Annotated in this window: 51 protein-coding genes (1 of these 51 running past the window's edge); 27 read left to right on the top strand and 24 right to left on the bottom strand. The window is 35.7% G+C overall.

Annotation, left to right across the window (positions count from 1 at the left end; translation table 11 throughout):
* A protein-coding gene (locus A9G09_RS13260; protein WP_369126358.1) for a DNA translocase FtsK 4TM domain-containing protein crosses the window boundary here: on the top strand, nucleotides 1-2372 show its 3' portion. Its footprint begins 613 nt before the window's first position; only the last 2372 of its 2985 coding nucleotides appear in the window; its start codon lies off the left edge, out of view; it ends in the stop codon at nucleotides 2370-2372.
* Between the two features lie 219 nt (nucleotides 2373-2591).
* On the top strand, nucleotides 2592-3479 hold the full coding sequence (gene citG, locus A9G09_RS10320) for a triphosphoribosyl-dephospho-CoA synthase CitG (protein ID WP_065634753.1): 888 nt from the start codon (nucleotides 2592-2594) through the stop codon (nucleotides 3477-3479).
* A 161-nt stretch (nucleotides 3480-3640) separates the two neighbouring features.
* Here the strand turns inward: citG and A9G09_RS10315 are convergent, their stop codons facing one another.
* Entirely contained in the window at nucleotides 3641-4804 is a 1164-nt protein-coding gene (locus tag A9G09_RS10315) for an MFS transporter (RefSeq protein WP_065634752.1), read from the bottom strand.
* A gap of 258 nt (nucleotides 4805-5062) precedes the next feature.
* Between A9G09_RS10315 and A9G09_RS10310 the strand changes: the two genes are divergently transcribed.
* Together A9G09_RS10310 and A9G09_RS10305 are read left to right on the top strand one after the other, a co-directional pair.
* Nucleotides 5063-6925, top strand: a complete 1863-nt coding sequence (locus A9G09_RS10310) for a beta-glucoside-specific PTS transporter subunit IIABC (protein WP_065634751.1) — start codon at nucleotides 5063-5065, stop codon at nucleotides 6923-6925.
* A gap of 10 nt (nucleotides 6926-6935) precedes the next feature.
* Nucleotides 6936-8333 (top strand): glycoside hydrolase family 1 protein, encoded by a 1398-nt coding sequence (locus A9G09_RS10305; protein ID WP_065634750.1) that lies wholly within the window; start codon nucleotides 6936-6938, stop codon nucleotides 8331-8333.
* 72 nt (nucleotides 8334-8405) lie between these two features.
* On the opposite strand, the gene A9G09_RS10300 is transcribed toward A9G09_RS10305, so the two are convergent.
* Both A9G09_RS10300 and A9G09_RS10295 read right to left on the bottom strand, forming a co-directional pair.
* Nucleotides 8406-9548 carry an AAA family ATPase gene (locus A9G09_RS10300; protein WP_065634749.1) on the bottom strand — a complete coding sequence of 381 codons (1143 nt, stop codon included), beginning with the start codon at nucleotides 9546-9548 and terminating at the stop codon, nucleotides 8406-8408.
* A gap of 3 nt (nucleotides 9549-9551) precedes the next feature.
* Nucleotides 9552-10409 carry an RNA ligase family protein gene (locus A9G09_RS10295; RefSeq protein ID WP_176700974.1) on the bottom strand — a complete coding sequence of 286 codons (858 nt, stop codon included), beginning with the start codon at nucleotides 10407-10409 and terminating at the stop codon, nucleotides 9552-9554.
* A 306-nt stretch (nucleotides 10410-10715) separates the two neighbouring features.
* Between A9G09_RS10295 and A9G09_RS10290 the strand changes: the two genes are divergently transcribed.
* On the top strand, nucleotides 10716-11195 hold the full coding sequence (locus tag A9G09_RS10290; RefSeq protein ID WP_141671569.1) for a GyrI-like domain-containing protein: 480 nt from the start codon (nucleotides 10716-10718) through the stop codon (nucleotides 11193-11195).
* 32 nt (nucleotides 11196-11227) lie between these two features.
* Here the strand turns inward: A9G09_RS10290 and A9G09_RS10285 are convergent, their stop codons facing one another.
* From A9G09_RS10285 to A9G09_RS10255, 7 genes are all read right to left on the bottom strand, one after another.
* Complete coding sequence (locus A9G09_RS10285; protein WP_065634747.1) at nucleotides 11228-12049, bottom strand: transporter substrate-binding domain-containing protein; 822 nt, start codon at nucleotides 12047-12049, stop codon at nucleotides 11228-11230.
* 45 nt (nucleotides 12050-12094) lie between these two features.
* A complete protein-coding gene (locus tag A9G09_RS10280) occupies nucleotides 12095-12520 on the bottom strand; it encodes a GNAT family N-acetyltransferase (RefSeq protein ID WP_065634746.1) in 426 nt (141 codons plus the stop codon).
* 18 nt (nucleotides 12521-12538) lie between these two features.
* Nucleotides 12539-13297, bottom strand: a complete 759-nt coding sequence (locus A9G09_RS10275) for an amino acid ABC transporter ATP-binding protein (protein WP_065634745.1) — start codon at nucleotides 13295-13297, stop codon at nucleotides 12539-12541.
* Nucleotides 13294-14034, bottom strand: a complete 741-nt coding sequence (locus A9G09_RS10270) for an amino acid ABC transporter permease (RefSeq protein WP_065634744.1) — start codon at nucleotides 14032-14034, stop codon at nucleotides 13294-13296. Before A9G09_RS10270 ends, A9G09_RS10275 begins: the two co-directional genes overlap by 4 nt.
* A 21-nt stretch (nucleotides 14035-14055) precedes the next feature.
* On the bottom strand, nucleotides 14056-15027 hold the full coding sequence (locus A9G09_RS10265; protein WP_065634743.1) for a glutathione S-transferase family protein: 972 nt from the start codon (nucleotides 15025-15027) through the stop codon (nucleotides 14056-14058).
* 168 nt (nucleotides 15028-15195) lie between these two features.
* Nucleotides 15196-15897, bottom strand: a complete 702-nt coding sequence (locus tag A9G09_RS10260) for a response regulator (protein WP_065634742.1) — start codon at nucleotides 15895-15897, stop codon at nucleotides 15196-15198.
* A 3-nt stretch (nucleotides 15898-15900) separates the two neighbouring features.
* Nucleotides 15901-17499, bottom strand: a complete 1599-nt coding sequence (locus A9G09_RS10255; protein WP_065634802.1) for a sensor histidine kinase — start codon at nucleotides 17497-17499, stop codon at nucleotides 15901-15903.
* 240 nt (nucleotides 17500-17739) lie between these two features.
* On the opposite strand from A9G09_RS10255, the gene A9G09_RS10250 reads away from it, so the two are divergent.
* The 7 genes from A9G09_RS10250 to citX all read left to right on the top strand — a co-directional run bounded on the left by A9G09_RS10250 (nucleotide 17740) and on the right by citX (nucleotide 24391).
* Nucleotides 17740-19071 carry a 2-hydroxycarboxylate transporter family protein gene (locus A9G09_RS10250; protein ID WP_065634801.1) on the top strand — a complete coding sequence of 444 codons (1332 nt, stop codon included), beginning with the start codon at nucleotides 17740-17742 and terminating at the stop codon, nucleotides 19069-19071.
* Between the two features lie 95 nt (nucleotides 19072-19166).
* Nucleotides 19167-20012, top strand: coding sequence for a fumarylacetoacetate hydrolase family protein (locus A9G09_RS10245; RefSeq protein ID WP_065634741.1), 846 nt, complete (start codon nucleotides 19167-19169; stop codon nucleotides 20010-20012).
* Nucleotides 20013-20016: 4 nt separating this feature from the next.
* Nucleotides 20017-21051, top strand: a complete 1035-nt coding sequence (gene citC, locus A9G09_RS10240) for a [citrate (pro-3S)-lyase] ligase (RefSeq protein ID WP_065634740.1) — start codon at nucleotides 20017-20019, stop codon at nucleotides 21049-21051.
* Nucleotides 21052-21072: 21 nt separating this feature from the next.
* On the top strand, nucleotides 21073-21363 hold the full coding sequence (gene citD, locus A9G09_RS10235; RefSeq protein ID WP_065634739.1) for a citrate lyase acyl carrier protein: 291 nt from the start codon (nucleotides 21073-21075) through the stop codon (nucleotides 21361-21363).
* Complete coding sequence (citE, locus tag A9G09_RS10230) at nucleotides 21360-22247, top strand: citrate (pro-3S)-lyase subunit beta (protein ID WP_065634738.1); 888 nt, start codon at nucleotides 21360-21362, stop codon at nucleotides 22245-22247. Before citD ends, citE begins: the two co-directional genes overlap by 4 nt.
* A gap of 12 nt (nucleotides 22248-22259) precedes the next feature.
* Nucleotides 22260-23789 (top strand): citrate lyase subunit alpha, encoded by a 1530-nt coding sequence (citF, locus tag A9G09_RS10225; protein WP_065634737.1) that lies wholly within the window; start codon nucleotides 22260-22262, stop codon nucleotides 23787-23789.
* Nucleotides 23790-23836: 47 nt separating this feature from the next.
* The gene (gene citX / locus A9G09_RS10220) at nucleotides 23837-24391 is read left to right on the top strand and encodes a citrate lyase holo-[acyl-carrier protein] synthase (RefSeq protein WP_065634736.1); all 555 of its coding nucleotides are present in this window, start codon (nucleotides 23837-23839) and stop codon (nucleotides 24389-24391) included.
* Nucleotides 24392-24476: 85 nt separating this feature from the next.
* Here the strand turns inward: citX and metB are convergent, their stop codons facing one another.
* Complete coding sequence (gene metB / locus A9G09_RS10215) at nucleotides 24477-25643, bottom strand: cystathionine gamma-synthase (RefSeq protein ID WP_065634735.1); 1167 nt, start codon at nucleotides 25641-25643, stop codon at nucleotides 24477-24479.
* 172 nt (nucleotides 25644-25815) lie between these two features.
* On the opposite strand from metB, the gene metJ reads away from it, so the two are divergent.
* Entirely contained in the window at nucleotides 25816-26133 is a 318-nt protein-coding gene (gene metJ / locus A9G09_RS10210) for a met regulon transcriptional regulator MetJ (protein WP_065634734.1), read from the top strand.
* 73 nt (nucleotides 26134-26206) lie between these two features.
* On the opposite strand, the gene rpmE is transcribed toward metJ, so the two are convergent.
* The 8 genes from rpmE to A9G09_RS10170 form a co-directional block, all read right to left on the bottom strand.
* Nucleotides 26207-26422, bottom strand: a complete 216-nt coding sequence (gene rpmE / locus A9G09_RS10205; protein WP_065634733.1) for a 50S ribosomal protein L31 — start codon at nucleotides 26420-26422, stop codon at nucleotides 26207-26209.
* Between the two features lie 137 nt (nucleotides 26423-26559).
* Entirely contained in the window at nucleotides 26560-27612 is a 1053-nt protein-coding gene (degS, locus tag A9G09_RS10200; protein ID WP_065634732.1) for an outer membrane-stress sensor serine endopeptidase DegS, read from the bottom strand.
* A gap of 114 nt (nucleotides 27613-27726) precedes the next feature.
* Nucleotides 27727-29103 carry a Do family serine endopeptidase gene (locus A9G09_RS10195; RefSeq protein WP_065634731.1) on the bottom strand — a complete coding sequence of 459 codons (1377 nt, stop codon included), beginning with the start codon at nucleotides 29101-29103 and terminating at the stop codon, nucleotides 27727-27729.
* A gap of 80 nt (nucleotides 29104-29183) precedes the next feature.
* Entirely contained in the window at nucleotides 29184-29588 is a 405-nt protein-coding gene (locus tag A9G09_RS10190) for a YhcB family protein (protein WP_065634730.1), read from the bottom strand.
* A 58-nt stretch (nucleotides 29589-29646) separates the two neighbouring features.
* A complete protein-coding gene (locus tag A9G09_RS10185) occupies nucleotides 29647-30108 on the bottom strand; it encodes a DUF721 domain-containing protein (RefSeq protein WP_065634729.1) in 462 nt (153 codons plus the stop codon).
* 394 nt (nucleotides 30109-30502) lie between these two features.
* The gene (locus A9G09_RS10180; protein ID WP_065634728.1) at nucleotides 30503-32878 is read right to left on the bottom strand and encodes a TIM-barrel domain-containing protein; all 2376 of its coding nucleotides are present in this window, start codon (nucleotides 32876-32878) and stop codon (nucleotides 30503-30505) included.
* Between the two features lie 96 nt (nucleotides 32879-32974).
* Nucleotides 32975-34393 carry a glucuronate isomerase gene (gene uxaC / locus A9G09_RS10175; RefSeq protein WP_065634727.1) on the bottom strand — a complete coding sequence of 473 codons (1419 nt, stop codon included), beginning with the start codon at nucleotides 34391-34393 and terminating at the stop codon, nucleotides 32975-32977.
* Between the two features lie 16 nt (nucleotides 34394-34409).
* Nucleotides 34410-35879: a mannitol dehydrogenase family protein gene (locus tag A9G09_RS10170; RefSeq protein WP_065634726.1), complete on the bottom strand. Its 1470-nt coding sequence runs from the start codon at nucleotides 35877-35879 to the stop codon at nucleotides 34410-34412.
* Between the two features lie 276 nt (nucleotides 35880-36155).
* Here A9G09_RS10170 and A9G09_RS10165 point away from each other — a divergent pair, with 276 nt between their 5' ends.
* The gene (locus tag A9G09_RS10165) at nucleotides 36156-36917 is read left to right on the top strand and encodes an FCD domain-containing protein (RefSeq protein ID WP_065634725.1); all 762 of its coding nucleotides are present in this window, start codon (nucleotides 36156-36158) and stop codon (nucleotides 36915-36917) included.
* Nucleotides 36918-36995: 78 nt separating this feature from the next.
* A complete protein-coding gene (gene uxuA, locus A9G09_RS10160) occupies nucleotides 36996-38177 on the top strand; it encodes a mannonate dehydratase (protein ID WP_065634724.1) in 1182 nt (393 codons plus the stop codon).
* Between the two features lie 153 nt (nucleotides 38178-38330).
* Here uxuA and A9G09_RS10155 read toward each other — a convergent pair whose 3' ends face one another.
* The gene (locus A9G09_RS10155; RefSeq protein ID WP_065634723.1) at nucleotides 38331-39605 is read right to left on the bottom strand and encodes an MFS transporter; all 1275 of its coding nucleotides are present in this window, start codon (nucleotides 39603-39605) and stop codon (nucleotides 38331-38333) included.
* A gap of 425 nt (nucleotides 39606-40030) precedes the next feature.
* On the opposite strand from A9G09_RS10155, the gene A9G09_RS10150 reads away from it, so the two are divergent.
* Nucleotides 40031-40462 carry a DUF3597 domain-containing protein gene (locus A9G09_RS10150; RefSeq protein ID WP_065634722.1) on the top strand — a complete coding sequence of 144 codons (432 nt, stop codon included), beginning with the start codon at nucleotides 40031-40033 and terminating at the stop codon, nucleotides 40460-40462.
* 89 nt (nucleotides 40463-40551) lie between these two features.
* Here A9G09_RS10150 and pth read toward each other — a convergent pair whose 3' ends face one another.
* Nucleotides 40552-41136: an aminoacyl-tRNA hydrolase gene (gene pth / locus A9G09_RS10145; RefSeq protein WP_065634721.1), complete on the bottom strand. Its 585-nt coding sequence runs from the start codon at nucleotides 41134-41136 to the stop codon at nucleotides 40552-40554.
* Nucleotides 41137-41213: 77 nt separating this feature from the next.
* A complete protein-coding gene (locus tag A9G09_RS10140) occupies nucleotides 41214-42161 on the bottom strand; it encodes a ribose-phosphate pyrophosphokinase (protein WP_065634720.1) in 948 nt (315 codons plus the stop codon).
* 266 nt (nucleotides 42162-42427) lie between these two features.
* Between A9G09_RS10140 and trmB the strand changes: the two genes are divergently transcribed.
* The 11 genes from trmB to relA all read left to right on the top strand — a co-directional run bounded on the left by trmB (nucleotide 42428) and on the right by relA (nucleotide 55622).
* Complete coding sequence (trmB, locus tag A9G09_RS10135) at nucleotides 42428-43132, top strand: tRNA (guanosine(46)-N7)-methyltransferase TrmB (protein ID WP_335339953.1); 705 nt, start codon at nucleotides 42428-42430, stop codon at nucleotides 43130-43132.
* An 18-nt stretch (nucleotides 43133-43150) separates the two neighbouring features.
* Nucleotides 43151-43876, top strand: a complete 726-nt coding sequence (gene nfsA / locus A9G09_RS10130; protein ID WP_065634718.1) for an oxygen-insensitive NADPH nitroreductase — start codon at nucleotides 43151-43153, stop codon at nucleotides 43874-43876.
* Nucleotides 43873-45024 carry a histidine-type phosphatase gene (locus A9G09_RS10125; RefSeq protein WP_065634717.1) on the top strand — a complete coding sequence of 384 codons (1152 nt, stop codon included), beginning with the start codon at nucleotides 43873-43875 and terminating at the stop codon, nucleotides 45022-45024. The genes nfsA and A9G09_RS10125 overlap by 4 nt, the downstream gene beginning before the upstream one ends.
* Before the next feature lie 696 nt (nucleotides 45025-45720).
* Nucleotides 45721-47028, top strand: a complete 1308-nt coding sequence (locus tag A9G09_RS10120) for an MFS transporter (RefSeq protein WP_065634716.1) — start codon at nucleotides 45721-45723, stop codon at nucleotides 47026-47028.
* Between the two features lie 9 nt (nucleotides 47029-47037).
* Complete coding sequence (galE, locus tag A9G09_RS10115; RefSeq protein ID WP_065634715.1) at nucleotides 47038-48054, top strand: UDP-glucose 4-epimerase GalE; 1017 nt, start codon at nucleotides 47038-47040, stop codon at nucleotides 48052-48054.
* Nucleotides 48055-48098: 44 nt separating this feature from the next.
* Nucleotides 48099-49148, top strand: coding sequence for a galactose-1-phosphate uridylyltransferase (gene galT, locus A9G09_RS10110; protein WP_065634714.1), 1050 nt, complete (start codon nucleotides 48099-48101; stop codon nucleotides 49146-49148).
* The gene (gene galK, locus A9G09_RS10105; protein ID WP_065634713.1) at nucleotides 49149-50306 is read left to right on the top strand and encodes a galactokinase; all 1158 of its coding nucleotides are present in this window, start codon (nucleotides 49149-49151) and stop codon (nucleotides 50304-50306) included. It begins immediately after the preceding gene.
* Nucleotides 50297-51295: a galactose-1-epimerase gene (galM, locus tag A9G09_RS10100; protein ID WP_065634712.1), complete on the top strand. Its 999-nt coding sequence runs from the start codon at nucleotides 50297-50299 to the stop codon at nucleotides 51293-51295. The genes galK and galM overlap by 10 nt, the downstream gene beginning before the upstream one ends.
* Before the next feature lie 240 nt (nucleotides 51296-51535).
* Entirely contained in the window at nucleotides 51536-52024 is a 489-nt protein-coding gene (gene coaD / locus A9G09_RS10095) for a pantetheine-phosphate adenylyltransferase (protein ID WP_065634711.1), read from the top strand.
* A 15-nt stretch (nucleotides 52025-52039) separates the two neighbouring features.
* On the top strand, nucleotides 52040-53368 hold the full coding sequence (gene rlmD / locus A9G09_RS10090; RefSeq protein ID WP_065634710.1) for a 23S rRNA (uracil(1939)-C(5))-methyltransferase RlmD: 1329 nt from the start codon (nucleotides 52040-52042) through the stop codon (nucleotides 53366-53368).
* Between the two features lie 10 nt (nucleotides 53369-53378).
* Nucleotides 53379-55622: a GTP diphosphokinase gene (relA, locus tag A9G09_RS10085; protein WP_065634709.1), complete on the top strand. Its 2244-nt coding sequence runs from the start codon at nucleotides 53379-53381 to the stop codon at nucleotides 55620-55622.
* 50 nt (nucleotides 55623-55672) lie between these two features.
* Here relA and folA read toward each other — a convergent pair whose 3' ends face one another.
* Nucleotides 55673-56170, bottom strand: a complete 498-nt coding sequence (folA, locus tag A9G09_RS10080) for a type 3 dihydrofolate reductase (protein ID WP_065634708.1) — start codon at nucleotides 56168-56170, stop codon at nucleotides 55673-55675.
* 10 nt (nucleotides 56171-56180) lie between these two features.
* A complete protein-coding gene (locus tag A9G09_RS10075) occupies nucleotides 56181-57245 on the bottom strand; it encodes an MJ1255/VC2487 family glycosyltransferase (protein WP_065634707.1) in 1065 nt (354 codons plus the stop codon).
* Nucleotides 57246-57671: the final 426 nt, after the last annotated feature.

Below are 57671 nucleotides of genomic sequence, written 5' to 3'. Positions count from 1 at the left end.
GCACTCACACTGTTACCAAACAGCGGGATAAAGACATTGCACTAACAACGCAAACAAAAGAGCAGCCTGTTGTTATTCCATTAGAGAGCAATAAAGTCAATTTAGATACAGAGCAACCTTTATCTATAACAGCCAATGAAGAAAAAGTGATTAGTCATTTAGATGACACTAATCAGCTTGAACAAAACAATCCTATAACACTCAATAAGGATGATGAAGCATTAATCCAAACAGCAGAGCAATTGTTACAGTCGCTTGAGCAAACGACTAACAATCAACCTGATTTATCTAGCACACCAGTTAATGATGAGCCTAAAAAAGATCTGGATCCAAACGATATTTTAGCGCGTATGGAAGTGATTATAAAAAATATGAATGAACGAAAGTTAGCGCTTTCACAAGATCAAACTAATGCTACGTTGCCACAATCAAATTTAGCCAATAATTTACAAGCAACAGCAAACCAAACAACAAAAGACTCAGAAAAAGTGCAGCCTTTTGATGAAAATAAATACACCATTTCAGATGCGCCTAGTAAACCGTTATTTACGTTAAATAATAACGAATCTACCTTAACGAACGATGCAATCGCTCCAAACCAATTTATATCGAACGAACCAGAATCATCGACTCAAGACGATGAGCAACCAACACATCAAGAACCCGAAATTCAGATTGAACATCCTACAGCCGAGATTGAAAGACACATCCCCGAAGATGTTGATCTTGAATCGTTAAAAAATGAAAACCCTGTTATTGATGACATCTATCTAGACGATACAGATGTTGAACAAAGTCACAATAACCCAATTACCATTGATGATGAAAACGATAGTTTAATTCACCCATTATTAAGACGAGATGATAAACCACTACCAAAACCAACAACGCCACTACCGTCATTGGATTTATTAACTGCACCGCCAACAACTCGAATCGAAGTCGATCATGCTGCATTAAATGCAATGTCTGAACTGATTGAAAAAAGTTTAGCCGACTATCGTGTTAAAGCAAAAGTTGTTGATTATATGCCAGGACCTGTGATCACCCGCTTTGAAATTGAACTAGCTCCTGGTATTAAAGCTGCGCGAATATCAACACTTGATCGCGATCTTGCTCGTTCACTATCAATGCTTTCAGTGCGAGTTGTAGAAGTTATTCCGGGTAAACCTTATGTCGGTATCGAATTACCTAATAAAAACCGGCAGACTGTCTACTTTAGAGAAGTATTAGACAGCCCACAATTTCGCAATGCACAATCACCATTGACTATCGTATTAGGAAAAGATATTTCAGGGCAATCGGTTGTTGCAGATTTGGCTAAGATGCCACATTTATTAGTCGCAGGCACCACAGGCTCTGGTAAATCTGTGGGTGTTAATGCCATGATTTTAAGCATTTTATACAAATCACAACCTGAAGATGTCAGGTTCATTATGATCGACCCTAAAATGCTTGAACTCTCTATTTATGAAGGTATACCGCACTTATTAACGCAAGTGGTTACCGACATGAAAGATGCGGCGAACGCACTTAATTGGTGTGTAAACGAAATGGAAAGACGTTACCGATTAATGTCAGCTTTAGGTGTCCGCAACATTGCCGGCTATAATGAAAAAATAAAACAGGCAGAAGAGATGGGTAGACCTATTCCTGACCCACTTTGGAAACCTACTGATAGCATGGATCTTAACATGCCAACATTGGAAAAATTGCCTTACATTGTGGTTATGGTCGATGAATTTGCTGATTTAATTATGGCTGTTGGTAAAAAAGTGGAAGAGTTAATTGCACGCCTAGCCCAAAAAGCAAGAGCTGCGGGTATTCACCTAGTGTTAGCCACCCAGCGCCCATCGGTTGATGTTATCACTGGTTTAATCAAAGCCAACATACCAACCCGTATTGCTTTTACTGTATCAAGTAAAATCGACTCACGTACTATTTTAGATCAAATGGGTGCCGAATCACTACTTGGCATGGGGGACATGCTGTATTTAGCGCCAAATAGTTCGATTCCTATTCGTGTACATGGTGCTTTTGTCCGTGATGAAGAAGTTCATGCAGTTGTGCAAGACTGGAAAGCTCGCGGCAAACCAAAATATATTGAAAATGTGACGGTATCAACCGATGATAATGATAGCAGTCATGCTGACAACATTGATGAAGATCTCGATCCGCTATTTGATCAAGTTGTAGAGTTTGTGGTTGAAACGCGCAGAGCTTCTATCTCTAGTGTGCAACGAAAATTTAGAATTGGTTATAACCGAGCAGCGCGAATAGTTGAACAAATGGAGATTGAAGGCATCATTAGTGCACCAAGTCATAACGGCACTCGAGAAGTAATTGTGCCACATTCACATGGTGATTTTTAGTCGTAATAATAAATCCATCTAGTTACTAATCATTAGGTGGATGAAATAGGCGTGCAATCCGCCGATTTTAGTATAAATGGTTAACACCTATTACAGAGCTTTAGATAATAGACTTAAAATACATTAAGTTACCCCTAATACGAGATCAACTTAGCACAACCTAAGCATCTCGTTAATACAACCATAATACAGTAACCGTTTGATAGGTATTAGACAATAATGAGTAAATATTCACAGCAAGTGACATTATTAGAATCGCAACTCATCAACCATAAAAACTTTAGTTTACCTGCGCAACTAGCTATTAAGGCATTAATTAAAGAAATTTGCTTATCACCTAAACCAGGGCTAGTTGATATGAACAATAATGGCGCACACCGTGATATGGATTTTCAAACATTTATCCAAAGCATTTCAGCTATTTCAACTTGGTTTGAACAGTTCTATCAATATGGTAAACAAGCAGCCTATCTAAAACCCACTGTATTTTTAAACGGTATTAGACCCATAGGCATACAATGTGAACAAGCTATGTTTAATGCGACCAATCAAATCAATACTCATAAAGGTGGTATATTTGCTTTCGGTTTAATACTTGGTGCTATAGGCAAACTCGAACAGCTCGGCTTAGCATGTCAAATGCAAACAATTTGCGAGCAAGTATCAATAATATGCCAAGGTATCGTCAATAAGGAATTAAAACAAAATAATCCATCTTATTCAATTGGTGAAAAGCTGTATAAACTCCACAACCTTTCTGGTGCACGGGGAGAAGCGGAGTCAGGTTACGCAACAGTTAAAAATATTTCACTCCCTATTTTAAAAAATATGCAGCAAAGTGGCTACGATGAAGAAACTTGCTTATTACAAACCTTGTTATATCTGCTCGCATTTAACCAAGATACCAATTTGGTTGCAAGAGGGGGACTTGATGGATTGGCCTTTGTCCAACAACAAGCTAAAAAACTGATTTTACAAGGCGGTGTGATTCATACTCATGGTCAACAAAATTTAAATAAGCTTGATAACGAGTTAATAAAACGCAATTTAAGTCCTGGTGGCTCAGCTGATCTTATCGCCATTACTTGGTTCTTATCACAGTACTAATTCATCTGTATAACAATAAACAGATGGATTGACCGTATTAAGGTTATTGATTGGCTTTGATTAACTTAACCCTATGCAAGATGGTGTTATATTACTTTAACTTATAACATTCACGTCATTTATGCCTAAATTCATATATATCAAGACGGTAACCAAAAACATCAATCCTGTTTTTTATTGCTTTTTAAATGATAAATCCCATACAAAACAGCCCCTAAAATAGCCATAATAGCTAAAATAAAATAAGCGAGACTCATTGAATATCGTAAACTCACGTATCCAACAATAACAGGAAACAATGTCATACCCAACGCGTAAATCGCTTGAAATAAACCCATCGCCGCCGAGCGCGCATAAGCTGGAATAGTAGATGTTGCTTCAAAAGTTAGAAAAGAAAATAATATTCCTGTGCCCATTCCAGGAATAACTTGTAGTAATAAAATGGCATAAGGTGATGAAACTTTCGGTATCAAAATGCAATACAACGCCAGCAACATAAAAGACAGGAAAATCCAAGTAGATATACTCAATTTATTAACCAAGTTACTTGCCCCTACTTTACCAAACAAGACTGATGCCAACATATAACTTATTGAAGATAAACCAATTAAGCTTGAACTAGCACCTAATCCACTTAATATCTGATTAGTAAATGACATAGTTGTCGACATTTGTATCCCTTGCTGAATTAAAGCCAACAAAGAAAAAAACAGTAATTTACGATCAAAAAACACGTTAAACAAATTATGATAATCAAAATTGTGATGAATTCTTTCAGGGTATTTCAGTCTGATAGCTAAGATAAAAGCAATAAATCCGCTTAAACAACTGAGTAAACAGATAAATTGCATCCCAAAATATTCAAATAGCAAGGTACTTGATAAAAATGCTAAAAAAATACCAAGATTATTCACCATAATAATTAAGCTAGTGGCATAACTTTTTTTCGATTTAGGATAAAACCCCATAAACAACACCATAAATGAAATCCACATGGCGCTGGCAAATCCCGAAATAATATTACCAATCAAAAATCCCCAACCAGTAGGTTGTATAAGACGAATAATTGAAGCAAATCCAGCTAAAAACGATCCTAATACGATAAATATCTTATGCTTTTCTTTAACATTGGCTAATAATCCAACAGGTATGCGTAAAAATAACTGTGAAACACCATAGGCGCTAACCACCATACCAATAAAATTGGTCGTCATATGGATTGCAGCTAAATAAGGGGTTTGATAAGGGATATAAATATATTGTGCATACCAGAAAAAAAACACAATACACAACAACAAATACGATCTTTTTTTTGCCACTTTCATTTGAACAACATTTTATTGCTTATAATTACTTTATGTAAAAATATATCTAAATTAGATATTTAGCAACAAACAAATCCATCTTGTCTAAATTTTTAAACTATGTTAGCTTGAAGTAAGTCAAACAACGATAAAAATAATTTTACAAATTAGCAGAAAATATCTTCTATAAATTTTTATAACCGATATTCCCTATACCTTATTTGGCGGGTTTTAGTTTTTATCAGTGTGTAACCATTCTGTAATGTAATGGAGAAAATAATGGATTATCAAACAATTGCACAACAAATTTTACAATTAGTTGGTGGTAAAGCTAATGTTGTTAGCTTAACGCATTGCTTTACTCGTTTAAGGTTTCAATTAGTTGATAGCAACAAAGCTAATCGTGAAAAATTATTACAAACAGAGGGCGTTATTTCAGTTGTAGAAAGCAGTGGACAATATCAAGTAGTACTAGGAAATAAAGTCACCAAAATTTATCAAGAAATCATGCCATTGCTCGGAAAATTAGAGACCAGCGAACTAACGCCACCTAAAGTATCAATTGGCGTAAAAATTCTTAACGCTTTTGCTGCTATTTTTACGCCCGTGATTCCGGCAATTGCCGCATCCGGTATGTTAAAAGGGATTTTAGCGATTGCTGTTATGATTGGCAATTATTACTATCAAACTGATATCAAAACTTATAACACCTACACGATTTTACATGCTGCATCAGATGCAGTTTTCTACTTCATGCCAATAATACTAGGCTATACCGCTGCTAAAGTATTTAAAGCCCACGAATTTATATCGATGATAATTGGGGCAACGTTATGCTATCCATCAATTGTCAATTTAATGGCAAGTAAAACTGAAGTTACGCTGTTTACTATTGAATTAACCAAAGCAAGTTATACTTCTAGCGTTATTCCAATTATTTTAGCCATATTTATTTTAAGTTACGTACAAAGATTTTTAGAATTTATCATCCCTGAAGTATTGAAAATTATCATGGTACCAACCTTTTCATTACTGATTATGATACCAGCTACATTACTTATTTTCGGTCCTATTGGTATCTACATTGGCGAATTTATAAACTGGATCTATTACTACATTATGGGTGTTAGTCCTATTTTATTAGGGGCATTTATCGGTGGTGTATGGTGTATATTAGTCATCTTTGGTGCGCATCGAGCAATTGTACCAATCGGCATTAATGACGTAGCGCAAACTGGACGCCAGAACTTACTTGCTTTCGCTGGAGCGGCAAACTTTTCACAAGCTGGCGCGGCATTAGGTGTATTTTTCAAAACCAAAAATAAAAATTTAAAAACAGTTGCGGCATCGGCAACCATTACCGCTTTATTTGGTATTACTGAGCCCGCAATTTATGGTGCGAATTTAAGATTAAAAAAGCCGATGATTTGTGCGGTTATTTGTGGCGCTATCGCGGGTGGACTAATGGGCTGGGGAGGATCGTACGGTACTGCTTTTGCCAATCAAGGGGTTTTAACTATTCCCGTTTACGCTGAAGCCGGTACAACTGCATTTTTATGCTATTTAATTGGCATATCTTTTGCCTTTTTCGGTTCATGCATTTTAACGATGATTGTTGGATTTCAAGATCTACCCAGTGAGGAAATTTCTACATCAAACCAAACGCATAGCCCAGATTTATTACTTTCCGATCAAACTATTACCTCCCCTATTAAAGGGCATGTTATTGCGCTTAGTGAAGTTAAAGATGAAGTGTTTGCATCTGGCGCGATGGGTAAAGGTGTCGCTATATCTCCAGAAATCGGTGAAGTCATTGCACCAGCAGATTGCACAGTTACAGTACTTTATCCCACTTTACATGCTATTGGTTTAAAATTAGATAATGGATTAGAACTATTAATACATATTGGTATCGATACGGTAAAACTGCAAGGCAAATATTTTCAATCTTATGTTGAAGTGGGGCAACACATTAAACAAGGAACTAAAATTGTATCCTTTGACATCGATAAGATTAAGCAACAACAATACGATTTAACAACATCAATAATTGTCGTTAATTCAGAACAATATAAAAATGTCGACTACACCAAAGATATCGACGTTAATTATCAAGACCAATTATTATTTATTCAAGTTTAGAGGTAAAAATATGAAAACATTTGCTAAGGATTTTTGGTGGGGTGCATCCTCTTCTGCATTTCAAATTGAAGGTGGATGGGATGCCGATGGTAAGGGAATGACCGTTGCTGATTATAATTCATTTCAACGTTCAGCAGTGCAAGCCGATAGCAAAGTTGCCAGTGATTTTTATCACCATGTAGAGAGTGATATTGCGTTGTTTAAAGAGCTTGGACTTAAAACTTATCGTTTTTCCATATCTTGGGCACGTATTATTCCGGATGGCGATGGTGAAATAAATCAAGCTGGGATCGATTTTTATAATCGAGTAATTAACGAATTAATCAAAAACGATATCATTCCATTTATTACCCTTTATCATTTTGATTTACCTTTTGCATTAGTTGATAAATATAATGGTTGGCAAGACCGTCGTTGTGTCGATGCGTTTAGACGCTATGCTCAGATCTGCTATAAAGCATTTGGTGATCGGGTAAAACATTGGCAAATCAATAATGAACAAAATTTAATGATTCGTGTTAACGAACGAATGAACATGTATAAAGTCGCACCAGCTGATGCTGAAAAAGTGAGAGCTCAAATGGATTATCACATGTTTGTTGCGCATGCGATGGCAACTAATGATTGTCATGAGCTAATTGCCGGAAGCAAAGTGGGACCGGCGGTATCATCCACCATGACCTACCCTGCAAGTAACAAACCAATGGATGTTTGGGCAGCTAAAATGAATGATAATTTTAAAACTAATTATGCCCTAGAAATGTACTGTTTTGGAGATTATCCGGGATACTATAAACATTATTTGCAACGTTGTGGTATCTACCCTATTACACAACCAGAAGATGCCGAAATATTAAAACAAGCTAAACCGGATTTTATTGCGGTAAATTACTATCGAACATTAGTCGCAAGCTATTTACCGGAAGACGCAAAGCATCCATTTGGCACTAAACATAATGATATCGATTTTGATCTGTATGGTTACTTTAAAATTGAAAAAAACCCGAATTTAACAGCAAGCACTTACGGTGCGCAAATTGATCCAATGGGTTTACGTTTAGTCCTAAATGAATATTATCGACAATACCGCTTACCCCTAATCATCACTGAAAATGGCTTAGGTACACCAGACGAATTAACACCAGATAATAAAGTGCATGATGATTACCGCATTGATTATATTAAAGCTCATATTTCAGCTTGTCATGATGCGATTGAAGATGGTGTTGAGTTATTTGGTTATTGCCCATGGTCAGTTATTGATTTATTAAGTTCTCATCAAGGATTTAAAAAACGTTATGGCTTTGTTTATGTTGATCGAGATGATCATGACTTAAAAACACTTAATCGAATTAAAAAAGATAGCTTCTATTGGTATCAAAAAGTAATTAAAGATAATGGAGTTTAACCCTTTCATAGCTATCAATTGACAAACATGGGGCTAAATAAAGCCCCATTCTATTGCTGAAAATTGTGTTAATTACTGATTTATCACATAGCTAACCTGATGTGCTTCGGTCGGTAAGGGAACTTGCCATTTACTAAACATACGCTGAATTTTTTTATTCGCTAAGCTTGTATCGCGTTTTAAATTACGCCGATATAACTCTTGTTCCGGTTGTTCTATATAAACGATTTCAACCTCAGCGTGATAGGCATAAAGTAGATCGAGTGCTTTTTGCCGCATGTCTTGTGATAAATGTGTGGCATTCCAAATAAAAGGCTGCTTATCTCGTAGCCATTGTTTCACTTTAGCTAATACAAATTGAATCACTAATCCTTCATTTTCACCATGCTTTAATTTGAGTTCACTGCGCGCGTCATCATAAGAAGCAACTGGCCATGTTGGATAATGCTTGCTTACCCAACTATTTTTGCCCGAAGCCGGTAAACCAGACATCAATATCACTTTTGATCCTTGTTGTGGATATAGCGCATAATCAGGCAGGACATTACTGCCGCGAAAATAGTGTACTCGCGTATAATCATCAACAAATTGACGAGGTTTATAAAGGCAATCTTCTTCCAACGCGAGTTGTTTAAATAACTCAACTTCATCCAATACTCTAGCTTTATCAGTACAGATACGCCCCAGCATATCCGCTTTCGCTTGCAAGCATAGCATCCAAACCGGTAATTGCCATGACAGACGATGCACAAGGTATTGGGGTGAATAGCGCTGATGTGCATCACTTAACGCAAAAAACGGAACCTGATGAACCGCGATAATACGACATATCTGTTCACGTAGTTCAAAAGGTACGGCCATTTGCCACAACAATACTCTGCTACGAATTTCCCCCTTTTGGGAGTGTCTTGGTTGACTGATTTTACCCGTGACCTCATCAATCACGGTAGTTTCTGGTTTAGCAATATCATGTAACAATGCGGTCATAAATAACACAAATTGTTGCTCCTGAGTAGCTTTTGCAAACTCAGTCTGTTCAATTAATGCGCGCAATACCATTTGTGTATGTATCCAAACATTACCTTCACCATGATGTAACGGGTCTTGTGGTGTGGTAATAAGCGCAGTTAACGCTGGAATACACGTTAACCAGTCATCAAAATTATCTTTAGCAATACTGTTAGCCACTTGCTGTTGTAATTGTAAATAGTCCATTATTTATCTCCCTACATCAACTTGCTGATTCCAATTGACGGTTAACTGTGGTGCGTATAAATCGACATTATCGACCAGTTGATTGGCAATAAACGGTTGCTCTAAATGGTGTTGGCCAGCGTCTAAAATAGCTTGCACAAAATCTTGTCTCACCCATTTTAAACGATCGATTGTGTGATGTTCGCTTTCGATCTTTAAATACAGTCCTTCCATTAAATCCGAGCGGTCACACTGCTGCCACGCTTTAGTTAAATCTAGCTTTTCACGTGTTACTATTTTTTCAAAACAAGCCTGCCAATGCTGAGTTTTAGCTAAAGATTGTTTAACTAATGCTAATAAGTCAGCTAATTTAGTCGGTGCTTGCCCAGCAAATAGCACCGGTACTGATAATACCGGACCATTAGCTAATAGTTGGTGCCGCCTTTGGGTCGATAAAAAACATTGTTGTTGTCTATCCCAAACATCAAATTCACAAAAATAGTGAGGTAATGCATCATAAAATATAGTGTGTTTTTTATGTAACCATTCACCATACATAATATAACGATCTTCTAATCGCTCTAATAGCCAATGTTCATGTACACTAGCCCAGTGTTTTAATAGATTAAATTGACGCTCTCTTGACCCACCCATTAAGTAGTGGCCGCGCGATTGTAATAACAGTTCGCCACTTTGCGAAAAGCTTATAGCACAGTTAGCACCATCGAGTTTTTCTTCAACGACAATATAACAATTATGTAACTCGTTATAAGCGCGCTGTCCGTCAGTGCTATCACCAAATTGTAAGCGTGAACCCTGTAAATGAGGGGTTCTTGGATATTTAATTAATTCTAAATTTTGAATATAAGATTCCATTGTCATGATGTTTTCTCCAAAAATATAAGGAAAAACCGACAAGGCAAAAATCTATAAATTGAAGTGCAACGAGAATGCTTTGAGAGGTAAAAGCAAAAATACAATATGATAGAAAATACCGTGTCGGCATTAAGATAAAGTGTTAACTACAGGCATTTTGCCACCTCGCTATAATAAAAAGTTTAGGTTAAAAAAACGGCGCCATTATCTGGTTGTGCAGCTAGCTTGTCAAGTCAATTTATAAAATTTAACAATCAATGCTAGTAACAATAAAGAATTTCAGTATGATTATAAGTAGTAAACGAAGATGACGTGACTAAGGTTATTATGGATGTTGAAATTGTGCGATTTCCCACAACAAATTTAGTGGTTATCGAACATCATGGTTCGCCACTGTTAGAACATGAAACTGTCAATAAACTCATTAAATGGCGACAAGAGAACAACTTATTCGATAACGAAAAATACCGATGTTATGGTATCCATTACACCAATCCCGCTATCACACCGTTAGTACAGCATCACGTCGATTTTGCTATATCAATAGACAAGCCTATTGCTAAAAATCCCTATGGTATTGTCAGTAAAACCATTCCCGCGCTCCGTTGTGACAAAGCACGTGATATTGGTTCGCCAGACAATAACCAAGCTATCATCTATCTACTTGAGCAGTGGTTGCCACAAAGTAGAGCGAAAATAGGCTATTATCCACCGATTTTTCATTACATAAATGTAGGATTAACTTTTCCAGCATCAGAGATGATAACCGATGTTTACTTACCATTAGCATGACAAATAAACTCGGTTATTTAAGAGAACAAAGCTTATTTAGGTGAGTAATCAGCACCAAAATAGTGTTGGCTTATTGTCGTTAGTTTGCCATTATTGATAATTTTTTGTATACCTTGGTTAATATCTTGAGTTAATCGCTCACCACTTGCGCCTTTACTAATTAACAAATAACTAAATGGAGAACCAATACGATCACCATCTTCTTGACTTAATTCTATCGTTTTGAGATTGAGTTTATGCTCATTGATATATTGCGATAGCATCACGTTATCTATTAATTGAAAGTCGTATTGACCACTCTCAACATGTTGCAAGACAGGTAGTAAATCGGCTTCACTATAAACAATTTTAACAGGATTATTGGGATTTTGTTCATTGTAGGTTTCTAATGCAGTCGCATAATTAAGTCCTGGTGTTACTTCAGTTGATTTTCCTTGAAGATCAGAAAAGCGATTAATGTTATTGTTACTTTTAGCAACAGCAATAACATACTGATTTCTAAAAATTGGATCGGAATAGAAATATTTCTCTTTGCGCTTTTCATTCATAGCATAATTATTGGCACCAACTTGATAACGCTGAGAGTCAAGTCCAGCTAAAACAGATGAGAATTCTGTCACTTCAAAACTAATTTCATATTGAGGTAACTCGCTAAATATGGCTTTCACCACATCAATATCATAACCCACCAATTCCCCTTTTTCATCGACCGTCGTAAAAGGGCTTGGTGATCCTGAAGTCCCAATAATAATTTTTTGTTTTGTAGTGGATTGTGAATCTTTATTTTGGTTATCACAACCAGACAAAAACAACGCGGCTAATATGACAAACCCATACCATTTTTTATAATTCATACCGTAATTCTCCTTTCATTTTAAATGAGCATTATTGAGTTAAACTTAAATAAAACCCATATTTTTCATTTCAATTCGATGATCGGCTTGATATCGAGCCATACCTGTTTTCATTAAATCAAACCCTAAGTTTTTATAAAATTCTACTGTTTGTGGATGAGTATAAAGAATGATATTGCAATGCTGTACCTGCTCAACTAGTTTTTCAACAATTAAGCGACCATATTGTTGCCCGTGCAAGTGTTTAGCTAATGCAATGTTATAAATCGCCGCCTGACAAATACCATCGGATAATGTACGACCAACGCCTACAACGCGATCTTGTTCCAGTAGAAAAATTACACCATAACTGTTTTTAAACACTTGCTCTTGCGTTGTTGCATCGAATGAACTAAGTCCATAAAAAGCCAATAAATCGGCGACATCTTGCCAATTAATATTTTCACAATGTTGTTGAATCTTTATACTCATTGATACCTCTTAAACTGATTAGATTTCATAATCCATTTGCATTGCACTGTAATATCTCGCTAAAAAAGATTTGGTTCGTGATTGGGTCGGATTAGTAAATACCTGCTTAGGTGAACCATCCTCAATAATTTGTCCTTTATCTAAAAACAGCACTCGACTAGCCACTTCATGCACAAAGCTCATTTCGTGCGAGACAAGGATCATCGTAATCCCTGATTGTGCCGCTAATTTGATGGTCGATAATACTTCGCCGACTAACTCAGGATCGAGCGCTGAAGTGGGTTCATCAAGCAGTAACACTTTAGGGTCCATCGCTAATGCTCTGGCAATCGCTACTCGCTGTTGTTGTCCACCAGATAGCTGTTTTGGATAGTGGTACATTCGTCCCTCAAGCCCGACTTGAACAAGCTTTTCATGCGCAATTTTACGTGCTTTATCCTTTGGTAATTTTTTTACAATTATCAAACCCTCCATCACATTTTCTAAGGCATTTTTTTGATGAAAAAGATTAAATTGTTGAAATACCATAGCTGACTTTTGGCGAAACTGAACAATATCGCGTTGTTTAATGCGGCTAACATCCAAGCCAAAATTGTCAATTTGGATGTTACCTTGCTGGGGTTTTTCAAGTAAATTTAAACAGCGTAGTAAGGTGGATTTACCTGCACCCGATGCACCGATAATGGCAACGACTTCATGCGGTTTTATGGCAAAATTAAGATGATCTAAAATAAGATTATCCTGAAAAGATAACGTTAAGTTCTGTACCTTAATCATAATAATTTTCCTCGGCGATAACTGGGCGTATTCACACTGTCAGAAATCGTTAACCGGTTTTCCATATACTTAATGATTAATTCAATAATAATGGTTAAAGCCCAATAAATAAGCGCTAAAGAGATATAAACCTCAAAATAACGATAACTGTGTCCTGCTAAGGTTTTACCGCGACCTGTCATTTCAGTGACTGAACAGACAAAGGCTAACGAGGTTCCTTTAAGCAAGCCGATAAAAGCATTACCAAGATTTGGTAATGCCACAATAAATGCTTCAGGAATAACAATACGTCGTAACAATTGGCTATAACTCATCCCTAACGATTGTGCCGCCTCAATCTGACCTTTATTGACCGATTGTAACGCGGCTCGTATGGTCTCGGAATTATAAGCAGCTTCATTAAAAGAAAAGGCAACGAGTACAAATAGCATTGGAGGTACACTATTAATATTAAAATCAGTATGATAAAAATAGTTGATATAACGCAGAACAATTGGGATCCCATAAAAGCTTAAATAAAGCTGAACAAGTAAAGGCGTTCCTCGAATGAATGAAACAAAAACCGATGCTAGTTGTGAAAGAACAGGAATTTTATTCATTTTAACAATGGCAATCACTAACCCAAACATTACGCCAAGCAGCATTGAAAAAAAGGTAATAAATAACGTGACTGGCAAATAAGCCAGTAACGTAGGTATTTGAGTAAATATCAATCCGAAATCTAATATATTTGGCATGCGTATTATCCCAATAATCAATTATTGATGAGTACGAAATTGTTTATCTCTGTTATGAGGAGTATGCCAATGACTTACATCAGGTCCTAAGGGCAAAATATCATAAGGATTATGGGCATTATTACCTAAAAAGTACCCTTTTTTAATTGACTCAAAATCGGTTGTTTCACCAAAAGCGGGGATTTGATAAAGATCTCGGGCATAAGCCCATAAATTAGGAAAATCAATAATTCGATTACGATTTGTGTTAAAAGCAGCATAATAAGCCACATCAAAACGCGCTAATGTAACGTATAAGCGGATATCCGAATCGGTAATGTGATCGCCAAAAAGATATCGAGACTTACTTAGGCGTTTTTCTAGTTCATCTAACCGATTAAAAACAAGATGATAAGCGTGTTCGTAAGCTTTTTGTGAGCGAGCAAATCCAGCTTTATAAACACCATTATTTACTTCATGAAAAATCACATCATTCAATTCATCAATTTCAGTACGTAAATGTTCAGGATAGAGATCAGGCGCACCCGCTTTATGGAAAGGTTTGAATGCGGTTTCCCAATAGTTGGTTAATTTAAAATAGTCGTTGTTGACAACTTTGCCGGTTTTTACATCGACAACGGTCGGAACAGTGGCTCTTCCATTATATTCAGGATCGGTTTTAGCGTAAATTTCTGGTAAATAACGGATGCCTAACACTGGGTCAACACCATTAGGATCAAGTGAAAACTCCCAACCATGCTCAGTGCGAATTGGCGCAACTTTGCCAACACTGATCACATTTTCCAAACCTAATAATTTGATAACAATCATCTGCCGATGTGCCCAAGGACAAATCGCCGCCCAAATTAAACGATAACGACCAGCCTCAACCGGTAACATGCCCGGTTTATTTCCAAATGGGGTATCAAAACGATTTGTTTGACGAACAAAAGCACCGTCTTGGTTAATTTCATTATTTTCGGTAGTAACAACTTTTCCTATCGCAATGGCCATATGCTTACTCCTATTTTTTGATGCGTTAATTTCAAACAATCCAACCCTTGGATAAAATCAATCTAACATCAAAAAATTAATGGATAAAATAACAAATAAGCATATTTATATAATTATCAATTATATAGAAGATGGTGTCTGAGCAAATAATTAACCTAACAACAATAACTATTTACCTAGACGTTTGTACAATCTTTCAGGGCGGCCTATCTTTCCATGATTAAGTTCGACAGTTAATACTTTAGTTTGAACACAATACTCTAAATAGCGTCTAGCTGTAGTTTTACTGATTTTTGCTTTTTCAACAATTTCATCAACGGTTTGAGGGGTATCGGTATGCATAAAAAGATCTTTAACCTTTTGCAAGGTAATTTCCTCTATCCCTTTTGAATGACGATTAATATCAACAAAATCTTTGGTTTGTAGGTTGAACAGTTCATCAATTCTTCGCTGATTGACATGCTTTTGTAAGCTTTGACGATATAAGAACAGTTCGAAACGTGCTAAAGAGTGTTTTAAACGTTGGTAAGACACCGGTTTAATTAAATAATCGAATGCTCCATATCTAATGGCTTTACTACAGGTATCCATATCGCTAGCTGCGGTAATAAAAATAACATAACAATTTAAGTTGTTATTAATAATATATTCAAATAATTCAATACCTTTGCCATCAGGCAAATAGTTATCTAATAAAATTAAAGTGGGTTTTAACTTTTCTACCATCTTTTTTGCTTCCTCTAAATTGGAAGCAATACCTACGACTTTTACTTTTGTATCTCGCTGAATAAAATCAGCATTTAATTCTGCCAAAATAGGCTCATCTTCAACAATGAGAACTTTAATAGCATCTTCTTTATTTTCTTGCATACTTTAACCTCTATTTTTTGGTATAAAAACGGAAAAAATTGTTCCGTAAGGCTGATTATCTCCAAACGTAATATAACCATTTGCCTTTTTTATGTAGGTTGACACAAGGTGTAAACCAATACCATGTTCTTTACTATCTTGTGAAGTAACGCCCGGTTCAAAGATAGAGTCTCGAAGCTCTTCTTCTACCCCACAACCTTGATCGCTTACTTCAATGACAATTTCGTCTGTAGCATCACTTATATATAAATAAATGGATTTATCACCATTATCGTTTTTTAAACACGCATTAAATGCATTATCAAGTAGATTACCCAATATAGACATAAATTCAGTTTCAGATATTGAAGTAGGTAATGCATTTAATTGACACGCTGGGTCAAATATTAAGTTCAAACCAATTTCATGTGATTTTGAATATTTACCAATTAATAATCCACAAATAGCGGCTATTTTAAAATGCTGGGTAATGAAATCTAAATTATTTTGATTATCAGCTGAATGTAAAGCGATAAATGACTGTGCCTCATCATAACGCTTCATATAAATTAAACCAGATAATGTTGCCATCCAGTTTAGATGTTCATGCCTAATTGCCCTTAAATTATCAACATACTGGGTAACTTGGGTTAATTGCATACTCAATACATTAATATCATTGAAGTTGCGAAAAGTGATTACCCAACCTTGAATTTTATCATCAACAATAATTCTAATCCTATTAGCAATCACGCTCGTTTCGTTAAAATAACAAATATAATCATGGATATCTTGATTTTGATTATCGCTACCATAAATAAAATCATTAGATTGAATAAAATCACGTAGATTGCGATTAAGCAAATCATCATCATGATTATTAAAGTTTAACATACTTCTCGCCGATTGATTGATATTGATTATTTTGTAGTTAAGATCAATTGCGATAATGCCTTCAAAAATTGACTCCATAATCGATTTTTGACTTTTAACCAGTAATGCAATTTCGTTTGGTTCTAAATTGAACATCTGCTTTTTAATGGATTTAGAAAAGCAAAATGAAAAAATAAACAATGCCAAAAATAGGAGTGAACAAAAAATGATAATAGGGATAAATTGATTAACATGTAAGACATGAATGTCATCAATCATATAACCAACCGAAACAATACCAATAACTTTACCCTTATCAATAATTGGTGCTTTTCCGCGCAGGGCTAAACCGAGTGAGCCTTGGCTTATAGTAACACTACTATTACCACTTAACACTTCGTGATTATCGCCACCAACCATAGGGGAATTTAATGCACTATTTGCGGTATGATATAAACGATAGGCCTGAGCATCGCCTATTACAATATAGCTTGCGTCGCTTTGCTCATAAATATCCGAAATTAATTGTGCTATTTTATCGGTATCTCTTTCTTCAACATACTTGATTAAACTCGGTATAACAGCCAGTTCCTTGGCTTGTATTTGTGCTTTTTCGCCTAAACTTCGATACAGCGAAGTTTCTGTCAAATTCCATATATAGCTTTGTAGTAAAGCTAAAATAATTAATGAAAAAATTAAAAGAGAGAAAAATAATTTTGTTGTAAATGATAGATGAATACGTTTTCGCATTTTTATACTTAATTGTCTATTTAATATCGCTAATGGTGAGTTTAACACATGATTAAAAAACATAGAGCCTTTAAAACCATAAAAACCACTGTCAATTTATGATTTATATCACAAAAATAGTATTAATATTTTGTCACTATATGCGCCATTCAAACAAAGCAAAAATATTTTGGAGATAAAAAAAATATGGTGGATTTCAATTCAGTTGAAAAAAAGCAGAATGAAACGGTTAAAGATAACATACAAAGCGAATGTAACACGCAAAAGTTTTGGCCATACGGATGGTGGAAACTTATGGATAATTATAAAATTGGTGTGATTCCTTTACCGCTATTTATTATAGCTGGTATCTTAATTTTCGCTGAAGTTTTAGTAACAGGCAAACTACCAAGTGAAATCGTAGTGATGGTCGTTACTTGTGCCTTTTTTGGTTTTTTATGTGGCGAAATTGGTAAACGTTTGCCAATCGTTGGTAAAATGGGTGCAGCTGCAATTTGTGCAACCTTTATTCCGTCTGCTTTAGTCTATTATGGCATTCTACCTAAACCGGTTGTTGAAGCGACAACGAAGTTCTATAAAGATACTCACATTCTTTATTTATACATTTGTTGTATCATCGTTGGTAGTATCATGAACATGGATAAGAAAACCCTTATTCAAGGTTTCTTAAAAATCTTTGGCCCAATGGTTTGCGGTGAGATTGTCGGAATGCTTGTCGGTGTAGGTGTAGGTTATCTACTTGGTTTAACACCGTTTGAAACATTCTTCTTCTTAGTATTACCTATCATGGCGGGTGGCGTTGGTGAAGGTGCAATTCCACTTTCAATTGGCTATGCTGCAATTTTAGGTATGGAACAAGGTGAAGCACTTGGCCGAGTATTACCAATTGTTATGTTAGGTGGTTTAACAGGTATTATTTGTGGTGGTGTTCTTAACCGTATTGGTAAAGCGTATCCACATTTAACCGGTAATGGTCGTTTATTACCAGCGGATGAAAACGATATTGCTGGCAGTAAAACAACTAAAGCTGATTCAGTTATTGATGTAACAACTTTTGCTTCAGGTGTATTATTAGCCGCTATTCTTTACATGGTTGGTATGATTGGCCATAAAGTAACAGGTATCCCTGCACCAGTAGGTATGTTATTTGCTGCAGTTCTTGTAAAATTAGTATCAGGTGTTTCACCAAAAGTTTTAAGTGGTTCACAAGTGGTTTACAAGTTCTTCCAAACCTCTGTTACCTACCCAATCTTATTTGCTGTAGGTGTTGCAATCACACCTTGGGATAAAATTGTATCAGCCTTTACGTTAGTAAACTTGACAGTTATTGTGTGTACTGTTGTTAGTTTAGTTACCACTGGATTCTTTGTAGCTAAAAAATTAGGTATGTATCCGGTTGATGCAGCAGTAATCTCATGTTGTCAAAGTGGTCAAGGTGGAACAGGTGACGTTGCTATCTTAACTGCCGCTGAACGTATGGAATTAATGCCATTTGCTCAAATTGCTACCCGTATCGGTGGTGCGATCAATGTATCAGTATCATTACTCATTCTCGGCAATTTCTTAGTATAGTTTTAACATATTTAAGAGCAACCTTGGTTTATACTAAGGTTGTTCATTTTTATTTTGTATTTACAATCAACATAAACAGCTTTTAAGGAGTTTTCATGAAGCTTGTCAGTTATCTTGTCTCTGATCGAGCAAGTTTTGGTCTTCTCACTGAAAATGGCATTATTGATTTAAGAAAAAAATTAGACGATAAATACGTCGACTTAAAATCATTACTTGCAGACAAAGAAGGATTATCTATTGCCAAAACCTTTCTTGACGCACCATGTGACATTGATGAACAAGACATTACTTATTTACCAGTCATTCCTAATCCTAACAAAATTTTATGTGTAGGAATGAATTATGCAGAAAAACGAGCAGAATTTAATGAAACCAGTTCTGCGCCGACATTATTTGTTCGTTTTCCTGATTCACAAACTGGTCATAAAACCAATATTATTAAACCTGCTATTACAAATGAGTTAGATTACGAAGGTGAATTAGCCATTGTTATTGGTAAATTTGGTTTTAGAATTAAGCAAGAAGATGCTTTATCACACGTAGCAGGTTACAGTTGTTACATGGATGGCTCTATTCGTGATTGGCAATATACTTGGTTTACAGCAGGTAAAAATTGGCCAAGTACTGGCGCATTTGGTCCAAACTTAACAACCACTGATGAAATCCCAGATCCGACTGTATTATCACTGACCACATATCTAAATGGTCAACAAATGCAGCATGACTCAATTTCTAATTTGGTCCATACTGTACCTGAATTAATTGCATATATCAGTACCTTTACACATTTATCACCAGGCGATGTTATCCTAACAGGATCACCGGGTGGAGTGGGTAAAAAACGTCATCCACCTGTATTTATGCAAGATGGTGATAAAATAGAAGTAGAAATTACTAAAATCGGACGTCTAATTAACACTGTTGTTGCAGAAAAAAGGTAACATTATGTATGATTTAGCTGATTATGAAGTTATTGATATTTCGAAGTCGGAACAAGATTATCAAGCGATAAAACAGTTACTCGCGTTATCAGATCTTGACTTAGACTCTCAAGTGACCATTTTTACAGTAGCAAAAATTAACAGTAAAATTATTGCTTGTGCAGGTATGGACCGTGACATCATCAAATGTGTTGCTATTGATCCAGAATATCGAGGTAATCAGCTTAATTTAACCTTAATGGATCACACTATAAAATATGCCAACGAACAGGGCTATTTTCATCTATTTTTATATACAAAACCTGAAAATATTGATTTTTTTAAAGGATGCGGTTTCTATCCTATTGTTGAAATAACAAATCTTGTTGTACTGATGGAAAACACCCCTGTTGGTATTCAACAGTACTGTAAACAACTCAGTAGTCTACAAAAAGAAGGTAAAAAGATTGGTAGCATTGTGATGAATGCGAACCCTTTTACCAAAGGTCACCAATATCTTGTCGAATATGCGGCAAATCAATGTGACTGGTTGCATGTTTTTGTTGTCAATGAAAATGCCTCATTATTTTCATTTGAAACTCGAATAAAGTTAGTACAAGAAGGAACTAAGCAGTTCAAGAATGTGACAGTCCATGCAAGTTCACCTTATATTATTTCAAGAGCAACATTCCCTACTTATTTTTTAAAAGATAAAGCAAAGATAAATTACGCTTATATGGGAATCGACCTACTTATTTTTCGAAATTATATTGCCCCAGCGCTAAATATCAGCTACCGCTTCGTCGGAACTGAACCGAATGATGAGGTAACTAAAGCCTATAATGAAGCTATGCGCTATTGGCTTATGGACAATACGGCTAGCCATTCATCGCCAATTACTGTTGTTGAAATTGAGCGAAAAACCGAAGGCGATACGATTATATCGGCATCATTAGTTAGAAAATTATTAGCATCGGGGCAATATGAACAAATAAAACAGTTAGTTCCAACAACAACTTGGGACTATCTTTCAGCTAATTTGGATAAATTTAAAATTTAATACATTTTAAAAGGTAAAAAAATGAAAATACAAAAAGAAGCCATGGCTGGGACTCTCGAATCGAGTGATTTGTTAGTCAAAGTTATGCCAAATACAGGGATAGAAATTGTTATTAATAGCGATGTTAATAAACAATTCGGCGATCAAATTCGTGCTGTTGTCGATCAAACATTACGTGATCTGAATGTAACCGATGGCATGATAATTATCGATGATAAAGGTGCGCTAGATTGCGCGATTAAAGCAAGAATTCAATGTGCAGTATTACGCGGCGCTGAAGAAGAAAACTTAGATTGGAGTAAATTACTATGAAAAGATTACGTCGAAGTATGTTATTTCTTCCGGGCGCAAATGCAGCAATGTTATCAACTTCTTTCGTATATAAACCAGATTCAATCATGTTTGACCTTGAAGATGCGGTTTCAATTAAAGAAAAAGATTCGGCTCGCTTATTAGTTGCACAAACATTATTACTACCTGTTTATAAAGAACATGGTATCGAAACGGTTGTAAGAATTAATGCGTTAGATACGCCATTTGGTTTAAAAGATCTTGAAGCTGTGGTACGTGCCGGTGTTGAAGTGGTTCGTTTACCAATGACAAACTCAGCAGACGATATTCATGAACTTGAAGCACACGTTGAACGAATTGAAAAAGAGTGTGGTCGTGAAGTTGGTAGTACTAAGTTAATGGCAGCAATCGAATCTGCACAAGGTGTGGTTAATGCTGTTTCTATTGCTAAATCTTCTCCTCGTTTAATCGGTATTGCGCTAGCTGCATTTGACTATTTGGTTGACATGCAAACTGAGCGTGGTGATGGTACCGAACTGTTTTATGCTCGCTGTGCAGTTTTACATGCAGCACGTGTGGCAAAAATTGATGCCTTTGATGTGGTTTATTCCAATGTTAATGACGATGAAGGTTTCTTAAAAGAAGTTAGCCTAATTAAAAAACTAGGTTATAACGGTAAATCACTGATTAATCCAAGACAAATCGAATTACTACATAATGCATATGCGCCAACAGCTGCTGATGTTGAAAATGCTAAAAAAGTGGTTGAAGCAGCAGAAGAAGGAGAAAGAAAAGGCCTAGGCGTTATTTCTCTAAATGGCAAAATGATTGATGCACCGATTATTGAACGCGCTAGAAAAGTTATTGAGTTAGCAAAATATTCCGGTGTACGTAAAGAACTTTGATAGGATGACAAAATGACTACTTCTATAAACAAAAAAATTGATGATTTGCTTAAACAGCATCCCGATCTCAAGAATATTACGCCATTTATTGACGCAAATACGACCACTCCCTATTTAAAAGATGAGTCTAAATACACACGAAAATTATGTGATTCTATTGAACAAGCAATACACAAATGTGAATTACGTGACGGCATGACCATCTCTTTCCATCACGCATTTCGTGAAGGTGATAAGGTTATTAACAAAGTTGTCGAGACGATTAGTAAGTTAGGTATCAAAAACTTAACATTAGCTTCAAGCTCATTGTTAAGCTGTAACTCAGCACTAATTCCACATATTGAGTCAGGCGTGATCACCAAAATTTATACGTCTGGTTTACGAGGTAAATTGGCTGATGCAATTTCACATGGTTTAATGGAAAATCCTGTCCATATCCATTCACATGGTGGACGAGTAAAACTTATCCAAAGTGGTGAAATTAATATTGATATCGCATTTTTAGCTGTTTCAACTGCTGATGAGCAAGGTAATGCTAATGGTGTATCAGGTAAATCACAATGTGGTGCGCTAGGTTATGCCATGGTTGATGCCCAATTTGCTAAAAAAGTGGTATTACTTACTGAAGATATCGTTGGTTATCCTAACCATCCTGCATCTATTCGCCAAGATCAAGTTGACTATATTGTGAAAGTTGATGAGGTTGGTGACCCAACTAAAATTAGCGTAGGGGCTGCGCGTATTACCAGCAATCCACGTGAGCTTATGATTGCACGTTACGCAGCTGATGTAATTGAGTATTCAGGTTATTTTAAAGATGGATTTTCTATCCAAACCGGTTCTGGTGCTTCTTCAACCGCGGCAACGCGATTTTTAGAAAATCGTATGCGCGCTAAAAATATCACTGCATCATTTGCATTAGGTGGTATCACAGCAAGTATTGTTGATTTGCATGAAAAAGGATTAGTAAAACGTTTATTAGATACACAAAGCTTTGATGGCGCAGCCGGTCAATCTTTAGGTAGAAATAAAGATCATATTGAAGTATCAACAAATGTCTATGCTAACCCTGCATCTAAAGGTGCAAGTGTTGATGAATTAGATATTGTTATCCTAAGTGCACTAGAAATTGACCTTGATTATAACGTTAATGTGTTAACCGGTTCTGATGGCGTTATGCGTGGCGCGTCAGGTGGTCACTGTGATACAGCAGCCGGTGCAAACTTAACCATTATTGTTGCACCATTGATCCGTAGCCGTATTCCTACAGTCATTAAAAAAGTCACCACGATTGTAACGCCAGGTGAAAGTGTTGATGTACTTGTGACCGATCATGGTATTGCGGTTAATCCTGCTCGTCCTGAAATAGCAGAACGTTTAAAAGCAGCAAATTTACCAGTGATGAGCATTGAAGAGCTATATCAACGTGCTGTTTCATTAACGGGTGAACCAAAACCAATTGAATTTGAAGATAAAATTGTGGGTATTGTTCACTTCCGTGATGGTTCAGTCATTGATGTTGTTCGTCAAGTTAAAGATTAATTTATCACTTGATAGCATGGCATTTAACTGTGCCATGCTTTTTTATTATGAATAATATATTATTGAAATTCGATGACGGCACACCAGTTTGCCTTGAACAGATGTTGTTGGCTAAAGAACAGCGAGTCGAGCATCAACGTAACGCAATTAAGTGTTACCCTTTTCCACTTATTTCGCTTAGTTTAGTCATTCCAGGCCCAATAAAAAATAGTACTGGTGCTAACGTATTGTTTAAAGAGGCGATAACTGCTATTCACCACTTATTAGCAAAAAATACGCTTCAAATTATGCATGAAGAGCAATTCTGTGAGTTAACAGGCTATGAAGCAATAATTTCAGTCAAATGCCCAAGTGATCAATTAAAACAGCTTTGTATCGAAATTGAAAACAATCATCCATTAGGTCGATTATGGGATATCGATGTTATTGATGCGAAAACTGAGCAAAGTGTTTCACGTACGCAATTAGGATATCAATCCAGACAATGTTTGGTATGTCAAGATATGGCTAAGGTATGTGGTCGAAGCAGAAAACATACTGTTGATGACATGCTTGCTGCTATCGAAAAAATGACGAATGACTATTTTAATTTAGCGACTTAAGTCACCAAACTTAGCGCTATTAATCGCAATGGGAATAATGAAAATAATAATTTGTCATCATCCCCATATCATCTAAAAAAATAGTTTAAATAACCGATAATGCTTGCTGTAAATCAGCTAATAAATCATCTACTTCTTCTAACCCTACTGAAATACGCAATAACTGGTCTGAAATACCAGCAGTTTTACGCGCTTCTGCACTTATTCCAGAATGCGTCATCGTTGCAGGATGGCAAATTAAACTTTCTACACCGCCTAATGATTGCGCTAAAGTAAAAATATTAAGAGCTTTTAAGAATTTTGGCATAACATCTGCTTGACCTGCAAGTTCAAAACTTAGCAATGAACCGAAGCCTTTTTGTTGTTTTTTAGCTATTTCATGTCCAAGATTTGAAGGTAATGATGGATGATAAACTTTTGCTACTTTAGGATGATTAACTAAGAATTCCACTACTTTTTGCGCATTATCTTGTTGTAATTTCACTCGAGCAGCTAAAGTACGTAAACCACGCAATAACAAGTAACTATCAAATGATGAAGTCAAAGTACCAATATTGTTTGCCCACCATAACACATCTGTTGCAAGTTGTTGATCCTTAAACACCAAAATTCCTGCCAATAAATCAGAATGGCCATTTAAAAATTTAGTACACGAATGGGTGACAATGTCGGCACCAAGTTCTAAAGGTTTTTGTAAGATAGGCGTCATAAAAGTATTATCAACCAAAACAATAGCGCCGGCTTCATGCGCTTGACGAGTAATGTCTTGAATATCCACCACGCGTAATAATGGGTTACTCGGAGATTCGATTAAAACTAATTTAGGCCCTAAACTCAATGCTTGTTTTAATGCAATAGGATCAGATTGATCGACAAATTTAGCTTTAAAATAACCTCGCTCACTTAAACTATTAAAAAGGCGATAACTCCCACCATAACAATCATGAGGTGCCACAACTAAATCATTGGGCGTTAATAATGCAACACTAACCAAATGAATAGCTGACATACCACAATTAGTCAAAATTGCATCAGCCCCACCTTCTAACTTAGCAACAGTTTGTTCTACTAATCGCCGACTTGGATTAGATTTGCGCGCGTAATCAAATTGTCTTGGTGTAGCGAACTCTTGATAGCGGTAACAAGTTGAAGGGGTAATCACAGGGACAACACTTCCATATTGATCATCAGTATTTAATCCACCACGAACAGCAATTGTTCCTTGGCTTAAATTTTTTGATTGGCTAGCCATAATATCATCCTAAAACGTTTATTTATTATTAGATACCTTTTGTATAAGAATAGCACAATAAATAAAGCCGTCAACATGTCTAGACGTCTAACTGTCTCGATGTGTAGATTGCAGTTATTAAAAAAAAACGATAAAATTATCCACATTAATTGTAATGTAATACTGGTGAACAATGATGGAATGGAATGGCGAATATATAAGCCCTTATGCAGAGCATGGTAAGAAAAGTGAGCAAGTAAAAAAAATTACAGTGTCAATTCCGTTAAAAGTCCTAAAAATATTAACTGATGAACGTACTCGCCGACAGGTAAATAATTTACGCCATGCCACAAATAGCGAATTATTATGTGAAGCCTTTTTGCATGCCTACACTGGTCAACCTCTACCTTGTGATGAGGATTTACAAAAAGATCGTGAAGATGTTATTCCAATGCAAGCTCAAAAAATTATGCGCAATTTAGGCATTGATCCTAACTTAATCGATGAATAAAATGAAATTTCAAAGCATAGTAAAAACAAAAAGGCGCATTAAGCGCCTTTTTTGATAATGATTCATTACAATCTTATTTTTTGCCGCCAACCATAGCAAAACGTTGTTTGAATTTATCTACACGTCCACCAGTTGCAACATCACGTTGTTTACCAGTGTAGAATGGGTGGCACTCACCACATACGTCAAGATGGATATCGTGACCAATAGTTGAATGTGTTTTAATCACATTACCGCATGAACAAGTTGCTGTAATGGCTGTATATTGAGGATGGATACCTTCTTTCATAATAAACCTCTAAAGTTTGTTCGTATCGCTATATAGATGGCTAAAAGCAAAATCTAAACACCATACGAGTGTTAAAAAAACATGATAAGGGCGCAAATTATACGCCCAATAGTGGCTATAATCAAGTAACAAAATAGTTAAACTGGTAATTGACCTATTGTCACTTGAAGTTCAATTCTTTCTCCATTGCGTAATACAATAATGGGGATTGTTGTACCCGGTTTCAACTCTGCAATTCTATCCATCGTTTCAACAATGGATTTGACCGGTTTATTATCGACCATAATCAAAATATCATTAGCTTGAACACCCGCTTGTAATGACGGCCCTTCCGCATTAGTCACCAAAATGCCTAATACAACCGGTGGATCACTCGGATTTTGAGTCGGGGCAAACTCTAACCCATCAATACCGATATAGCCCCTAATCACTTTACCGTCTTGAATTAATTTATTCATAATTTTAACCGCTAAGGCGGTAGGAATAGCAAAACCGATACCTTCAGGCACTTCATTACCTAGATTTTTAGCAAATGTTAAGGTATTAATACCGACTAATTCACCTTTACTATTAACTAATGCTCCCCCTGAATTACCATGGTTAATTGATGCATCTGTTTGAATAAAGTTTTGTCTTCGATAAGGACTTAATCCATCACGACCTGTCGCACTAATAATACCTTGGGTGATCGTTTGCCCAATATTATAAGGATTACCAATGGCGAGAACCACATCACCTATTTTAGGTTCGCGATTAGGATTAATAGGTATAGTTGGAATATTACTTGCTTCAATCTTTAATACCGCAATATCAACAAGTTTATCAGTACCAACCGATAAAGCTTCAAATATTCGACCATCTTGTAAAGCGACAATAATTTGTTCTGCACCATCAACCACATGATAATTGGTAATAATATAACCATGGTCGCTCATAATTACACCCGAACCCAATGGCGTAATTGCACTATCTTGAGGTTGTTTGGGCAAAGAATTAATAGAGCGACTATAAATATTAACTACCGCTGGCGCAGCAACTTTTACCGCATCTGAATAACTCATCGGATCATTATTAAAAATCGATCTTGGAAAATTTGACTGAGTGCCATTACGCAAGGATGGAAAAATAATTAATAATACAATCGCTAAAACCGCACCAATCAACATTGGCCATAAAAATTTTTTGAGCATTATTAGAGGTATCTAGATAAGAATGAATAGTGATGATTTTATCATATCTAATGACAGGTTAGAATTTAAGTTTTCGCCGATAATATTATCGGCGAAATGTAGCTAAAGCGTTAATTAGCGTAAAATAAGATAAAGCTGGCTATCACCACGCACAATATTTAAAGCAATAGCAGATGGTTTACTATCAATAATTTTACGTAAATCAGCAATATTATTGATTCTTTCTTTATTTACACCAGTAATAAGGTCGCCCTCTTGTAAACTTAATCGTGATGCTGGTGAATTTTTAGCAATACTTTCGATTAATACCCCTTTTTTACCTTTAACATCACCATTGCTTAATGTTGCACCTTCAAGAGCAGGATGTAATGATTTAGCTTCAGTTGAAGATTCATCACTATTTTTTAGTTTAACATCTACTGTCATCTCTTTACCATCACGAATCAAACCTAATTTTACGGTTCGACCTGCGCCAGTAGTGGCAATTTTAGCGCGTAATTCCGCAAAACTATCAACTGGTTTGCCATCCATTGATATAATGACATCACCAGATTTTATACCTGCATCTTTAGCGGCTGAATCATCAATCACTTCACTTACAAAAGCTCCCTTTTGCACATCAAGGTCGAAAGCTTTGGCTATATCTGAAGTTAACTCATTACCTTTAATGCCAAGTACGCCACGTTTAACTTCACCGTATTCGATAAGTTGAGACGTCAAGTTTTTTACCATATTACTTGGAATCGCAAATCCTATACCAACATTGCCACCACTAGGTGCAATAATTGCTGTATTAATGCCAACTAATTCGCCGTTTAAATTCACTAATGCACCGCCTGAATTACCACGATTAATTGAAGCATCGGTTTGAATGAAGTTTTCAAAACCATTCATATTTAGCCCACTACGCGCTAAGGCTGAAATAATCCCGGAAGTAACAGTTTGACCAATTCCAAATGGATTACCAATGGCGACCACAAAATCACCTACGCGCATTTTATCTGAATCAGCTAATTTAATGGCAATTAATTTTTTAGCATCTTCAACCTTCAATAAGGCAATATCACTTTGTGGATCTTTACCAATTAATTTTGCTTTATATTCATGACCATCATTTAATACCACAGTAATAGTATCGGCATTATCAATCACATGATTATTGGTGACAATATAGCCTTTATCAGCATCAATAATCACGCCCGATCCTTGACCGGTAAAAGATCTTGATTGGCTATCTGGATAACCAAAAAATCGTCTAAATTCTTCCGGAATATTAGTTTGCATTTGTGCTGTTCCTTCTACCTTAATACTAACGACAGAAGGTAATACCGTTTCAAGCATAGGCGCTAAACTAGGTTGTGATGCGTTATCTCCCGTTGAAATGGCAGGGAGAGTAGCATAGGCATTGGGTAACCCTGATAAGACCATACCTAACGTTAATGCAATTGCACTGAATAATTTTTTTGGTTTTCGTAAAGAATTATTAATCATAAAACACTCTCGTTTTTAACAATTGATTTTTTTACATTAATGTTTCGCCAGATAACACTGGCGAAAAGAGTTAGAACTAGTTAAGATTTATTTTCGTCTGTTTTAAATAAACCAGAAGGGTTATCAGAATAGTCTTTAGGTTGTTTTTCAAGTGTGATTTCTGTTTTAATATCCGGATCTTTATTCATATCTAAAGCGATAGCAGTGATATCATCATCAGACGAGAATTTACCTGAATTTTCAGCCATATGTTGATAAAGGCGACGAAACTCTTTAGCCATATTATCTAATATTTCTGCACTGTGTGAAAAGTGTTTAACAATAGTCTGTTTTTGTGTTTTAAGCTCTTCTTGTGTGCGTTCAAGTTCACGTTTTACTTTTGCAAACTCACGGCCTTTTCTACTAAACATATTAGTTAAAATAAACCCGATAATAAAACCAATTACTACACCAATCGCCAGATAAATCATCATCTGTTTATCCATATTTCACTCCTTGTATTTATTTTGTTCTAGTATATACATTATCGTTCAATTGTTTTACTTATTTTGCATGGTTAGCAAGTTTAATCAATTGTTTTTTTAATTTATCGGGCGCACTTTCCGCCAAACTATACAAGTATGTTGCACTCTGAGTAGTTAATATGCGGCTTGCACTGGCACTTTTCAATGCATTGTCACTCATTATTGATGAACCAACTAACAGGTCGGGATTAATTTTAAATTGGATAGAAGATAAAGACGGTAAAACTTTTTTACGTATACCCGATAGTAAATGATTTTGCTCATATTTTAATCGAGTTAACCAATTAGCTGAACTCACCTCTAAAATTAGCACACCTTGGCGATAATTCGCAATTCTATAATGCTGTTGTAATGGAGAAGGCAATAACTCATTAATCACATCCGCTAATTTAGCCAATGCAAATGTTCTTTCTTTTATCTCAGATAACCAAGATTGTTGTGACAAAATCGACGGTAATATTTGTGGCTGGTTATAACGCATCTATTATGTTTATCCTTACATTCTTAATGTCACATTAACTTTGTATATAAAATACAACAGTAAATAATTTACCTTATTTCATAATAAATGTCCTGCTATAAAAATGGATTTACAGTTTTTTAAATCTTCATTAAGACATAATAGAAAATAAATTTCAAAATAAGGTGACTTTTATCAAGATTAAAATTTGTGTTCTGAATTTTTCTTATTCCAGAATCATAATACTCTTGCATCAGTTACATTAAGTCGTTGATACAACGAAGTAAAATCAAATGTTATTAATCCTAATAAAAGCACCAATAAATTGAAAATTTATCTTTTAATTCATATTTAAATACTAATTATTTATACACTTTAAAACGTTTTGTTATAAAGCGTAGTGTAAGTAAGTACATTAGCTTATTGCACTTAAATTAACCTTATTTACTGGCTCACCGTTAATATAAAGTGTACGCAATTCTCCTTTTGGTAAGGTAATGACCAGCTCTTGCCAAGCTGGAATATAACTTCCATTTGCTTCCAAACGAAGATCAATTCGATCATTAGTCGAAACTAACTGCCAATTGATCCATAACCCCACACCATTTTGATAAGCATAGCTTTCACCATCATCTTCAAAAAAACAACCTTGAGAGGTATGAATACCTTTAGCTGGGAAAACTTTAAACTCTCGATAATCATCGAGTTTATGATTCACATAAGCTAGGCGTTTTGAAACAGGAATAATCGAACCCGCTTTAACTAACAATGGAAATGATTCTAATGGCGCGGGTAAAGTGATTGACTGTTTACCACTAAACCACTGATGAGAATGATAACAATACCAACCAACCTGATTGTCAGGTAAATAAACGACTCGTTGACGTTGACCCGGTTCAACAATACTTGCCACTAATAAATCCTGACCAATCATAAAATCATCAGTTTCAACAAACGTCTGTAAATCATGTTCATGATCTAAAAATGTTGGTCTTAACATTGGTTCATCGTGTTGATGGGCTTCCCAGAGTAAATTATAAAAATAAGGTAATAATTGATATCGCAGGCAGATTGTATCGCGAATAATCGGCGTAACTTCTTGATACATCCATGGTTCATTGACGGTATGATCATCATTCCAAGAATGAATGGTAAAACGCGGATGCATAATGCCATTTTGTACCCAACGTACAAATAATTCTGCATCTGGTTTATCACCCGAAAAACCACCAACATCATGCCCGACATTATATAGACCGGACAAACTCATGCCTAAACCCATGCGTATATTGTATTTCAGCGTCTGCCAATTGGTACGATTATCCCCCGACCATGTTTGCACATAGCGTTGAATACCGGCACAACCTGAACGAGAAATTAAATAAGGACGAATAGTTGGATTATAGTTTTGTTGTGCTTCCATTGAAGCTCTAGACATAAGTAAAGGCATAACTGGACGAATATGTTTTATCGCAATCTGCTGACCAAAGCCATGACAACGAGCTTCACCATCCCACACTTCGAACTCATTATTATCATTCCATGTCGCGTCGATTCCCATCTCTAAAAGCTGCTCAGTAACGTTTTGTTTCCACCAATTATAGGCTTGTGGATTGGTGAAATCTAAGTGAGAGCCTTCATCATCCCAAAACATTGAGCGTTCAGGTGCATCACTTTCCGAATCTTTAATAAATAATCCTTTATCAGCCACTTCTTTATATTTAGGATGATCTTGTAACAAACAAGGCTTAATATTGGCTGCAATTTTCAAACCCGCAGCATGGTAAGATTGTGTAAACGCTTTTGGATCGGGGAATTTATCATAGTTCCAATTGAACACATAGCGTTTACCATTAATTGATGTATATCCCGAAGAGAGTTGAAATGAATCACAAGCGATACCATGCTCTTTACACAAATCAATAAAATTTTGCATTTGTTCTTGAGCGTTAGGGGCATCAGTATAGAACATTGTTGAACCACTATACCCTAGACTCCATTTAGGACCAAAAAAAGTTTTACCCGTCAGTTTAATGAAAGATTTCGTCACATCGATAATTTTAGGACCTAAAAAGATATAAAAATCGATGTCACCCGCTTCAGCCTGATAACGACGATATGGCAAGTGATAATTATCGTGTTCTGTTCCTAAATCGATCCAACAACTACTTAAATTATCATAAAACAGTCCAAAACTGACTTGATTACGGTGCGTAATGGTAAATGGAATATGCTTATAAAGTGGATCGGTATCTTTAGCATTATACCCCATTGCATCAAGATTACGCATTTCAAAGCGACGACCTGCACGATTAAGATCCCCAGCTTTATCACCCAAACCATAGTATTGTTCATCTTGATACCTTCGTTGGTAATGTGCAATACCATCACCATGCGGGTTTATTAGATATGCACTGGTACTTCTATCTTCAACCAGAAGCTCCCATTGTTGATTTTTGTTCTTATACTCCCACATTAACGACAGTGGTTGCTTAATTGTCACGCGTAAATGTTGTGTGCTAACTGTTATTTGATTATCTGAATGTGATAATTGATATGTTGGTAGTGAAAAACCTTCGGTACTTAATCTATCGCGTCCCTCTAATGGCACATCACCATTCGGCGCAATACTCCAAGTTCTGTCTAATGATAAACTATCCGGTCGCTTAATTAAGACTCGGAACATTCTTTCTTCTAACACGTATAAGCAAAAGTTGTATTTCTCATCCACTAAAAGTTCAATACAATTATTTTGCTCTTTTTTAAATATCCATTTTTTTAACGTTTTCATTAGACAACCTCTTAATTGGTATCAATTTATTTAAAACATTTAACAACACAGTTAGTCAAACACATAAAGCTTTGCGTATAGCGTTACATTGGCATATTATTTATGGATTTTAGTTTGAAAATAACGATGAGCATTATCAAAACAGATATTCCTAACCATATTCCCAACCAAATCAAAATCCGCAGGGATTTCACCATTTTCCATCCAATCACCAATCATATTGCACAAAATTCGCCTAAAGTATTCATGCCTTGTAAAAGATAAAAAACTACGAGAATCAGTTAACATTCCCACAAATTGACTTAATAACCCCATTTGAGAAAGCTGCATCAATTGACGCTGCATACCATCTTTTTGATCGTTAAACCACCATCCCGAACCAAATTGGATTTTACCCGCCATATCCGAGCCTTGGAAATTGCCCACCATAGTAGCTATCACTTCGTTATCACGTGGGTTTAAACAATACAAAATGGTTTTAGGTAATTGATCGGTCAAATCTAATAAACCAAGCAGCGAGGATAAAGGTTCAGCCATTGGCCTATCACCAATAGAATCAAAACCAGCATCGGGCCCGAGTATTTTAAACATTCGTTGATTATTATTTCGTAACGCGCCTAAATGTAATTGCATAACCCAGTTACGCTGATGATATTGCTTACCTAACCACACAAGAATAGCGGTACTAAATTGGGCTATTTCTACTTCGGATAAAGATTGATTCATTAAACGCTTTGTTAGAATGTGATCAAGCTGTTTTTCAGGAGGAATATCGGCATAACGCAATATTTCGATACCATGATCAGCTGCTTGACAACCATGTTGTTCAAAATGATCTAACCTTTTTGTCAAAGCACAACGCAGTTTCTCAAAACTATTAATTTCAATATCAGCAGCTACACCCAGTTGAGCGATATAATCTGTAAATCCGGATAACTCAATTTTAAACACTTTATCAGGTCGCCAACTTGGGCGAACTTTAGTTTCAAACGCATTATCCAAACTAATTTTTTTATGATATTCAAGAGAATCAATTGGATCATCAGTTGTGCCTACCGCTTTTACCTGCATTTGCTTTAAAATGCCTTGGGTAGAAAATTCTTTTGTCGCCAACAGCTCGTTTGCTTGCAACCAAATTCTTTCGGCGGTGTTTTCATTAAGAAGAATATTTTTTATACCAAATGGGCGTTTTAGTTCTAAATGAGTCCAATGATAAATTGGGTTACCTAGCGTCAATGGCACAACTTTTGCCCAAGTTAGATATTTATCATAATCAGTAGCATTACCTGTTATTAGATTTTCATTAATACCCGCAGTGCGTAGTACTCGCCATTTGTAATGATCTCCTGCTAACCAGATTTCAGCTAAATTACGAAAATTTTTATTTTCCGCGATTTCTTTTGGTGAAAGATGGCAGTGATAGTCATAGATAGGTTGATCTTGAGCATAATCAAAATAAAGCCTTTGTGCTGCATCAGTCTGTAATAAAAAATTATCATCTAAAAAACTTTTCATGCTGTCTTATCCAAAATTAGATTAATAAGTCGTTGATTGTTTGTTTTGCGCCTTTATGCATCAAAGAAAGATAATACTCACTCACTTTTTGTTTAAATAGTGCGTTTTTCGGTAAATCGGTTCCAAACACTGCATTAAGGCTGAGCAAGGCATCAACTCTTTCAAGTCCGTCTGGACTGGATTTAACTAAGTTATTAAGCTCATTTAACATTGGATCGCGAACATCAATAGCCTGATTATTATCATCAACGCCCCCAACATAACGCATCCAACCTGCCACACCTAAAGCCAGTAATGAAAAATCAGAATGATGACTAATATGCCAACGGATTGAATCAAGCAAGCGTTGTGGTAATTTTTGGGTACCATCCATCGCAATTTGCCACGTTTTATGTTTAAGAGATGGATTGCTAAATCTTTCAATCAGTTTATTCGCATAGTGCTGTAAATTAACATGAGAAGGAACATGAAGTGTCGGCGCTTGCTGTTTCAGCATCAGATGTAATGTTGCTTTTTTGTAATTCACATCATTCATACAATCATTAATATGTTCATAACCTGCTAAATAACCTAAATAAGCTAAAAATGAATGACTGCCGTTTAACATTCTCAGTTTCATCTCTTCATAAGGAACAACATCATCAACAAATTCTGCACCGACTTCATTCCAATTAGGTCGATTCGTCACAAAATTATCTTCAATCACCCATTGGATAAATGGTTCACAAGCAATACCACATGGATCAAACATTCCACCCAAAGCATGTTCAATTTCCGTCAACGTTTCAGATGTTGCAGCCGGTACAATGCGATCAACCATCGTACAAGGAAAAGTAGTATTAGCCTCAATCCACGAAGCTAACTGAGTATCACGAGCATTAGCTAAACCTAAAATCGCTTTTTTCAATACCAATCCATTCTCTGGAATATTGTCACAAGATAGTGCGGTAAATGACCTTAATCCTCGCTGCATTCTTCGATAAAGCGCTTCAACAATCACCCCCGGAGCCGACATTGGCTTAGATGGATTAGCCAAATCAGCCTTAATCAGCGCATTATTCAAATCTAAACCTGAACCACCGGGTAACATGCAATAGCCTTTTTCTGTGACTGTTAATGATACAATCTCAACAATAGGATCAGCCATCTTTTCCAAAATCGTATCAATACCATCACTCGTCGCTAACAGTGATTCTTTTACACTACCAATAATGAATGCTTCTTTAGTCGTTGCGCCTTTTTCTAAAACTGTATAAAGATGATCTTGCTTACGAATATCATCAATTAATTGTTCACCGCCCACAATATTAACTTCGCAAATACCCCAGTCACTCTTACCTCGATTCAATAATCGATCGGTAAATAGAGCTTGATGCGCGCGATGAAAAGCACCAAACCCTAAATGGACAATACGTGCGATCATGTTATCTCTGTTATAAGAAGGTTTATTGTGAATTGATGAAGGTACACCTAATAAATTTAACATTGTTTTCTACCATAGATAATTGTTTACCAATAATATTGGTTAAACATATTTTCACTTGTTAATAAATTTTTCATCTATATTTTTTATTTTTTGTGATTAAAATCACGTTTTTTGGTTTATTTTATAGTCGAAGATAACAAAATATTTATAATGAACACCAAAATTGGTATTCCAATTATAAAATTAGCGCCCATTATTTTATAAACAACTTCTGGTACTGATAATATTTAGCGTATAATTACAGTAAATCGATGTAAGAATGGGGATTTATAGATAATGCTTACGGTTAATCGGCTATATCAAGAAATTGGTAATGAGCTAAAATTATTATTGAAAAGTGGGACTTATAAGTTAGGTGATAGACTACCACCTGAACGAGACATTGCCGAAGCATTTAGTGTGAGTAGAACGGTAGTACGTGAAGCACTAATTATGTTAGAACTGGAAAATTTAGTGACAGTTAAAAAAGGATCGGGCGTTTATGTAATTGGTTTACCAGATGAAATCTTATCCGAAAAAGATAAAAAAATTGAAGAGGAAGATTTTGGACCATTTGAATTATTGCAAGCAAGACAATTAATTGAAAGTAATATTGCCGCTTTTGCCGCATCACAAATAGTCAAATCCGATATCATTGAGCTGAGATCAATCTTGGAACAAGAACGACAAATGTTAGAGCAAGGGTTAATTGATGATTACAGTGCCGATGAATTGTTTCATATCACGATCGCCAAAGCGACTAAAAACTCAGTACTTGAAGGTTTATTACAGGATTTATGGCAAAGACGATCAGCAAGTAAAATGTGGAATCAATTGCATAGTCGCATCACTGATCACAGTTATCGAAAAAAATGGCTTGATGACCATGAAAAAATTTTACAAGCTTTGCAAATAAAAGATGCGATGGCTGCGCGCCATGCAATGTGGCAACATTTAGAAAATGTTAAACAAACATTGATGACCGTTTCTGATAGTGAAGATCCAAATTTTGATGGTTATTTATTTGATTCTATTCCTGTTAACATTGTTAACCAATGAACAACATAAAACCGACGTCATTTATCGATCTTTTAGCTATTGAAATTTAAGTAAGCTAAAAATTTAAGGAGAATTTAGATGGAACAAACAATGCGTTGGTTTGGTCCTAGCGATCCAGTATCATTAGATGACATTAGGCAAGCTGGGGCAACAGGAATTGTGACAGCTTTACACCATATCCCTAATGGTGAAGTGTGGCCGATTGAAGAGATTCAAAAACGCAAAAACATGATTGAAGAAAAAGGGTTAACTTGGTCAGTTGTTGAAAGTATTCCCATTCATGAAGAGATAAAAACACACACTGGTAATGTTGAACAACATATTGCCAATTATCAGCAATCAATTCGTAATTTAGCCGCCTGTGGTATTGATACTATTTGTTATAACTTCATGCCTGTTTTAGACTGGACTCGAACTGATCTTGCTTACACCTTACCTGATGGTTCTAAAGCACTTCGTTTTGACCAAGTTGCTTTTGCTGCATTTGATATTCATCTTTTAAAAAGACCTAATGCAGAAAACGATTATTCAAAAGAGGATATTGACAGCGCAAAAACATATTTTGAAAACATGACACAAGCAGATAAGGACAAGCTTGTTGCTAATATTATTGCGGGTTTACCTGGAGCGGAAGAAGGTTACTCTCTTGATCAATTTAGAGCCCACCTTGCCACTTATGATGGCATTGATAAAAATAAACTGCGTGAAAATTACGCCTATTTCCTGAAAAACATCGTACCTGTCGCAGAAGAAGTCGGTGTAGTCTTAACCGTACATCCTGATGATCCACCACGCCCTATTCTAGGGTTACCGCGCATTGTTTCAACTATTGAAGATATGCAATGGATTAAAGATACCGTAGACAGCATTCATAATGGTTTTTGCTTCTGTACTGGATCCTATGGAGTTCGTCAAGATAACGATTTAGCCAAAATGGCTGAAAAATTTGCTGACCGTGTTCATTTTATTCATTTACGTGCAACAGTCCGAGAAGATAATCCTTTGTCTTTCCATGAAGGAGATCATCTTGCTGGTGATGTTGACATGTATGCAGTCATTAAAGCTCTGGTTAGCGAAGAACAGCGACGTAAAAAAGCGGGAATTAAACGTGCCATTCCCGTTCGCCCCGATCATGGACACCAAATGTTAGATGATCTAAAAAAGAAAACGAATCCGGGTTATTCTGCCATTGGTCGTTTAAGAGGATTAGCCGAAATTCGCGGCGTAGAATACGCAATTAAACGTGCATTTTTTGAATAAAACTCCGTTGTCAACACAATCAAAAATAAAGCCCAGATAATGGGCTTTTTTATTATTATTGATAACCAAAAATAAAAAAGAGCGTTAACCGCCCTTTTGTATTTATGTTAGGATGTACTTCTTTATTGCATATCTAATATAATAATTTTGGTATTAACCCTTTTGCTTACGCTGATACAACAGTGAACACATAATAATTGCCCCAATAATATCTAAAAAGCCCATAGTAATAAAAAAGGGTTTAAAGCCGATTGTTGCAACAAACTGACCAACAATGATCGTAAATAAGAAACTAGCAATCCAAGCCGAGCTACCACGCAAACCATTTACTGTTGATACTTCTTTACCATCAAAGTTTTCAATCACTTGAATAGTAAGCATGGCAGATAACATCTGATGTCCCCATGCACCTATAGCAATTAAAGCAATGGCGGCATATGGGCTTTGTGTTAAACTTGCAAACGCCATCGATAACATGAAAAAAGCAGCACCAAGATAAGTTATACAAGCCGAATTAACACGAGATAAATTAAAACGTTTATTGAGCATACGCGAAAAATAACCGGAGGATAAACCACCAAAATCGGCAGCAAGGAAAGGAATCCAAACAAACATTGCCATCTCTTTTAATTGCATACCGCGTTCAGTTAATAAATAGTAAGGAACCCAAAAATTCACTGCCGCCCAAGCTGGTTCAGCTAGAAAAGCTGGAATAGCAATACCATAGAATTTTTTTTGCAAAATCACTTTTTTAATCGCTTGCCAGATGTTTTTGTTTTGTTGGCTCTCTGTGTCATCTTGATCGGATAAAATATATTTTCTTTCTGCTTCACTAATAGACCGACTTTTCGATGGTTCACTGAAAAAGTAAAGCCATATTCCTGCCCAAATTAACCCTACAGAACCTGGAATTAGGAACGCTAACTGCCAACCACCAAATTGGTGTATCGCATAAATAAGAGGAGGTGCAATCATGGCGCCCAATGAAAATCCAACCATACTCCAACCATTAGCAATAGCGCGTTCTTTTTTAGGAAACCATAAACTGACAACTTTAGCATTGGCTGGGGCAACAACAGATTCAGCACCACCCATAAAAAAACGTAAAATCGCTAATTGAAACCAAGTGCCTGCACCAGCATGAAGTATGCACATAATAGACCAAATGATGACCATTATCGCAAAACCGACTCGTAAACCGATTACATCAATAAACCAGCCTACAATAGGTTGAAAAAGAGTATAAGCTAGTTGAAAAGCACCAGTAATATACGAGTACTCTTTAGGTGTTATATTTAAATCACGTATAATTTCTTGAGCCATAATACCTAGTGCATTACGATCGACATAATTAAGAATCACACCCGTTGCAAATAAAATGATCATCACCCAACGGACGTATCCTCCTGATTTAAAAATGGAACTCATAATATACCTCTAGTTGTAATTTAAATTTCTAACATAAAAAATTTATGTCACACTACATATTGGTAAACCAAATATTACAACTAATTTACTACATCGTATGCCAAATTTGTTTGAAATTGGGATACCGATCACATTTTATATAGAATTGGTATAATAAATAATCCTAAAAATATCTTTATATCATTTGTCTTAAAACTAACTTATACAAGTTATTCAATAAATTAATTTATCAAAGTTCGAATAAAGATCGCTTTGAAAAATAGACATAGAGACCAAAATTGGTAGCCTAATTTTGAAAGATAAAAGCAGTAAATATTTATCTTTTTGACAGTGTTACTTTCAAACAGGTATACTGAAAAGGATATTATCTACATCTATATCGTTAAGCAGTTTTTTAAAGCAGTTTAAACATAGGAGGATGTAATATGGGTATCTTAAATAATATTTTTTCTAAAATATTTCCAAGCGCACAAGCAGCAGCAGCAAATGTTGACAATACAGTCAAAGACAAAGTAAATAGTATGACAGATGCTGCTAAAAACGCCGCCTCTGGCATTCAAACAGAAACACAACAAAATTCAGACCAAGCCAAACAAGTATCTCAGACTGATGTTATGTCTATATTAGAGAATTTAGCGAACAAATATCCTGAAAAACTTAATTGGAAAACATCCATTGTTGATTTATTGAAATTATTAGGTATCGATAATAGTTTAGAAGCACGAAAAAATTTGGCAAAAGAACTTAACTACCCAGGCAGTACCGATGATACCGCATCGATGAATATGTGGTTAATCAAAGAAGTGATGAAAAAAATCGCCGAAAAAGGGGGAGATGTTACTCATCTTTTTTCTTAATGTTGTTTGATTCAACACAATCCACCTGATGCTAGGTGGATTATCATCCAATAAAATTTATCACTATAATAAATTTAATAACCACCCTTTCAGCCTTTAAAAGCATGTAAGTGATTCATTGCACTTTCAATGCCATCTGATAATAAAATCTCAACTGATCGTACTGATTCTTCTATCGCTTTATCAATGAGTTCTTGTTCGGGTTTAGAGGGTTTATTTAACACATAACCGACAACTTTATTTTTGTCACCAGGATGACCAATACCAATTCTAAGACGATAGAAATTTAAATTATTACCTAATTTGCTAGCAATATCTTTTAAACCATTATGGCCGCCATGGCTTCCACCAAATTTAAATTTAGCAATACCCGGGTTAAGATCCAGTTCATCATGAGCAACTAAAATTTCTTCTGGTTTAATTTGATAAAAGGTTGCTAGTGCCTGTACCGCTTTACCACTTAAATTCATAAACGTGGTAGGAACTAATAATCTCACGTCATGACCGCCAATGTTTATTCTAGCTGTATAGCCAAAAAATTTAGCTTCATTTTTTAAAGATTGATGATATCGTTCAGCTAAAAGATCAACAAACCATGCACCTGCATTATGGCGAGTTGCGGCATATTCATTTCCAGGATTGGCAAGTCCTACAATAAGTTTTATCGTTGTCATAATATTGGGATTTTTACTGATTTTTTTTAGAAAAAAGCCCCAATATAAAGGGGCTTGTCGTTCAATAATAAAATAAATTATTGATGGAACATCGCTGAAATTGACTCTTCGTTACTAATACGACGAATAGCTTCAGCAAGCATCCCAGATAGTGTTAATTGACGTACATTTTTTAATGCTTTTACTTCAGCAGTTAACGGAATGGTGTCACAAACAACTATTTCATCAATGGCAGAATTTTTAATATTGGTGACGGCTTTACCTGAAAAAATTGGATGCGTTGCATAAGCATAAACGCTTTTAGCACCACGCGCTTTTAATGCATCCGCTGCTTTACAAAGTGTACCGGCTGTATCAATCATATCATCAACTAAAATACAATCTCTATCAGCAACATCACCGATGATATTCATCACTTCCGCTTCATTAGCGCGTTGACGACGCTTGTCGATAATTGCCATATCAGTATCATTTAAAAGTTTTGCAATCGCTCGAGCACGTACCACACCACCAATATCAGGCGATACGACAATCGGACGTTCAAACTCGCGTTGTAACATATCTTCTAAAATAACTGGGCTACCAAATACGTTATCTACAGGTACATCAAAAAAACCTTGAATTTGCTCTGCATGAAGATCAACGGTTAATACCCTATCAACACCAACTGTTGATAAAAAGTCAGCAACAACTTTAGCTGTAATAGGCACTCGCGCTGAACGTACACGACGATCTTGCCTTGCATAACCAAAATAAGGAATAACCGCTGTGATACGACCAGCAGATGCTCGACGCATTGCATCGATCATGACTAATAATTCCATTAAGTTATCATTGGTAGGCGCACAAGTTGATTGAATAATAAAAACATCTTCACCACGGACGTTTTCGTTAATTTGTACATTTACTTCTCCATCGCTAAAACGACTAACAACAATATCACCTAGAGAAGTATAAAGACGATTAGCTATACGTTTTGCCAGCTCTGGTGTAGCATTACCAGCAAAAAGCTTCATATCAGGCACGAGAAATCCTCAAGCATGTTATAATGATTACTTATACGTAATCGGTTAAATCGGGGTGATAATTATATAATCATTTACAGAGTATGCTCAACCACATTATAAAAATTTATTCAAAATTTTTTATATGTATCACAATAATAAATAGAAAAACATATCAACAATATGTTTTCTTGAAGTGAATCAAAAATCAGTTAAACTACTTTCTTATTATAAACCTTAATGAGTAAACAAATTTGGCAAACAGCGACACAAAAATAGACAACGTGATGAATGAACAATCCATGATAAATAACAGTGAAGATATAAAATCAAAACGAACTATTCGAAGTTTTGTATTACGACAAGGTCGTTTAACTAAAGGTCAGCAACAAGCATTAGAGAATTTATGGCCTTCATTTGGTATTGACTATAATCCAAACGTTACTATAGGTTCAAATAACAAAAGGCCCTTCGTGTTAGAAATTGGTTTTGGTATGGGGGCATCATTGGTTGAGATGGCCAAAAATGCGCCTACTAAAGATTTTTTGGGAATTGAAGTGCACAAACCTGGAGTGGGTGCTTGTTTAATGGCGATCGAAGAAAACCAATTATCTAACCTAAAAGTCATGTGTCATGATGCCGTTGAAGTCTTGAATAATATGATAGCTGATGACTCGCTTGATAAAGTGCAAATTTATTTTCCCGATCCTTGGCATAAAGCTAGACATAATAAACGTAGAATTATTCAACCTGAATTTGTGCAATTAATACAAAAAAAATTAAAAATTGGTGGTATTTTACATCTCGCTACCGATTGGCAACATTATGCCGAACATATGCTTGAAGTATTAACTCAAGCGGAAGGTTTTAAGAATTTATCATCAACAGGTGATTATATTCCCAGACCAGAAGATAGGCCAATTACTAAGTTTGAAAAAAGAGGTCAAAATTTAGGGCACGGGGTTTGGGACTTACAGTTCATGAAAAAATAGTTATATAAAGGAGCCATTATGCAAAACCAAACAATTGATTTAATTTGTCAGCACCGTTCAATTCGTGTTTATAAATCCATTCCCTTAACCCAAGCGCAAATCGATACAATTGTTACCGCTGCACAATCGGCTTCAAGCTCTAATTTTTTACAATGCGCAACTATAATTCGTATTACTGATAGTAACAAACGTGAAAAACTTGCTCACTACACAGGTGATCAGTGCTATGTTAAACAAGCACCCGAATTTTGGGTATTTTGCGCTGATTTTAATCGACATTTTCAAATTGATCCAACAATACCCCTTGAAAGAGCAGAACAACTTTTAGTTGGCTGCATTGAAACTGCGCTCATGGCACAAAATGCAGTGATTGCAGCTGAATCTTTAGGCTTAGGCATAGTTTATATTGGTGGCTTACGTAATAATATTGATAAAGTTACGGAATTATTAGCCATCCCTAAATATGTTTTGCCTCTTTTTGGGTTATGCATTGGCTATCCAGACCAACACCCTGAAATAAAGCCAAGACTTCCTAAGCCTTTGGTATTTTTCGAAAATCAATATCAACCAATAGATAAAACTCTATTGGCACAATACGATACACAAATGAATGATTATTACAACCACCGTAGTACCCATCAAAAAACAGGTGGTTGGAGTGATAAAATTGCCGAAACGATTATAAATGGGCAACGAAGTTTTATTTTAGATTATCTACATAAGCAAGGTTGGATCACAAAATGAGTAACTCGCATTACCAATTGGAAAAAGTTGTTATACTAAGTCGTCATGGTATTCGTACAGCTTTACAAAATACCCTAGAATTTATTGATCAAGCTACTCCTTATCAATGGCCCAAATGGGACCATCCTTATGGTTATCTAACAACCAGAGGAGGAGCATTAGAAGTCTATTTTGGTCACTACCTGTCACAATGGTTAGAAAAACACAATATCAAAATAACCAATAATAGTCATGACTTATTTGTCTATGCCAATAGTTTACAAAGAACCGTTGCGACAGCGCAGTTCATTGTAGCCGGCGCCTATGCAGGTTGTGATATAACTATTAATCATAAATATCCTATTGAAAGAATGGATCCAATTTTCGACCCAAGTTTAGAAGAAGATTCAGAACAATTTAAGCAAGCCGTTTTACGTGATATTGAGCAAGCAGATAAGGCTCAATCAATTTTTAAAAACTTAGCGCCGGCTTATCAAATTTTGTCAGATATACTCAATTACAAACAATCTGAGCTATACAAACAATATCAGTGTGAATTAGCCGATATCCCATTAGAACTCTATTTCAAAAAGAATGAAGAGCCAGCATTATTGGGAGCCTTAGCCGTTGGCATTAGTGTCGTTGATTCTTTTTTATTGCAATATTATTCAGCGTTTCCTAAAAATCAAATTGCATGGGGTAAAATTGATAGCTTAGAGCAGTGGCAACAAATTGTGCAGATTCGTAATCAGTACATTAACTTAATTTGCCACACCAAAACACTCGCTACACGCGCAGCAGCCAAATTGATCAATATGATTGATGATCTAATGCAGCAACAATATACGGTCAATTTATTAGTCGGTCATGATAGTACAATCGCATCACTATTAGGCGCTTTAGATTTTGAAGAGTATCAACTACCTCATCAATATGAAACCACTCCTATTGGTGGTAAAGTAATTTTTCAACGCTTCAAACACTCGCTAACAGGCAAGCATTATTTTAAAGCTGAATATGTTTATCAAAGTTTTGAACAACTTTATACAGGGCAAGCGCTCGATATCAATAATCCACCTGAACATTTTCAACTAAAACTCAAAAATGCATCGCTTAACTCTGATGGTTTTTATGATTGGAGCGATTTTGAAAAACGTATTCATGTTTAATGCTAAAGTATAAATAACCTTAGTGCCCATTTCGCCAAAAATTGACGGAATGGGTTTTATCTAGCTATTGTTAACTTTAGCATTGATAGTTATATTAATTGTTCTATTGATAAACTTTATAAAATTACGCAGTAAAATACATACACAAACATAACTAATTAAAAATTACATATTATATTAGCTAACTCAACGGATTATTTATATTTTCCATCAAAAATTTTTTATCAATCGTCTAAAATGGCATGCCTAAAAACTAATAACAAATAATCTATTTTTGATTTAGTTATGGTTCATATTTTTTAAAATCACTCAATTTTTGACTTGATAAAGATCTTTATCTTAATTAACCTGTTTTAAAAAATGTAACCGGTATCATAAAAGCACAATTTTAATTCATAACTAATTTTATCCTAGTTGAAAAAATTCAGTTTAATGAAAATAGCCACTATTTTATATAAGTAACAGCATGTATAAACTCAGATTTAGCATTAATAAAACATTCAAAAAAACTTAATGATGTAATGTAACTAATTTATAAAATAATGTAATCGATTTCATAAAATGTTATCTAGATCACTTTTTTGAAAAAAATAAGATGATATTATCCTTAAAAACAGATAGCTTTTTGTACTTACTTTTAATGTAAACGATATGCAAATTACGTAATCATTGAAAGATTAGCAAAGGAAGTTGATTATGAATCAAAAAATAACCTCATCGCTTTACAATAAAAATTACTGGGTATTTACGCTTTACTTTTTCCTTTATTTTTTCATTATGGGGGCCTATTCGCCATTTTTTCCTGTATGGTTAAAAATGAATGGGTTAGATCAAGCCGAAACAGGATATGTGTTTTCGTTTATTTCATTATTTGCGCTTCTTTTTCAACCTTTTTTTGGATTAATCTCGGATAAACTAGGATTAAAAAAACATCTACTGTGGATTATCACATTACTATTAGTTCTATTTGGCCCCTTTTTTATTTTTGTATTAGGACCGTTACTCCAATTTAATGTTACTTTAGGTGCTATAGTTGGGGGACTTTATCTGAGTGTGGCATTCAATTGTGGCTCACCATCAATAGAAGCCTTGGTTGAAAAAATCAGTCGACGAAGTGGATTTGAATTTGGTCGATGCCGTATGTTTGGTTGTTTTGGTTGGGCAATTTGTGCTTCATTTGTTGGTATTATGATTTCAAAAGATATCAATGCGGTTTACTGGTTATGTTCAGGTTTTGCAATTATATTATTGTTTTTAGTTAAAATAGCCGATCCAGCCAAAACAACAACTACCGAAGTTGTTGAACAAATGGGACTTAATAAACCTGAACCATTTAATTTAAAACTTGCCTTTAACTTACTTAGCATGAGTAAAACATGGTATTTTATGCTCTATATTATCGGTGTTGCCTGTACATATGATGTATTTGATCAGCAATTTGCTAACTTTTTCACTTCATTTTTCAAAAGCGAACAAGTGGGTCGTGAAGCGTTTGGTTATGTCACAACGCTTGGTGAATTTTTAAATGCTACTGTCATGTTTTTTGCACCAATTATTGTCATGAAGATCGGTAGTAAAAATACTTTATTAATTGCAGGTGCGATTATGTCTATTCGTATAACCGGTTCGGCATTTGCAACTAACGCAATTGAAGTTGTTATTTTAAAAACATTACATATGTTCGAAGCGCCATTATTATTGGTTGGGGCATTTAAATATATTACTAAACACTTTCCTATTCGATTATCAGCAACCGTTTATTTAATTGCATTTTGTTTTGCAAAACAACTCTCTATTATGTTTATGTCCACCTTTGCAGGTTTAATGTATGTTAAAATTGGCTACGAAGGCACCTATTTAGTCCTTGGCGCGATCGCATTAAGTTTTACACTGATTTCGTCATTCACTTTATCTGGACGCGGTCCTTGGGATATCTTTAAAAACCAAAACAGTAAACTAAATAAAGAGCAACAAGAACTCAATAAAAATATAACGTTAGATTAAGGTTTTAACATGAAAATATTAGTAACAGGTGGTTGCGGGTATATTGGAAGTCATACATGTGTACAATTAATTCAATCAGGATACACACCGATTGTCATTGATAACTTATTTAACAGCAAAGCATCAGTATTAGAAAGAATTAAACAAATTACCGGGCATGGTGTTAGTTTTTATCACGGTGACATTTGTGACCAACAATTGTTAGAAAAAATATTTGCTGAGCATGATATCCAAGCTGTTATCCATTTTGCTGGACTAAAAGCTGTGGGGGAATCAGTATACAAACCGCTTGAATATTATGAAAACAATGTCTATGGCAGTATTGTGTTAATGAAAGCAATGCGAGCTGCAGGTGTAAAACAGTTAATATTTAGCTCATCTGCAACCGTATATGGCGAACTTGCACCAGTTCCCTATGTTGAAACATTACCACAAGGTTTACCAAGTAGCCCGTATGGAAAAAGTAAATTAATGGTTGAACAATGTATGATGGATTTAGCTGTTGCGGAACCAGATTGGTCATTAACTTTATTACGTTACTTTAATCCTGTTGGTGCACATCCAAGCGGATTAATGGGTGAAGATCCACTCGGTATTCCCAATAACCTAATGCCTTATATTACTCAAGTTGCAGTAGGAAAACGTGAGTCACTTGCTGTTTTTGGTAATGACTACCCGACAAAAGATGGCACTTGTGTTCGTGACTTTATTCACGTGGTCGATTTAGCTGATGGACATATCGCTGCACTTAAAGCTGACCAGAATAAAGCTGGCGTACATATTTATAATTTAGGTTCAGGTATTGGTTATAGTGTATTAGAAGTTATTAAAGCTTTTGAAAAAGCCTCTGGCAAACCACTTAATTGGCACTTTGCTCCTAAACGTGCTGGCGATTTACCCGCATTTTGGGCTGATGTAAAAAAAGCAGAACAAATTTTAGGTTGGAAAACCAAATTAACACTTGATGATATGGTAAAAGATTCGTGGAATTGGCAATCACATAATCCACAAGGCTATCCCGATTAAACCCTAGAGCATCAATCATAAAAAGAAAGATAAAAGAGGCGAAAATGGCTATTTTTAATCCTGTCGATCACCCTCATCGTCGTTATAACCCATTGACTAATCAATGGGTGCTTGTCTCGCCACATCGAGCCAAACGACCTTGGCAAGGTCAACAAGAAACGATAAATCAAGAACAAAAACCCTGTTACGATCCAAACTGCTTTTTATGCCCTGGAAATAAACGAGTAACGGGTGATATTAATCCTAACTATACTGGAACCTATGTTTTTACTAATGATTTTGCCGCATTAATGGTAGATACGCCAGAATCGCCGCAAAGCCAAGATCCGTTATTCCAGATTCAAAGTGCTAAAGGTACTAGCCGCGTTATCTGTTTTTCACCCGATCACAGTAAAACCCTACCCGAACTCAATTTAACTGCTATTGAAGGCGTAATTAAAACTTGGATAAGTCAATTACAAGAACTGAGCCAAGATTATCCTTGGGTACAGATATTTGAAAACAAGGGTGCGGCAATGGGTTGCTCTAATCCACATCCACATGGGCAAATTTGGGCCAATAGTTTTATTCCAAATGAAGTTGCGTGTGAAGATCTCAATATGCGTCATTATTTTGAAAAATATCACCGAAATTTATTAGTCGATTATGTGCAAAAAGAGTTAACTTTGCGTGAACGAATTGTGGTAGAAACAGAACATTGGCTTGCCGTTGTCCCTTTTTGGGCCGTGTGGCCATTTGAAACACTATTATTACCCAAAACGCATATTGCGCAATTAACACAGTTAAATAATGACCAGCAAATAGATTTAGCTATTGCGCTTAAAAAACTAACAAGTCGCTACGATAATTTATTTCATTGTTCTTTCCCTTATTCAATGGGTTGGCACGGCGCACCATTTGTAGGTGATAACAATGATTATTGGCAACTACATGCGCATTTTTATCCACCTTTGTTGCGTTCAGCTACGGTAAAAAAATTCATGGTTGGTTACGAAATGTTTGCCGAAGTGCAACGAGATTTAACCCCCGAACAAGCTGCCGAAAAACTTCGCAACGTGAGTGATGTGCATTATAAAGAGCAAAAGGATAAGTAAATGAAAGCATTAATTGATAGCACGACACAAGTATTTGAAAGCCAATTCGGTTACAAACCCGATACCTTTATACAAGCGCCAGGACGCGTAAACTTAATTGGTGAACACACCGATTACAACGATGGTTTTGTTTTACCCTGCGCAATTAATTATCAAACAGTGATAAGTTATCACAAACGTTCAGATAATATTATACGTGTTATTGCTGTCGATTATGATAATCAACAAGACCAATTTTCTCTTGATTCGTCCATTGAAAAACATCCTGATTACCAATGGGCTAACTATGTGCGTGGTGTGATAAAACATCTTAAAAACTATACAAATGCTATCCACGGGGTTGATTTTGTCATTAGTGGTAATGTACCCCAAGGTGCAGGTTTAAGCTCGTCAGCATCGCTTGAAGTTGCCGTCGGTAAAATGTTGCAAGTACTTTATCAGTTACCTTTTGATGGCACAAAATTAGCCTTAATTGGTCAAGAAGCCGAAAACCAATTTGTCGGTTGTAATTGTGGCATTATGGATCAATTAATTTCAGCACTAGGACAAGCTCAGCATGCATTATTAATTGATTGTCGTTCACTGACAACCAAAGCGGTCAAAATGCCCAAGGATTTTGCTGTTGTCATTATCAATTCTAATATTAAACGAGGATTAGTTGATAGTGAATATAATACTCGTCGTAAACAATGCGAAGCAGCTGCAAAAGCACTAGGTGTAAAGGCATTACGTGATGCATCATTAGCTGATCTTGAAAAAATCAAAACCACCTTAGATCCTACAGTATTTAAACGTGCACGCCATGTCATTACCGAAAATGAACGTACACTCCAAGCGGCAAAGGCACTTGAGGCTAAAGATTATAAATTATTATCTACATTAATGGCAGCCAGTCATCGTTCAATGCGTGATGATTTTGAAATTACTGTTGCTGCTATCGACTATCTTGTCGAAATTATTCATGATGTAATTGGTGAACAAGGTGGCGTTCGCATGACTGGAGGAGGCTTTGGCGGCTGCGTAGTTGCACTAGTGGCAAAAGATAAAGTAAACAGTGTTAAAACAATCGTTAATGACAATTATTTTGAAAAGTTTGGTATTAAAGAAACAATTTATGTTTGTGAACCTAGCGAAGGAGCCCATGTTTTATGCCAATAAAACAGATTATTACATTAACTAATTTGCAAGGAATGACCATTAAGGTCTCTAATTGGGGGGCAACTTGGTTATCATGCTTAATACCCGTTGCAAGCAAGCATCGCGAAATACTGCTGGGTTGTCAATCGTTAAACCAATATCAACACCAAGATGCTTATCTGGGTGCAACTATTGGACGTTATGCAAATCGTATTGCTAATGCAACTATCGATATCAATGGTCAACACTATTTGCTCACCGCCAACCAAGGGGTAAACCTACTCCATGGTGGGCAATGCGGATTTGATAAGAAAATTTGGAATATTGAATATCAATCAGCTCAAAAAGTGACATTTAATTTAATATCGTCTGATGGCGATCAAGGCTTTCCCGGTGAGCTGAAGGTAATTGTGACTTATTATTTAACTAATGAAAATGAAGTCATTATCGATTTTCAGGCAACAACTAACAAAACTACACCAGTAAACTTAACTAATCATGCTTATTTTAATCTTGATGGTGAGTTGAGTAATAGTGTCCTTGCACATACATTAAAAGTTAATGCGAATTTCTATTTACCGGTTAATCGCGCAGGGATTCCTTATCATAACTTAGCTGATGTTGGTCAATATGACATGGATTTACGGCAAGCAAAACAATTGTCTGATAGACTGCTCGAGAGTCCCGAACGGCAAGTGACTGGCGGTTATGATCATGCTTATTTATTAGATAAGACTAAAGCTATTGCCGCACAATTAATATCATCCGATAAAAAAGTTTTAATGAATATCAAAACCACTAAACCTGCATTACAAGTCTATACTGGCAATTTTCTACAAAATACGCCTAATCGTCATAATGATGTATATAGCAACTTTGCGGGTATTGCATTAGAAGCGCAATTTTTACCTGATAGCCCGCATCATCCTCAATGGCCACAACCAAGTTGTTATTTGCAACCCAACGAAGTGTATCATCACCATACAACCTATCAATTTATCACCACGTAAAAACGACTTATTTGATTAAAGCACATTACGGCAATACTTAATTTTTACCCATAATTAATCAATTAAGGAAAAAGCAACTTTACTCTTTTCACCAATTTTGGTATACCATTAAATATAGAAAAACTAAGGTGCGCCATATACACCAAAATAAAACCAATATGTTTTTACCAGCTTAAACTAACAATCTGGCATAAAATTAGGTATGATATTTTTTAATATGTCCTAATGGATAACCTGAACATGAAAAGTAAAACCTTAACCGCTATTTTTCCTGGTACTTTTGACCCGATCACCAATGGTCATATTGATCTTATTACCCGAGCGTCGCAATTATTTCCACGTTTAATTATTGCTGTTGCACAAAATCCTAGTAAAAAAACGCTTTTTGCATTAGATGAACGCGTCAATTTAGCGTCTAGCGCCATTGAGCATTTACTCAATGTTGAAGTCATTGGCTTTGATAATTTAATGGCAGATTTTGCCCAAAAACATAATGCGACCGTGGTTGTCCGTGGCGTAAGAACCACACATGACTTTGAATACGAAAGGCAACTGGCCGAAATGAACCGCGCACTAAAACCCGATTTAGACACGATATTTTTAATGCCATCAATAGCTATGGGATTTATTTCATCAACTATTGTAAAAGATGTTGCTTTTCATGGTGGCGATATTTCAAACTTAGTCCCTTTACACGTTAAAACGGAACTTTTAAAGCGATTGACATAATTTAAGTAAGTTAATATGGTTAATTTTTACACTCCACCTAAAAAGAAATTTATTCCCCAAAAATTGACTGTAACAGTCTCAACGTTAGATGCCTTCGGTCAAGGGGTAGCAAATCATAATGGCAAAACAATTTTCGTTAAATCTGCACTACCTAATGAAATAGTTGATATTCAACTTACGGAAGATAAAAAAAATTATGCCAAAGCAACCGTTATTAAATATCATAACCAAAGCCAAGATCGCCTTAAGCCGCCATGCCAATATTATCAAAAATGTGGTGGTTGTGACTTACAGCACATATCACCACATTTGCAACAACAAGCCAAATATCAAGCATTAATCAACTTGTTAAAAAAAGAGAGTGGCGCAACATTAGATAATGTGCTTAACGATGCCCCTATTATTATTGCAGATCAACCTTACGCTTATCGCAGAAGAGCCAGATTATCTATCAACCTGATCAAAGGCGTACTTTTTGTTGGTTTTAGACAAGCAGAATCAAATCAGATAATTACTATTAAAAATTGCCCTGTTTTAGTTGATAAGTTAAATAACTTACTGATTCCATTACAACACAGCTTAACTAATATTAAACAAAAAAAATCACTAGGTCATATTGAATTAATCTCGGTAGATAGTGGGGTAATTGTTGTATTGAGACATATTAGCCCAATGGATGAGCAAGATACCAAATTATTACGACAATTCGCGCAAGAACATAACATTTCACTCTATTTGCATGGCGATAAACTCGTTCATATCTCGGGTGATAATCAACATTATTATCAAATCAATAAGTTAAAATTAACCTTTAGCCCTCTAGATTTTATTCAAGTAAACAGTAAAATTAATCAAAAGATGATTAACCAAGCACTTGAGTGGCTAACATTAGAACCAACGGACAACGTTTTAGATCTATTTTGTGGAATGGGTAATTTTTCATTGCCGATGGCAACATTAAGTAAATCGGTCACAGGGATCGAAGGTGTTAAAGCACTGGTTGAAAAAGCACAATTCAACGCCAAATTAAATCGCAATGAAATACGTGCAGATACCCAATTTTTAACCAGTAATTTAGAGGATGAGCAGCAATTCTCAACATGGAATGATTTACAATTTGATAAGGTTTTATTGGATCCTGCTAGAGCTGGTGCTTTTAATACTACCGCTCAAATTGTAAAAATATCACCTAAAAATATCGTTTATATTTCGTGCAATCCTGCTACATTAGCCAGAGATTGTAAGCAATTTATTGCTAAAGGATACAAGATTGCTCAAGTCGCAATTTTAGATATGTTTCCACAAACCAAGCACATTGAATCAATGTTGCTGTTAACGAAGTAGGATCATAATTATGGTATCTATTAGAGGAGCACACCAACAGAGCGAAGAACACTATTCTCTCGCTCAGTTTGATGTCGAACAGTGGGCAAAAAAAGAACTGTTACTAACTAACCCGCAGTCTTTTGAAAAATTTAAAGATGTTTGGGATTTCTGTTTTGAAAATAGTGCGGGCGCACCTGAGCAGCTATATTGTTTCAAAAGTGCCATTGAAATGGTTGAAATTTTATCAACCTTAAGTATGGATGTTAACAGTTTAAGTGCTGCGTTATTGCTACCTTTCTTAGAATCTAAGATTATCCGTCGTGAAGATATTCCGGAAGATTTTGACCGCGAAATTACCCATATTATTTCAAGCATCATCCGAATGAAAGACTTGCGACAACTACGTGCAATTCGTAATGGTAATGCGACAACAGAACAAATCGATAGTATCAGGCGTATGTTACTGGCGATGGTGAATGATTTTCGTAGCGTTGTAATCAAAATCGCTGAGCGTATCACTTACTTACGCAATTTAATGAATGCACCTAAAGAAGAGCAAGTCCTTGCCGCTAAAGAGTGCTTTAATATTTATGCCCCACTCGCCAACCGATTAGGTATTGGGCAATTAAAATGGGAATTAGAGGATTTTTGCTTCCGGTATTTATATCCTGACCAATACCGCATGATCGCAACAAAATTACAAGAAAAGCGATTAGACCGAGAATTATATATCAATAAATTTGTTAAAAATTTACAGGATTTGATGAATCAAGATCATATCCATGCCGAAGTTTATGGTCGTCCAAAACATATTTATAGCATTTGGCGAAAAATGGAGCGTAAGCATTTACAGTTTGAAGAACTGTATGATATTCGAGCAGTACGAATTATTTGCGATCGTGTTGAAGATTGTTATAACGCACTGGGTATTGTACATAGTCATTACAAACACATTGCTAAAGAATTTGACGATTACGTAGCTAATCCCAAACCCAATGGCTATCAATCTATTCATACGGTTGTTTATGGCCCACAAGATAAAACTATCGAAATTCAAATTCGTACCGAACAAATGCATAATGATGCTGAACTAGGTATTGCCGCACATTGGAAGTATAAAGAAGGCACTACTGACAAAATGACGGCTTATGATCAGCGCATCTCTTGGTTACGCCAACTATTAACTTGGCAAAAAGAGATGTCAGAAAGTGGTGAAATCCAAGAAGCAGTAAGAAGCCAAATTTTTGATGATAGGGTTTATGTATTTACACCTAAAGGTGATGTGGTTGATTTACCAGCGGGTTCAACACCACTTGATTTTGCTTATCATATTCACAGCGATGTCGGCCACAGATGTATTGGTGCCAAAGTAAATGGGCGAATTGTCCCATTTACTTATATGTTAAAAATTGGCGATCAAGTTGAAGTCATTACGCAAAAACAACCTAATCCAAGTCGTGATTGGTTAAATCCTAATACAGGCTTTGTCAATAGCAGCCGCGCACGTGCCAAAATTCAAGCTTGGTTCAAAAAACAAGATCGTGATAAGAATATTGCAGCGGGTCAACAGATACTTGAAAATGAATTAGAACCGCTGAATATTAGTATCAAAAACGTTGAAAAAATTCTTATCGCAAAATATAACGCCCATTCATTTGATGAAGTTTTAGCGGGTATTGGCAGTGGTGACATCAGAATTAACCAACTGGTGAACTTTATTAACGCGCAATTTAATAAGCCAACAGCGGAAGAAGAAGACGAAGCAGTATTAAAGCAAATTTCACAAAAATCGACCTCTCAAGCCAAAAATACAACAAAAGGCGGTGAAATCATCATTGAAGGCGTAGGTAATTTAATGTATACCATTGCTAATTGTTGTCGCCCTATTCCTGGTGATCCTATTGTTGGTTTTGTCACTCAAGGTCGAGGCATTTCAATACATCGAGCTGATTGCGAACAATTGCAAGAGTTAAAAAATCATGCTCCAGAACGCATAACGAGTGCAGCGTGGAGTGAAAACACGCAATCAAGCTATACCATGATTGTTAGAATTGTAGCCAATGATAGAAGTGGTTTATTACGCGATATTACCACTATTGTCGCTAATGAAAAAGTCAACGTGTTAGGCGTATCAAGTCGCAGTGATACTAAGCAGCAATTAGCGACAATTGACATGGATTTACAGATTTTCGATCACGACTCACTTAATCGTGTGCTAAATAAGATTAAGCAATTACCCGATGTTGTTGAAGCAAAACGTTTTCAAGGATAACCCTTGATTTAATTGCCACATCAATTAATGCTGTGGCAATTTACCGATAGTTAAACTTTTTCTAAAATCTCAAATTGATAATGATAAGGATTTTTTTCATCAGCAAAGCAATTTTGACAATAAACTTGTTGCCATTGCCGAACCAAATAATCGGGGAAATAGGTATCACCCTTTAAATAGGCATCAATATGTGTTAAATATAACCGATCGATGAAAGGTAAAACTTGCTGATAGATATTACCGCCACCAATAATAAATACTTCATCGGCAAGCTGATCTTTAGCTATAGATAATGCTTCGTCAATTGATTTTACCCAACTTACATTTTCAGAATCATGTTCTAACTGAGCTTGTCGACTAATAATAATATTATGTCTATTAGGTAAAGGACGACCAATAGACTCAAAAGTCTTGCGTCCCATAATAACGGGTTTATGTAATGTATTTTTCTTAAACCAAGCCAAATCTGCCGGTAAATGCCACGGCATTTGATTGTTAAGACCAATGACGCGATCTTTTGCCATAGCAACAATAATGCTTAAAATCATTTTTATACCTTTACACATATCCTAAGGATTTTATCTTCTGATTGACATTTTCAGGAAATATCGTTTGACTCCAAAGCCGTTCACTTAACGAAAGTAAAGGCTCTTTTTGCCCTGAAACGATCCAATTAGCAAGTTCGGTTGCAACATCTGGATAGATGATTGGTTTAGGAGAAGGCAAACTAAGCCAATATTTAAGTTTGATATTATTCAAACTTTCCATCACTGTTGCCATATCTAACGCTTGTAAACATTGAGCATTATAGATCTGTTCAAATTGCCCCGATACCGGTTTAGTTAAAATCTTTTTACCCAAAACTAACGCTTCTGAAATTAAAGCAAAGCCAGTGTTTGCAATGATTCCTGAACAACTGACTAACGCCTGCGTAAAACTATCGCGACCGAGTGGTTGAAAAAGAATATTACCTTTCTGTTCGACTTGTTTAATATCCGGATGGAAACAGATAAATGGATAATTTGGGAACTGTTGTAGTAACACAGTAATTTCATCTAATGCTTCAAATGGCAAGTAAACAACGATATTGCCATTTTCACTTGAGGCAACCTCAAATGAATCAATCATTGGTGGTATCAATTTATGTCCAAAATGAAACCAATGTAAACCAATGGGTTTAGTCACTGGTGCATAATATTTCATAATCACATTGGCTATCAGTCCATATTCTTTAGGTTTAAGATATTGACACACCGCCTGATTACTTATCCCTAAACAATCACGATGTTGATAATGTGCAGCCCAAGCACTGACTGGCTCAAAATCACTGATAATACAATCATATTTCGATAAATCGAGTTCACGCACATCTTTAATTAAACGAAATGCACGAATCCGTTGTACTGTTCTGCGAAAATTAATCTTACCATTTAACGTCGCAAACGAAACACCACGATAGGTTTTATAATTACCAAAAACCTGCATATCAAAATAGTCTTTAGGATCACGTCCACTGAAAATATAATCAACATCAGCCCCTGCTTTTTTAAGCGCATGGGCTAATGTTCTACAACGACTGACGTGGCCATTTCCTGTTCCTTGAACACCAAAGAGAATTTTCATATCGTATGATTTATCGATTTAAAGTTAGGTTAATATAATAGCAGAACAGTAAACATTTATCTTTCTTATTTTATATCAAAATACCCGATAATTAGACTATATTTTACTCGGCAGTCGTTAACCAGTCACTTATCAATGATTAAATAAACAATCTGAATTAAAGCATGTAAAGTTAAAAATTTTAAAAAAGTATAAATTTACTACTTTTTTCGGTAAAATAAACAGAAATTTTGTTAGATGAATAGTGAGATAGAATATGTCATTAAGAATCAACAATAAGGCTTATAATATTATTGCATTATCTGCAATACTTTTATTTTTGCTGAGTGTTTCTACATGGCATTTGTCTAAAAATTATTTCCAATCTTCTACACGTTGTAACTTGGCATATCAAACGGCATTTAATGTAAAAGAAAGCAAGCATCA

The organism is Gilliamella sp. wkB292 (genome assembly GCF_001690235.1).
Classification (GTDB): Bacteria; Pseudomonadota; Gammaproteobacteria; order Enterobacterales; family Orbaceae; genus Gilliamella; species Gilliamella apicola_F.
Note: the sequence above shows the minus strand (reverse complement) of the source record. Positions and strands in the feature narration are given on the sequence as shown.

Coding starts and splice junctions, on each gene's coding strand:
- citG (WP_065634753.1), top strand. CDS start 2,592: ATGAGTAAATATTCACAGCAAGTGACATTATTAGAATCGCAACTCATC.
- A9G09_RS10315 (WP_065634752.1), bottom strand. CDS start 4,804: ATGAAAGTGGCAAAAAAAAGATCGTATTTGTTGTTGTGTATTGTGTTT.
- A9G09_RS10310 (WP_065634751.1), top strand. CDS start 5,063: ATGGATTATCAAACAATTGCACAACAAATTTTACAATTAGTTGGTGGT.
- A9G09_RS10305 (WP_065634750.1), top strand. CDS start 6,936: ATGAAAACATTTGCTAAGGATTTTTGGTGGGGTGCATCCTCTTCTGCA.
- A9G09_RS10300 (WP_065634749.1), bottom strand. CDS start 9,548: ATGGACTATTTACAATTACAACAGCAAGTGGCTAACAGTATTGCTAAA.
- A9G09_RS10295 (WP_176700974.1), bottom strand. CDS start 10,409: ATGACAATGGAATCTTATATTCAAAATTTAGAATTAATTAAATATCCA.
- A9G09_RS10285 (WP_065634747.1), bottom strand. CDS start 12,049: ATGAATTATAAAAAATGGTATGGGTTTGTCATATTAGCCGCGTTGTTT.
- A9G09_RS10280 (WP_065634746.1), bottom strand. CDS start 12,520: ATGAGTATAAAGATTCAACAACATTGTGAAAATATTAATTGGCAAGAT.
- A9G09_RS10275 (WP_065634745.1), bottom strand. CDS start 13,297: ATGATTAAGGTACAGAACTTAACGTTATCTTTTCAGGATAATCTTATT.
- A9G09_RS10270 (WP_065634744.1), bottom strand. CDS start 14,034: ATGCCAAATATATTAGATTTCGGATTGATATTTACTCAAATACCTACG.
- A9G09_RS10265 (WP_065634743.1), bottom strand. CDS start 15,027: ATGGCCATTGCGATAGGAAAAGTTGTTACTACCGAAAATAATGAAATT.
- A9G09_RS10260 (WP_065634742.1), bottom strand. CDS start 15,897: ATGCAAGAAAATAAAGAAGATGCTATTAAAGTTCTCATTGTTGAAGAT.
- A9G09_RS10255 (WP_065634802.1), bottom strand. CDS start 17,499: ATGCGAAAACGTATTCATCTATCATTTACAACAAAATTATTTTTCTCT.
- A9G09_RS10245 (WP_065634741.1), top strand. CDS start 19,167: ATGAAGCTTGTCAGTTATCTTGTCTCTGATCGAGCAAGTTTTGGTCTT.
- citC (WP_065634740.1), top strand. CDS start 20,017: ATGTATGATTTAGCTGATTATGAAGTTATTGATATTTCGAAGTCGGAA.
- citD (WP_065634739.1), top strand. CDS start 21,073: ATGAAAATACAAAAAGAAGCCATGGCTGGGACTCTCGAATCGAGTGAT.
- citE (WP_065634738.1), top strand. CDS start 21,360: ATGAAAAGATTACGTCGAAGTATGTTATTTCTTCCGGGCGCAAATGCA.
- citF (WP_065634737.1), top strand. CDS start 22,260: ATGACTACTTCTATAAACAAAAAAATTGATGATTTGCTTAAACAGCAT.
- citX (WP_065634736.1), top strand. CDS start 23,837: ATGAATAATATATTATTGAAATTCGATGACGGCACACCAGTTTGCCTT.
- metB (WP_065634735.1), bottom strand. CDS start 25,643: ATGGCTAGCCAATCAAAAAATTTAAGCCAAGGAACAATTGCTGTTCGT.
- metJ (WP_065634734.1), top strand. CDS start 25,816: ATGATGGAATGGAATGGCGAATATATAAGCCCTTATGCAGAGCATGGT.
- rpmE (WP_065634733.1), bottom strand. CDS start 26,422: ATGAAAGAAGGTATCCATCCTCAATATACAGCCATTACAGCAACTTGT.
- degS (WP_065634732.1), bottom strand. CDS start 27,612: ATGCTCAAAAAATTTTTATGGCCAATGTTGATTGGTGCGGTTTTAGCG.
- A9G09_RS10195 (WP_065634731.1), bottom strand. CDS start 29,103: ATGATTAATAATTCTTTACGAAAACCAAAAAAATTATTCAGTGCAATT.
- A9G09_RS10190 (WP_065634730.1), bottom strand. CDS start 29,588: ATGGATAAACAGATGATGATTTATCTGGCGATTGGTGTAGTAATTGGT.
- A9G09_RS10185 (WP_065634729.1), bottom strand. CDS start 30,108: ATGCGTTATAACCAGCCACAAATATTACCGTCGATTTTGTCACAACAA.
- A9G09_RS10180 (WP_065634728.1), bottom strand. CDS start 32,878: ATGAAAACGTTAAAAAAATGGATATTTAAAAAAGAGCAAAATAATTGT.
- uxaC (WP_065634727.1), bottom strand. CDS start 34,393: ATGAAAAGTTTTTTAGATGATAATTTTTTATTACAGACTGATGCAGCA.
- A9G09_RS10170 (WP_065634726.1), bottom strand. CDS start 35,879: ATGTTAAATTTATTAGGTGTACCTTCATCAATTCACAATAAACCTTCT.
- A9G09_RS10165 (WP_065634725.1), top strand. CDS start 36,156: ATGCTTACGGTTAATCGGCTATATCAAGAAATTGGTAATGAGCTAAAA.
- uxuA (WP_065634724.1), top strand. CDS start 36,996: ATGGAACAAACAATGCGTTGGTTTGGTCCTAGCGATCCAGTATCATTA.
- A9G09_RS10155 (WP_065634723.1), bottom strand. CDS start 39,605: ATGAGTTCCATTTTTAAATCAGGAGGATACGTCCGTTGGGTGATGATC.
- A9G09_RS10150 (WP_065634722.1), top strand. CDS start 40,031: ATGGGTATCTTAAATAATATTTTTTCTAAAATATTTCCAAGCGCACAA.
- pth (WP_065634721.1), bottom strand. CDS start 41,136: ATGACAACGATAAAACTTATTGTAGGACTTGCCAATCCTGGAAATGAA.
- trmB (WP_335339953.1), top strand. CDS start 42,428: ATGAATGAACAATCCATGATAAATAACAGTGAAGATATAAAATCAAAA.
- nfsA (WP_065634718.1), top strand. CDS start 43,151: ATGCAAAACCAAACAATTGATTTAATTTGTCAGCACCGTTCAATTCGT.
- A9G09_RS10125 (WP_065634717.1), top strand. CDS start 43,873: ATGAGTAACTCGCATTACCAATTGGAAAAAGTTGTTATACTAAGTCGT.
- A9G09_RS10120 (WP_065634716.1), top strand. CDS start 45,721: ATGAATCAAAAAATAACCTCATCGCTTTACAATAAAAATTACTGGGTA.
- galE (WP_065634715.1), top strand. CDS start 47,038: ATGAAAATATTAGTAACAGGTGGTTGCGGGTATATTGGAAGTCATACA.
- galT (WP_065634714.1), top strand. CDS start 48,099: ATGGCTATTTTTAATCCTGTCGATCACCCTCATCGTCGTTATAACCCA.
- galK (WP_065634713.1), top strand. CDS start 49,149: ATGAAAGCATTAATTGATAGCACGACACAAGTATTTGAAAGCCAATTC.
- galM (WP_065634712.1), top strand. CDS start 50,297: ATGCCAATAAAACAGATTATTACATTAACTAATTTGCAAGGAATGACC.
- coaD (WP_065634711.1), top strand. CDS start 51,536: ATGAAAAGTAAAACCTTAACCGCTATTTTTCCTGGTACTTTTGACCCG.
- rlmD (WP_065634710.1), top strand. CDS start 52,040: ATGGTTAATTTTTACACTCCACCTAAAAAGAAATTTATTCCCCAAAAA.
- relA (WP_065634709.1), top strand. CDS start 53,379: ATGGTATCTATTAGAGGAGCACACCAACAGAGCGAAGAACACTATTCT.
- folA (WP_065634708.1), bottom strand. CDS start 56,170: ATGATTTTAAGCATTATTGTTGCTATGGCAAAAGATCGCGTCATTGGT.
- A9G09_RS10075 (WP_065634707.1), bottom strand. CDS start 57,245: ATGAAAATTCTCTTTGGTGTTCAAGGAACAGGAAATGGCCACGTCAGT.